The sequence below is a fragment of the Kitasatospora sp. NPDC023120 genome (assembly GCF_055560835.1).
Window position 1 is genome coordinate 1 of sequence record NZ_JBVHHY010000016.1, and the last position, 56,086, is coordinate 56,086.

The 56,086-nt window shown below is 70.1% G+C and carries 53 protein-coding genes and 3 tRNA genes (1 of these 56 cut by a window edge); 19 read left to right on the forward strand and 37 right to left on the reverse strand.

Features of this window, described 5'->3' with window-relative positions; genetic code table 11:
• Positions 1-158 precede the first annotated feature (158 nt).
• The 5 genes from ACZ3TI_RS23330 to ACZ3TI_RS23350 form a co-directional block, all read right to left on the reverse strand.
• Positions 159-488, reverse strand: a complete 330-nt coding sequence (locus tag ACZ3TI_RS23330) for a hypothetical protein (protein WP_465729152.1) — start codon at positions 486-488, stop codon at positions 159-161.
• 79 nt (positions 489-567) lie between these two features.
• Complete coding sequence (locus ACZ3TI_RS23335) at positions 568-813, reverse strand: hypothetical protein (protein WP_465729154.1); 246 nt, start codon at positions 811-813, stop codon at positions 568-570.
• Positions 813-1,862: a major capsid protein gene (locus tag ACZ3TI_RS23340; RefSeq protein ID WP_465729156.1), complete on the reverse strand. Its 1,050-nt coding sequence runs from the start codon at positions 1,860-1,862 to the stop codon at positions 813-815. Before ACZ3TI_RS23340 ends, ACZ3TI_RS23335 begins: the two co-directional genes overlap by 1 nt.
• 14 nt (positions 1,863-1,876) lie before the next feature.
• On the reverse strand, positions 1,877-2,296 hold the full coding sequence (locus tag ACZ3TI_RS23345; RefSeq protein WP_465729158.1) for a head decoration protein: 420 nt from the start codon (positions 2,294-2,296) through the stop codon (positions 1,877-1,879).
• Between the two features lie 117 nt (positions 2,297-2,413).
• The gene (locus ACZ3TI_RS23350) at positions 2,414-3,040 is read right to left on the reverse strand and encodes a hypothetical protein (RefSeq protein WP_465729160.1); all 627 of its coding nucleotides are present in this window, start codon (positions 3,038-3,040) and stop codon (positions 2,414-2,416) included.
• Between the two features lie 231 nt (positions 3,041-3,271).
• On the opposite strand from ACZ3TI_RS23350, the gene ACZ3TI_RS23355 reads away from it, so the two are divergent.
• Entirely contained in the window at positions 3,272-4,003 is a 732-nt protein-coding gene (locus ACZ3TI_RS23355; protein ID WP_465729162.1) for a TIGR02391 family protein, read from the forward strand.
• A 298-nt stretch (positions 4,004-4,301) separates the two neighbouring features.
• Here ACZ3TI_RS23355 and ACZ3TI_RS23360 read toward each other — a convergent pair whose 3' ends face one another.
• From ACZ3TI_RS23360 to ACZ3TI_RS23375, 4 genes are all read right to left on the reverse strand, one after another.
• Positions 4,302-4,568 carry a hypothetical protein gene (locus ACZ3TI_RS23360; protein ID WP_465729164.1) on the reverse strand — a complete coding sequence of 89 codons (267 nt, stop codon included), beginning with the start codon at positions 4,566-4,568 and terminating at the stop codon, positions 4,302-4,304.
• A gap of 17 nt (positions 4,569-4,585) precedes the next feature.
• Entirely contained in the window at positions 4,586-5,758 is a 1,173-nt protein-coding gene (locus ACZ3TI_RS23365) for a S8 family peptidase (protein ID WP_465729166.1), read from the reverse strand.
• Positions 5,759-6,692: 934 nt separating this feature from the next.
• Positions 6,693-8,612 (reverse strand): hypothetical protein, encoded by a 1,920-nt coding sequence (locus tag ACZ3TI_RS23370; RefSeq protein WP_465729168.1) that lies wholly within the window; start codon positions 8,610-8,612, stop codon positions 6,693-6,695.
• A 95-nt stretch (positions 8,613-8,707) separates the two neighbouring features.
• Complete coding sequence (locus tag ACZ3TI_RS23375) at positions 8,708-10,033, reverse strand: helix-turn-helix transcriptional regulator (protein WP_465729170.1); 1,326 nt, start codon at positions 10,031-10,033, stop codon at positions 8,708-8,710.
• A 155-nt stretch (positions 10,034-10,188) separates the two neighbouring features.
• On the opposite strand from ACZ3TI_RS23375, the gene ACZ3TI_RS23380 reads away from it, so the two are divergent.
• Genes ACZ3TI_RS23380 through ACZ3TI_RS23390 form a run of 3 tightly spaced genes read left to right on the forward strand, consistent with a single transcriptional unit; the run spans position 10,189 to position 12,862 of the window.
• Positions 10,189-11,181, forward strand: coding sequence for a Gfo/Idh/MocA family protein (locus ACZ3TI_RS23380; RefSeq protein ID WP_465729172.1), 993 nt, complete (start codon positions 10,189-10,191; stop codon positions 11,179-11,181).
• Positions 11,178-12,431 (forward strand): DegT/DnrJ/EryC1/StrS family aminotransferase, encoded by a 1,254-nt coding sequence (locus ACZ3TI_RS23385; RefSeq protein WP_465729174.1) that lies wholly within the window; start codon positions 11,178-11,180, stop codon positions 12,429-12,431. Before ACZ3TI_RS23380 ends, ACZ3TI_RS23385 begins: the two co-directional genes overlap by 4 nt.
• Positions 12,428-12,862 (forward strand): NUDIX hydrolase, encoded by a 435-nt coding sequence (locus tag ACZ3TI_RS23390; protein WP_465729176.1) that lies wholly within the window; start codon positions 12,428-12,430, stop codon positions 12,860-12,862. Before ACZ3TI_RS23385 ends, ACZ3TI_RS23390 begins: the two co-directional genes overlap by 4 nt.
• 92 nt (positions 12,863-12,954) lie before the next feature.
• Here the strand turns inward: ACZ3TI_RS23390 and ACZ3TI_RS23395 are convergent, their stop codons facing one another.
• From ACZ3TI_RS23395 to ACZ3TI_RS23405, 3 genes are all read right to left on the reverse strand, one after another.
• On the reverse strand, positions 12,955-13,278 hold the full coding sequence (locus ACZ3TI_RS23395; RefSeq protein WP_465729178.1) for a hypothetical protein: 324 nt from the start codon (positions 13,276-13,278) through the stop codon (positions 12,955-12,957).
• Positions 13,279-13,357: 79 nt separating this feature from the next.
• Positions 13,358-14,893 carry a terminase large subunit domain-containing protein gene (locus ACZ3TI_RS23400; RefSeq protein ID WP_465729180.1) on the reverse strand — a complete coding sequence of 512 codons (1,536 nt, stop codon included), beginning with the start codon at positions 14,891-14,893 and terminating at the stop codon, positions 13,358-13,360.
• Positions 14,893-15,429 carry a hypothetical protein gene (locus ACZ3TI_RS23405; protein ID WP_465729182.1) on the reverse strand — a complete coding sequence of 179 codons (537 nt, stop codon included), beginning with the start codon at positions 15,427-15,429 and terminating at the stop codon, positions 14,893-14,895. Before ACZ3TI_RS23405 ends, ACZ3TI_RS23400 begins: the two co-directional genes overlap by 1 nt.
• Before the next feature lie 169 nt (positions 15,430-15,598).
• Here ACZ3TI_RS23405 and ACZ3TI_RS23410 point away from each other — a divergent pair, with 169 nt between their 5' ends.
• Positions 15,599-15,979, forward strand: a complete 381-nt coding sequence (locus tag ACZ3TI_RS23410; RefSeq protein WP_465729184.1) for a hypothetical protein — start codon at positions 15,599-15,601, stop codon at positions 15,977-15,979.
• Positions 15,980-16,248: 269 nt separating this feature from the next.
• Positions 16,249-16,785 (forward strand): hypothetical protein, encoded by a 537-nt coding sequence (locus ACZ3TI_RS23415; RefSeq protein ID WP_465729186.1) that lies wholly within the window; start codon positions 16,249-16,251, stop codon positions 16,783-16,785.
• Positions 16,786-17,344: 559 nt separating this feature from the next.
• Here ACZ3TI_RS23415 and ACZ3TI_RS23420 read toward each other — a convergent pair.
• Positions 17,345-18,778, reverse strand: a complete 1,434-nt coding sequence (locus ACZ3TI_RS23420) for a ParB N-terminal domain-containing protein (protein ID WP_465729188.1) — start codon at positions 18,776-18,778, stop codon at positions 17,345-17,347.
• The gene (locus ACZ3TI_RS23425) at positions 18,775-19,437 is read right to left on the reverse strand and encodes a ParB/RepB/Spo0J family partition protein (RefSeq protein ID WP_465729190.1); all 663 of its coding nucleotides are present in this window, start codon (positions 19,435-19,437) and stop codon (positions 18,775-18,777) included. Before ACZ3TI_RS23425 ends, ACZ3TI_RS23420 begins: the two co-directional genes overlap by 4 nt.
• Before the next feature lie 450 nt (positions 19,438-19,887).
• On the opposite strand from ACZ3TI_RS23425, the gene ACZ3TI_RS23430 reads away from it, so the two are divergent.
• Positions 19,888-20,085 (forward strand): hypothetical protein, encoded by a 198-nt coding sequence (locus ACZ3TI_RS23430; RefSeq protein ID WP_465729192.1) that lies wholly within the window; start codon positions 19,888-19,890, stop codon positions 20,083-20,085.
• A 105-nt stretch (positions 20,086-20,190) separates the two neighbouring features.
• Here the strand turns inward: ACZ3TI_RS23430 and ACZ3TI_RS23435 are convergent, their stop codons facing one another.
• The 6 genes from ACZ3TI_RS23435 to ACZ3TI_RS23460 form a co-directional block, all read right to left on the reverse strand.
• Complete coding sequence (locus ACZ3TI_RS23435) at positions 20,191-21,384, reverse strand: hypothetical protein (protein WP_465729194.1); 1,194 nt, start codon at positions 21,382-21,384, stop codon at positions 20,191-20,193.
• Between the two features lie 425 nt (positions 21,385-21,809).
• On the reverse strand, positions 21,810-22,019 hold the full coding sequence (locus ACZ3TI_RS23440; RefSeq protein WP_465729197.1) for a hypothetical protein: 210 nt from the start codon (positions 22,017-22,019) through the stop codon (positions 21,810-21,812).
• Complete coding sequence (locus tag ACZ3TI_RS23445) at positions 22,016-22,138, reverse strand: hypothetical protein (protein ID WP_465729199.1); 123 nt, start codon at positions 22,136-22,138, stop codon at positions 22,016-22,018. The genes ACZ3TI_RS23440 and ACZ3TI_RS23445 overlap by 4 nt, the downstream gene beginning before the upstream one ends.
• On the reverse strand, positions 22,135-22,374 hold the full coding sequence (locus tag ACZ3TI_RS23450; protein WP_465729201.1) for a hypothetical protein: 240 nt from the start codon (positions 22,372-22,374) through the stop codon (positions 22,135-22,137). Before ACZ3TI_RS23450 ends, ACZ3TI_RS23445 begins: the two co-directional genes overlap by 4 nt.
• A 244-nt stretch (positions 22,375-22,618) precedes the next feature.
• The gene (locus ACZ3TI_RS23455) at positions 22,619-23,572 is read right to left on the reverse strand and encodes a methyltransferase (protein WP_465729203.1); all 954 of its coding nucleotides are present in this window, start codon (positions 23,570-23,572) and stop codon (positions 22,619-22,621) included.
• A 140-nt stretch (positions 23,573-23,712) separates the two neighbouring features.
• Complete coding sequence (locus ACZ3TI_RS23460) at positions 23,713-24,957, reverse strand: ParB/RepB/Spo0J family partition protein (protein ID WP_465729205.1); 1,245 nt, start codon at positions 24,955-24,957, stop codon at positions 23,713-23,715.
• 525 nt (positions 24,958-25,482) lie between these two features.
• On the opposite strand from ACZ3TI_RS23460, the gene ACZ3TI_RS23465 reads away from it, so the two are divergent.
• Entirely contained in the window at positions 25,483-26,016 is a 534-nt protein-coding gene (locus ACZ3TI_RS23465) for a hypothetical protein (RefSeq protein WP_465729207.1), read from the forward strand.
• A 13-nt stretch (positions 26,017-26,029) separates the two neighbouring features.
• On the forward strand, positions 26,030-26,827 hold the full coding sequence (locus ACZ3TI_RS23470) for a hypothetical protein (protein ID WP_465729209.1): 798 nt from the start codon (positions 26,030-26,032) through the stop codon (positions 26,825-26,827).
• A gap of 22 nt (positions 26,828-26,849) precedes the next feature.
• Here ACZ3TI_RS23470 and uppS read toward each other — a convergent pair whose 3' ends face one another.
• From uppS to ACZ3TI_RS23485, 3 genes are all read right to left on the reverse strand, one after another.
• On the reverse strand, positions 26,850-27,599 hold the full coding sequence (uppS, locus tag ACZ3TI_RS23475; RefSeq protein WP_465729211.1) for a polyprenyl diphosphate synthase: 750 nt from the start codon (positions 27,597-27,599) through the stop codon (positions 26,850-26,852).
• Complete coding sequence (locus ACZ3TI_RS23480; protein WP_465729213.1) at positions 27,587-28,495, reverse strand: recombinase family protein; 909 nt, start codon at positions 28,493-28,495, stop codon at positions 27,587-27,589. Before ACZ3TI_RS23480 ends, uppS begins: the two co-directional genes overlap by 13 nt.
• Before the next feature lie 118 nt (positions 28,496-28,613).
• Complete coding sequence (locus tag ACZ3TI_RS23485; RefSeq protein ID WP_465729215.1) at positions 28,614-28,859, reverse strand: DNA-binding protein; 246 nt, start codon at positions 28,857-28,859, stop codon at positions 28,614-28,616.
• 157 nt (positions 28,860-29,016) lie between these two features.
• On the opposite strand from ACZ3TI_RS23485, the gene ACZ3TI_RS23490 reads away from it, so the two are divergent.
• Positions 29,017-30,603 (forward strand): tyrosine-type recombinase/integrase, encoded by a 1,587-nt coding sequence (locus tag ACZ3TI_RS23490; protein ID WP_465729217.1) that lies wholly within the window; start codon positions 29,017-29,019, stop codon positions 30,601-30,603.
• Between the two features lie 242 nt (positions 30,604-30,845).
• Here the strand turns inward: ACZ3TI_RS23490 and ACZ3TI_RS23495 are convergent.
• A tRNA-Ile gene (locus tag ACZ3TI_RS23495) sits at positions 30,846-30,919 on the reverse strand.
• Positions 30,920-31,110: 191 nt separating this feature from the next.
• Between ACZ3TI_RS23495 and ACZ3TI_RS23500 the strand changes: the two genes are divergently transcribed.
• Entirely contained in the window at positions 31,111-31,980 is an 870-nt protein-coding gene (locus ACZ3TI_RS23500; RefSeq protein ID WP_465729219.1) for a trypsin-like serine peptidase, read from the forward strand.
• A gap of 128 nt (positions 31,981-32,108) precedes the next feature.
• Positions 32,109-32,864 (forward strand): trypsin-like serine peptidase, encoded by a 756-nt coding sequence (locus tag ACZ3TI_RS23505; protein WP_465729221.1) that lies wholly within the window; start codon positions 32,109-32,111, stop codon positions 32,862-32,864.
• Between the two features lie 114 nt (positions 32,865-32,978).
• Here the strand turns inward: ACZ3TI_RS23505 and ACZ3TI_RS23510 are convergent.
• Both ACZ3TI_RS23510 and ACZ3TI_RS23515 read right to left on the reverse strand, forming a co-directional pair.
• Positions 32,979-33,051 (reverse strand) — tRNA-Asn (locus ACZ3TI_RS23510).
• A 62-nt stretch (positions 33,052-33,113) separates the two neighbouring features.
• A tRNA-Asn gene (locus tag ACZ3TI_RS23515) sits at positions 33,114-33,186 on the reverse strand.
• Between the two features lie 231 nt (positions 33,187-33,417).
• Here ACZ3TI_RS23515 and ACZ3TI_RS23520 point away from each other — a divergent pair.
• From ACZ3TI_RS23520 to ACZ3TI_RS23535, 4 genes are all read left to right on the forward strand, one after another.
• Positions 33,418-33,726, forward strand: a complete 309-nt coding sequence (locus tag ACZ3TI_RS23520) for a hypothetical protein (RefSeq protein WP_465729223.1) — start codon at positions 33,418-33,420, stop codon at positions 33,724-33,726.
• Positions 33,727-33,833: 107 nt separating this feature from the next.
• Positions 33,834-35,267 carry an FGGY family carbohydrate kinase gene (locus ACZ3TI_RS23525; RefSeq protein WP_465729225.1) on the forward strand — a complete coding sequence of 478 codons (1,434 nt, stop codon included), beginning with the start codon at positions 33,834-33,836 and terminating at the stop codon, positions 35,265-35,267.
• 100 nt (positions 35,268-35,367) lie between these two features.
• Positions 35,368-36,771 (forward strand): glutamate decarboxylase, encoded by a 1,404-nt coding sequence (locus tag ACZ3TI_RS23530; RefSeq protein WP_465729227.1) that lies wholly within the window; start codon positions 35,368-35,370, stop codon positions 36,769-36,771.
• A 455-nt stretch (positions 36,772-37,226) separates the two neighbouring features.
• On the forward strand, positions 37,227-38,255 hold the full coding sequence (locus ACZ3TI_RS23535) for a helix-turn-helix domain-containing protein (RefSeq protein WP_465729229.1): 1,029 nt from the start codon (positions 37,227-37,229) through the stop codon (positions 38,253-38,255).
• Here ACZ3TI_RS23535 and ACZ3TI_RS23540 read toward each other — a convergent pair.
• The 5 genes from ACZ3TI_RS23540 to ACZ3TI_RS23560 all read right to left on the reverse strand — a co-directional run bounded on the left by ACZ3TI_RS23540 (position 38,252) and on the right by ACZ3TI_RS23560 (position 45,073).
• Positions 38,252-39,451, reverse strand: a complete 1,200-nt coding sequence (locus ACZ3TI_RS23540) for an RNA polymerase sigma factor (protein ID WP_465729231.1) — start codon at positions 39,449-39,451, stop codon at positions 38,252-38,254. The genes ACZ3TI_RS23535 and ACZ3TI_RS23540 overlap by 4 nt on opposite strands.
• A gap of 137 nt (positions 39,452-39,588) precedes the next feature.
• On the reverse strand, positions 39,589-41,496 hold the full coding sequence (dnaG, locus tag ACZ3TI_RS23545; protein ID WP_465729233.1) for a DNA primase: 1,908 nt from the start codon (positions 41,494-41,496) through the stop codon (positions 39,589-39,591).
• Between the two features lie 61 nt (positions 41,497-41,557).
• On the reverse strand, positions 41,558-42,865 hold the full coding sequence (locus ACZ3TI_RS23550) for a deoxyguanosinetriphosphate triphosphohydrolase (RefSeq protein ID WP_465729235.1): 1,308 nt from the start codon (positions 42,863-42,865) through the stop codon (positions 41,558-41,560).
• 118 nt (positions 42,866-42,983) lie between these two features.
• Positions 42,984-43,976, reverse strand: coding sequence for an SGNH/GDSL hydrolase family protein (locus tag ACZ3TI_RS23555; RefSeq protein WP_465729237.1), 993 nt, complete (start codon positions 43,974-43,976; stop codon positions 42,984-42,986).
• 152 nt (positions 43,977-44,128) lie between these two features.
• On the reverse strand, positions 44,129-45,073 hold the full coding sequence (locus ACZ3TI_RS23560; protein WP_465729239.1) for a PAC2 family protein: 945 nt from the start codon (positions 45,071-45,073) through the stop codon (positions 44,129-44,131).
• 648 nt (positions 45,074-45,721) lie between these two features.
• Between ACZ3TI_RS23560 and ACZ3TI_RS23565 the strand changes: the two genes are divergently transcribed.
• Together ACZ3TI_RS23565 and ACZ3TI_RS23570 are read left to right on the forward strand one after the other, a co-directional pair.
• On the forward strand, positions 45,722-46,456 hold the full coding sequence (locus tag ACZ3TI_RS23565; RefSeq protein ID WP_465729241.1) for a GNAT family N-acetyltransferase: 735 nt from the start codon (positions 45,722-45,724) through the stop codon (positions 46,454-46,456).
• Between the two features lie 170 nt (positions 46,457-46,626).
• The gene (locus tag ACZ3TI_RS23570; RefSeq protein WP_465729243.1) at positions 46,627-47,622 is read left to right on the forward strand and encodes a hypothetical protein; all 996 of its coding nucleotides are present in this window, start codon (positions 46,627-46,629) and stop codon (positions 47,620-47,622) included.
• Between the two features lie 40 nt (positions 47,623-47,662).
• Here the strand turns inward: ACZ3TI_RS23570 and ACZ3TI_RS23575 are convergent, their stop codons facing one another.
• From ACZ3TI_RS23575 to ACZ3TI_RS23600, 6 genes are all read right to left on the reverse strand, one after another.
• On the reverse strand, positions 47,663-48,190 hold the full coding sequence (locus ACZ3TI_RS23575) for a ribonuclease (protein ID WP_465729245.1): 528 nt from the start codon (positions 48,188-48,190) through the stop codon (positions 47,663-47,665).
• A gap of 300 nt (positions 48,191-48,490) precedes the next feature.
• Entirely contained in the window at positions 48,491-51,199 is a 2,709-nt protein-coding gene (ppdK, locus tag ACZ3TI_RS23580; protein ID WP_465729247.1) for a pyruvate, phosphate dikinase, read from the reverse strand.
• Between the two features lie 564 nt (positions 51,200-51,763).
• Positions 51,764-52,933, reverse strand: a complete 1,170-nt coding sequence (gene dusB / locus ACZ3TI_RS23585) for a tRNA dihydrouridine synthase DusB (RefSeq protein ID WP_465729249.1) — start codon at positions 52,931-52,933, stop codon at positions 51,764-51,766.
• A gap of 94 nt (positions 52,934-53,027) precedes the next feature.
• Positions 53,028-53,804 carry a DUF4097 family beta strand repeat-containing protein gene (locus tag ACZ3TI_RS23590; RefSeq protein WP_465729251.1) on the reverse strand — a complete coding sequence of 259 codons (777 nt, stop codon included), beginning with the start codon at positions 53,802-53,804 and terminating at the stop codon, positions 53,028-53,030.
• Positions 53,801-54,445, reverse strand: coding sequence for a response regulator (locus tag ACZ3TI_RS23595; protein WP_465729253.1), 645 nt, complete (start codon positions 54,443-54,445; stop codon positions 53,801-53,803). The genes ACZ3TI_RS23590 and ACZ3TI_RS23595 overlap by 4 nt, the downstream gene beginning before the upstream one ends.
• Positions 54,433-55,647, reverse strand: a complete 1,215-nt coding sequence (locus tag ACZ3TI_RS23600) for a sensor histidine kinase (protein WP_465729255.1) — start codon at positions 55,645-55,647, stop codon at positions 54,433-54,435. The genes ACZ3TI_RS23595 and ACZ3TI_RS23600 overlap by 13 nt, the downstream gene beginning before the upstream one ends.
• Positions 55,648-55,782: 135 nt before the next feature.
• Here ACZ3TI_RS23600 and ACZ3TI_RS23605 point away from each other — a divergent pair, with 135 nt between their 5' ends.
• Positions 55,783-56,086: the 5' portion of a hypothetical protein gene (locus ACZ3TI_RS23605; RefSeq protein ID WP_465729257.1), read on the forward strand. 269 nt of this gene lie beyond the right edge of the window; only the first 304 of its 573 coding nucleotides appear in the window; the start codon lies at positions 55,783-55,785; the stop codon falls past the right edge of the window.

Here is a 56,086-nt window from a genome sequence, read left to right on the forward strand (position 1 = left end):
GCACGACGGCGCAGCTCAAGCGGGTAGGAGGAGGGACGTGCCATGACTCGAATCCTTACATGAAATCGAGTCTCTACCGAACCCGGGGCGGTTCACCCTGCCCTTCGGGGTCGCCTCAGTGCAAGGGCGTGGGGACCAAGGCGTAACTCTCAATTCGACTACCGGATGCGCCGCGCGGAACTCAGGTAGCCGGTGACGAGGTGAGGCAGTCCGTCGTCGTCGGGTCCGGTTTCGTCCGGTCCCAAGCAGTCTTGCAGTCGGGCGAGTTGCCGTTCGATGCCGCTGAGGTTGGCGGTGTTGTCCATGGTAACCACGCCGTCGACCACGAGGCGTAGCGGGTCGGCGAGGAGGCGTGCGCGGCGTTCGGTGAGGACCTCCAGGGCGACGGCGCGGGCGGCGTGGAGGCGCTGGTAGCGGGTTTGGAGGTCGGCGGGATCGCTGCTGGGCCCGAGCTGTGCGAGGAGCCAGGCCTTGGCTGCTTCGTCCATCGGTGGTTGGTCCTTCGGGGTGTGGTGAGGCCCGGCACCTGGTTGTGGGTGCCGGGCCTTGGCCGGTGGTCGGCTGGGGTTACTCGCTGGTGGTGGTTTTGGTGCGGCGGCGGGGGGCGGGCGTGTCCTCGGGGCCGTCGTCGTCCGGTTCGTCGTCTTCGTCGTCGTACTGCTCGGTGTCGGCGTCGTCGTCCGGTTCCCAGGCCCCTGGGTGGGTGATGAGGTCGGCGACCTCGGGGTCGGGTTCGTCACCGGGCTGGAGAAGAAGCCGTTCCCCGGTGGTGGGGTGGTCGATGTGGATGGCGGTTGCGAGTTGGCGCGGCATCACAGGACCTTCGCGACGATGTGGGCGTCCGGGGTGTGGAGGACAGGCATGCCGACTGCGGCGCCCTTGGTCCAGATCTGGACGGCATCGTCCTGGGCCCCTCGGGTGATGATGATGCCGGGCGCGTCGGTCTTGTCGATCTCCGGGTTGGTGCCGCGGGAGAGGACCAGGGACTCGGCGGTGGTGCCGTACTGGGTCTGGCCCCACTTCTCGCGGTCCGGCGGCAGAAGGACCCACCGGTCATCCGGCAGGACCTTGGTCGGGGTGCCGTCGACCCGGACCTGCGCCTTGTACAGGGTGATCGGCGGCAGGTTGTAGTTGCCGCGTACGACGTTGACCTGCTGCGGGGTAAGCGTGGCGGTCGGGGTCGTGGACGGGTTCACGCTCCCGTAGTACGCGGCCCGGTAGGCGTTGTTCTTCGCGAGGAAGGAGAACGCGCGGCGGGAGGTGAGCACCATGGCCGGCTCGGGCACGCCGAGGTCGTCGAGGTACTGGATCCAGCCGAGCTCGTCCGTGATGGGGTCCGAGGTCGGGTCGGACCACGGCTTCGGCGCGGTGGGCATGTTGGCGGCGGGCACACCGAAGTCCACCTCGACGGTGAGGCCGTTCTCGGCGTTGAGGGTGAACTTGCCGTCGAGGAGAACGTCGCCGGCGGCGAGCTCCAGGCGGGAGCGGATCGCCTCGACGTGCCGCTCGACGTCGTCGTACAGCAGCTCGATCAGTCGGTCCTGGTCTGCGCCGTGGGACTGCTCCAGCAGGATCTGCTCCTGCTCGCCGACGATGAGCTTCTGGCCGAGGGCGGGGAGCATGCCTTCGCGGGTGTTCTGCCACGCCTGCCGGTCGGCGAAGGGCACGCTCGCGTCGTAGGCGCGGTACTTTGCGGTGTTGACGTAGCGTCCGGTCTGCCGGATGCGCCACTTCACGTCCCGGGTGACCAGGGTCGGGAAGACGCTCTGGGTGAGCAGGAAGTCCGCCGGGTTGGGGATCGAACGGGCGAACGTGGTCAGGTCATTGGCGCTGACGCCGGTGATCAGGTCCTGGATCGTCACGACTCAGCCTCCTTTCAGACGAAGCGGATCAGCGGGCCGGTGGAGGTGAAGGTCACCTTGGTCGGGTCGATGCCGCCTGGCACCTTCGCGGCGCGAACGACGCCGTGCCACAGCATCGCCGCCGATACCTTGGTCTGGGCGGGCGAGAACAGGGCCTCGGCGAAGATGAACCCGGCGAGGTTCTGGGTGCCGTCGGTCGCAGTGGGGTTGAACGGCCCGTAGAGGCTGGACGCGGTGATCTTGCCAACCGGCACGCCGGACAGGACACGAGAGTACGGCTGGGCAGGGTCGGTGGATGCCTGGTAGTGAGTGCCGGCAGTGAACTTGGTGATGTCGAGCGTGATCGTTTCGGCGGAGTCGGTGCCGTGCAGGGACCCGAGCCAACCCCGGTCCGCGGTGTACGACGCCGACGTGGTGATCGGCTGGATGGTCAAGACCCCTCCTCGGGGCAGGAAGACGAGCGTGTGTCTCGCACCACCGAGGTGGTGCTGTCCACGAGGAGGGGCGTGGTCCCCACAGTCATCCCGGTTCGCTGCCGGGTCAGGCGGAGGTCAGCTGGTGGGCAGGAAGCCGCGTCGGCGGGCCATCTCCAGGCCGGCCGAGCCAGGCGTGGCCGGGGCCTGGCCGCGCGGCGGCGGGCCGCCAGCGGGCGCGCCGCCGGGTGCCGGGGTCGGCACAGGTGTCGGTCGGGAGCCGAACAGCTCCGGGCGGCGCGCCTTCAGGGCCGCAGCAGCGGCGGCGACGGCCTTGTCGTCCGCGTCGTCGGGGACATCGAGGAGGCGCTCGGCGTCGGCGAGGTCGTCGCCACTCGCACCGAGCCGGGTCAGGGCGGTCTGCCGGACGGCGGCCCGGAGACGCGCGAATGCCTCCTTCTCGCGCTGCTCAGCCGCGCGCTCGCGCTTCTCGGCAGCCTGCTCGCGCCGCTCCACCTCCGACAGCGATGCCTGCTCAGCCGCGCGCTGCGCCTCCACCCACGCCGACAGCGCGGAGGCGTCGGCGAAGCCGAGGTCGGTGACGATCTTCTTGATCGCGGCCCGCTCTCCCTGGGACTTCTCCCTGGCGAGCAGGCGGCTCAGGGTGTCCTGGGTGATAAGCGTGCTGCCGGCATCCGGCGTGGGCGGGTTGGTCGGCTGGCCCGTCGGGTCGGTCGCGGGCTGAGGCGACAGGGGGGCGGTCACGATACGGATTCCTCCGGAGCAGCGCCCCCGCGCCGATGATCAGTGTAGCCAGATGCCCCTGGTGCTGGCATCGCGCATTGAGCAGCCGCATGGTGGCCGCTCGTTCCGGCCGGCGATTTAACTGGCGCTGGCCGCATTGTGACGGGTCATCCCAAATGCTTCCGCCAGCGAGCCGCAACGGCGAGGCCTCGGAGATTCGCCCACCTCTGGCCGTTAGAGCGTGCTTTGCTGATGCCTCACGAGGCCACCGCCGATTGGAGCGACATGCCGTCCGCAAGCTGGGCTCTTGAGGCAGACGTTGTCGTCAGACTGCCGCTCGACGACCTTGCGTTTCGGGTCCTCCGGGACGCCAGGGACAGCCAGGAGTGGAACTGGAAGAACTGGATGACCAGTATCCGGCGGCACTACCAGGGCCGGGAAGACGTACTGCACGCGCTTACCGAGGCGTGGACGTGGCTGATCAATCGTGGGCTCATTGTGTGGAACTACCAGCAGTCCAGCGATGCGGCAATCGTGGTCAGCCGGGCCGGTCAGGAAGCCCTTGACCGGGGGCTCCAGTGGGTACGGGCAGTCCAGCGCCTCGACATCGAGATGGTTCCTGTGCTCGAAGAACGAGTCCGCCCTCAATTTCTCATGGGCGACTTCGAGGCTGCGGCGCTTCTCGCAATGAAGGAGGTCGAGGTTCGAGTCCGCAGCCTCGGTGTGTTCCCCCACAGCCTCATCGGCACCAAGTTGATGCAGGAAGCGTTTCGGAAGGACGGAGGTCCCCTTACGGACCCCGACGCGGACGGCGGCGAAACCGTCGCGCTGATGGAACTCTTCAAGGGGGCCATCGGCCTCTTCAAGAACCCCGCCAGCCATCGCAGGGTTGACTACACCGATCCCACCGAAGCCGCTGAAGTCGTTCTCCTGGCCGACCTACTCCTGCGCTTGCTGGACAAGATCGAGGCCGCCAAACGCTAGCCAGCACTGGCCCCAACGAGGTGCGCTGCTCCCACCTCGTGGGGGCCCGGTCGCCCGAGGATACTGAGTGGCGATCATTCCGCCAGACCATCGGGGTCGAAAGCGGATGGGCTGGCGGTTGAGCTCGGCGACGGGTTCAGTGACGTACCCGCCCATGGCCGGGGTGGCGGTCAGGGCGAGCATGCACAGCAGGGCGCATGAAGCAGCGGAGCCCTCGCGCTCCGCAGCTGCCGGGGGCAGAGGGGCCTGGCCCGCGCCGAGGACAGCAAGGCGCGACGCGACGCTGCCTCTCAGGACTTCACGGCGATCCAGGCGGTCCAAACCCTGAGATGGGCGGATTGGAATAAACGCCTCCCACCTCGTCCGGCTGTTCTGGCCCTTCGAGCCGCCTAGCAGCATCCTCAGTCACGAGCAGGACGTACTCCCCTTCGGCCCGGTCGACGGCCACCAGGCCGTACGCCACATCAACCTCGTCGCGACTCAGCCCCAGAAGCCTGAGTGCATCTTCTAAGGTTGAACCCGCAGGCAGGGTCACGGTGACGAGAAGTGTCCGCTCCTTCAGCATCCACATCACCACCCTTGTCAGCCCTGCTGCCGCTGGAGTGTCTCCAACGCCTTCGCTACGTTAACTACTCCATACCCGTAATCGTTGCTGTATGTGAGCCCGTCGGGGTGATCAGCAGATCGTTGGAGGATCGTCCGAAGTTCTCCCGGGCTTACACGGCTCGGTGGCCACGCTGTCCGCAAAGCCGCAACCGCCCCAGCCACGGTGGGGCAAGCCGCCGATGTACCCGTGTCTGCAGAGCCCACACCATACACCTCAGATCCGGAGAAGTGGGTATACCCGCAGAGATCAGGTTTATGTTGATCAAGCCTTCCAGGCCCCAGTGACGAGAAGCCTGCCCACTGCCCGTTGACGTCCGCCCCTGCAACACAGAGGGCCTGGGGATGTGAGTTCGCACCGCCAATAGGTAGGGTGTCACCCCAGTTACAGGCCGGATCCGCACAGTATTCGCCGCAGTTGCCTGCCGCAAATAGCACATCTGCGCCCGCACTCTCCAAGACTGCCACGGCCATATTGAATGGGTGCGCCAAATTGTTGGAGTAATTTCCAGGATTACCCGGCTCGAAATCCCAGGCAGGGGAATAGCAGCCCCAACTATTGCTCACCACGAGCGCACGCTCATCTTCCGGCATAGAATCAAGAATTAACCGAAGATGATCAAAGGCCGCCACCGCATCCGAGAGATAGCCATCCATCTCAGTAAGGCCACGTCGACGGGAGAGCAGTATAGGAATATCAAGGATTTCCACGGCAGGAGAAGCGATCAATGCATCGAAAGCACACATTGTCCCATGGTCCGCCGGGTAGCGCCCGGCAAGACGCGGAACAGAGTCCGGACTCCAGCTTCGAGCAGCATCGACCGTAAAAGAATCACCGAACGTCTGCGCGAGTCGAGAGGCATTAATACCCGTATCCAGGATAGCCAGCGCGACTCCCCGCCCGTCAAGACCATGTTCCTGCAAGTGTGTAACTTGCAACCTTGCTTCTACGTCCTTCCAGGAGCCAACAGGGTCTTGATTGAAGCAGACTGGTGACCCCTGAATACTTGCGTCAGCAAATACCCCGAGTATGTCTTTTCTGCGCGCCATGAGCATTGACACGCTTGCAGGGATATCGTCATCTGATATCTCACCACGCACTAGCACGCTGACGTTTTCTGGATCAAACGAGAATTTCAGCGGCTGCCTCATGGAGAGCGGGTTCCCGCCAGGGAGCTTTGGTGTAGCGCGGGGCATGGCCACTGGGTTGTATGCATAGTCGATCTCGACGCCTGGGATATCGCCCACGATGTCCGCCGTGGACTGTTTCCTCGGAGATGTAACTATTGCAGCTGTTACATCCGGAGGCCGCCACAGTTGGATTAGAACTTGCACGGACACTCACCCCTACTCGTACCGCCTCGTTCCTCTCCATCCAGCGTCTTCCTGTGCCGCGCACGGTGCCACTTGAACTGCCCGCTCACCGTTGACCCAGGATGCGCCGGTCATCAGACCTCGTCTGACGCGCAACTCGCTGAAGGTGCCGCACTGCGGACAGAGATCGGCTCGTATGTGCCCGGCGGCCAGGCCCGTTACGGGCCGCGAGCTGCCGACCGTCACCGGTGGGACTGGAAGTGCGACAAGACCTGACAGCTGCCAGGCCGACTACTGGCTCTCAGATGCCCAGCAGACCGCCGATCAGCTCGCCGATGAGCCTGGCGCCCATTCGGGCGGCGTACGCCCGGTGCTCGCGCTTTGAGGGCTTCCATAGGCGGTTCGAACTAGCCACGGGCTGCATCACCCGAGGCCGGCATGCGTTCCTGATCCGGCGCGCTGTCGCATGGGCCACGCTGATCACCTTCTTCGCCTTGGGCTGCCTGGTTGGCAGCCGCGACGGCACCCTGCCACGGTTTCAGGCCCCGCTAGTCCAACACCCGGTTCCCTGTGGACAACTCACGTCTGTGGGAGATGGATCACTCATGCGGGTGCACGGCCGGGTCTCCCCTGCGGCGAAGCCGTGGGGGTAGGGGGGTACAGGAAGGGATTAGGAAGAACCAAGGAAGGACAGGGTTCCCCCCGCGAAACCTGCTGGGTTTCCCGAGGGGAACCTACTGGGTTTCGCTGGGGGAACCCTTCCCGGACGACATCAGGGTTTCGCCGGGGGAACCCGTTCTGTCCGCAGCCCCGGTTGTACAGGTTCGCCCTGGTGATCAAGCAGATCCTTGCTTGCCGCCGCGGCTCGGGGGGTCGGTGCCATCTGGTCTGGCGGCAGTCCATGGAGCTTCTGCACCATCATGTCGGCGGTCACGGTCGCCTGGTGGGCTGCGGCTGCCGCTGCTCGGGCCTCGATCTGCTGGATCTCCTGCGCAGGCTCCTCGATCGGGTAGCCCGCGTCGGAGAGCATCCTCACAGCGGTCTCCAGCGACAGGACGCCAGCGGTGTAGGCCGTGACCACCTCGTCGAGGACGGCTGCCCGGTCGGTCGGCGTGTGCGGGCCCCAGACAAGCTTCGCCGGGAGGCTCTCCCCCGTCGGCCAGCCCTCGGCCCGTCCGGCCTGGTGCAGGCGGCAGGCCATCTTGAGGAGCAGCGCGTACTTGTGCGTCCGGGCCAGGCGCATTGCGGCCACCAGCGAATCGAGAGGGCCGAGTGCGAGCTGTAGGGCATAGCCGGAGGGGACCGCGGCCGGGTCGATGGTGCCGAGGCCGGAGGAGGTGAGGCGAGAGTTGCCGGCGACGCGGTCGAGAAGGTGGTCGATGCGGGAGCGGAGTTCGGCGAGCTGGGCGGAGGTGTCGAGGGTGTGCATGGATCCGCCGTCGGCCAGGGACCAGACGGTGCCGGCGCGGACCTGAAGCGGAAGTGTTGCCCCGGTGGTGCGGTCCTTGGGCAGGCGGACGCCGGACAGGCCGATGATCGGGGTGCCGGTGGTCGCCGAGGCGGCGGCCGAGTCTGAGTCAGTGGCTGCGAGTTCGTCGAGGGTCTGCATGACCTTGGCGATCAGCGGCTGCCCCCAATGCTCCCCGGCATCCGGGATGGTGTTCGTCAGGTGGACGACGGGCAGGAAGTCGATCATCAGGTCCAGCCCCTGGAGGACTTCGCCGTCGGAACGGACTCGGTAGGCGGCCTTGTCCATGGGCAGGTTGTAGACGTCGTGCTGCGCCTTGAGGTCGTCCAGCAGCCACTCGGCGTCGGTCAGGTAGCAGGTCACGCCGGACGGCCGGCCTGGCGCCCACGGGTAGGTGCGGCTGACCATCCCGCTCGCCGCGTCGAGCTGGTCACCGACGATGAGGACAGGGTCGCCGTCCGGCCCGGTAACCCACTCCCGTACCGGGAAGCCGTCCTTCGAAACGCCTGGCTGTGTGGCAGCGCCGATCGGTCCAAGCTCGTAGGTGATCCGCCGGAGCCGGGCCTTCAGCCCGCGGCGGTCGTCCTCAGGCAGCTCCCACGCGAAGTGCACGCGGGTCGGATACTCGGCGGCGTCGGTCTCGTCGTCGGACCACTCGGGGAAGTAGAAGCCGGCGTCGATCGTCCGCAGCGCGGGCCGACCCTTCGACGGCTCCCACGCCAAGGTGTAGACGGCATCCCCGGACCGGATGGCGGCCCGCTCGGCCTGCTGAATCCGAAGAGGCAGCAGCTCCTTCTCCGCCCATGCCCGCAGCTGCTCCTGAACCGCGCGGTGGCCCCCGTCATCTCCCGCCACAGGGTCGTTCTGCTGCTCAGCGCCAGGCACGACGATCGTCTGCTCGGAGCCGAGGAGGTAGCCGAGCGCGGTGTCGATCAGCTTCGCCGCATCGCCCAGCTCGCGCCGCTCAAGGCCGGTCTCGTCGCCAGCTGCGGCAGCCAACTGCCCGGCCTGGTTGTGGTCGTAAGCGGCGAGCAGCTTGTACGCCTGCAGGCGGCGCAGGTCCTCCGGTGGAACCCAGCTGGCAGCGAGCTCGCCGAACGGACCGAAGCCCCGGCGCGGGGGTGTGGCCATCACCGGCTTGTAGTTCAGCCACGACCAGGCGTCGATGACGAGATCACGCAGGCTCACGGGTGCCCTCCCGGCACAACTCAGGCCCCACGCCACCCATCAGCGTACGCGGACCAAGATCGCACGGTCGCTCTCGTGTCGCTGGATTTCAAGATCCGCTGCCGGGCCGCCCGTGACCGGATCCGTCATCGTCAGCTCGCTTTGAGCCGCTCCAGGAGATCGGCGACCCCATCGACCTGCCGATATGGCTTGAACGACGGGACAAGCTCGCGGACCAGGCTGATGCACCGTTCGGCACCGATCCGGCTTGCAAGGTCGAGGGATTGGTTCGTGACGGCGAGGGCCTGTTCGATCTCGTGGGCCTGTAGGAGGCTGCGGGCCTCGTAGGTCAGGAAGATCCCGCGGGTCTTGTCACGGGAGCGCGGCAGGAGGCTCATGCCCTCGTCGATGCGGGCGTGGGCTTCGTCGGTGCGGCCGAGGTCGAGCATGCACTGGCCGGAGTCGACGGCCAGGTCAGCTGTGCTCATCCATCGGCACCAGGCGGGTGCCGGGTCTGGGCTGTCGGTCAGCAGGGCGGCCTCGGCGGCGGTTAGGTCGCGGTGGCAGTCGGCGGCAGCTCCGAGGGCGGCGTGTGCGCGGGCCCGGCGAAGGTAGAGCAGGGAGCGGGCGGTGGGGTGCTGGGTGTGGATGAGGGCCTGGCTGAGCGGTTCGACGGCTGCGTCGGGCTGGGTCAGCCAGATTGACTGGTAGGCGAAGTCGGAGAGGACGCCGGCGCCGAGGTCGCGGTCGCGGGCGGCGTGCGCGTTGGTGAGAGCCGCGTTCCAGAGCTTGCCCGCCGCGAAGTGCTGGCCCTGGTCGAAGCGGTGCCAGCCGCAGGTGCTGGCCAGGGAGGCGGCTAGCAGGTGGAGTCGTCGGCCGATGGGCTCGGTGTACCGGCCCTGTTCCAGGAGATCGGTGACCGTCTCCAGCTGGGCGTCCATCAGCTTCGCGGTGTGCTGCCGCTGTTCGGTGGGCAGGGCGGTCAGCTTGGCGCTGGTGTCCTCCAGCCAGTCGACCAGTTCGCCGTCGACATGTTTGCCGTTCAGAGCGGTGGTGAGCCGGTCGGGTTCGAGGGTGGCCCACTGGGCGGAGAGCCCGGCCAGCGCGAGCGCGCTAAAGGTCATGAAGGTGCGGCGGCGATGATCCATTGCGGCTCTCTGTGCGTCTCGAAGTGCGTGGACGGTGAACGCCGATCCGAGCGGCACCGGCTGTTCCTGGCCGGGCAGCCAGTGAGGCCATTCATAGGCTTCCAGGTCGCTGATCGGGACGTCGAAGGCTTCGGCGATCAGGAGCTGGGACTCGAAGCTCGGCGTCTTCTTCCAGTTCTCCCACTTGCTGACGGCGGCCTTGTCGGTGCCCGAGCGAAGGCCCTCGGGCCTGTTCCTGGCGGCGTGGTGGATGCGGGCCGCGAGGTCGGTCTGGGACCAGCCGCGAAGCGCGCGGGCGTAGGCGAGGGGGTGCCGGATCTGGTCGTCCACGGGGCCAATTCCATCATCGACGGTGACGGTGAGCGTACTGCGCGTACGGGCGGGACTACCCCGGGACTACAGACAACGCCTGGTTGGTGACCGTGAGTTGGGCTCTACTCGTCGTGCATCGACAAGTTCCTTCACGAAGCGGAAGGAGTCCGCGTATGAAACGACGCGCTGCGGTCATCGGCCTCGGCCACCAGGCGCTCGAAGACCATCTGCCCGGCCTGCTCGCCTCCAGCCGGGCCGAACTCGTCGCCGTCTGCGACAGCAACCCCGACACCCTGCGGCAGCGGCAGGACCAGCTCCAGGTCCCCGGGTTCACCCGTGCCGGTGACCTGCTGGACGCGGTCGCCCCGGACTTCGTGGTCGTCGCCGTCCCGCACCACGCCGGCCGCGAAGTCGTCCAGGAGTGCGCCGCCCGGGGCGTCCACGTCCTCAAGGAGAAGCCGTTCGCCACCTCCGTGCCGGAGGCCCAGGACCTTGCCGAGATCTGCCGGTCCGGGCAGGTCGAGCTGATGGTCACCCTCCAGCGGCGCTTCAACCCGATCTACACCAGCGTCGCCGGGCTGCTGGACCAGATCGGTACCCCGTTTCTCATCGACGGCCAGTACACCTTCCACACCGATGACCCCGGCGGCGGCTGGCGCGGGGACGTCCGCCAGGCTGGGGGCGGCTGCATTATCGACATGGGCTACCACCTCATCGATCTGCTGCTGTGGTACTTCGGCCTGCCCAGCCGGGTCATCGCCGAGTTCTCCACCGCGGCCGTGCCCGGCGGCGGATACGACGCGGAGGACACCGCCGTCATCCAGCTCGGCTACGACAGCGACCTGTACGGCTCGGTGCTGCTGTCGAGGTGGGTGGCCCCGAAGACCGAGCGGCTGCACGTGGTCGGCACCCGCGGCTCGGTGCTGCTGACTAAGGGCCAGGTCCAGCGCCTCGACCTGGGCGGCGCGGTCGTGGAGGAGCTGACCCGCCCGCACGCGCCGGCCTCGGCATCGGCCGCGCAGATCGACTACTTCTGCCGCGTCCTGGACGGCGAGAGGCCCAACACCTCCGGCCCCGACCAGCACCTCGCGCACGCAGCGTTCATCGCCTCCTGCTACCGGTCCAAGGCGGCCGGGCGCTACATCGACCCGAAGGAGATGCTGTGACCAGCACGCTCGCTCTGCTCGGCGGCAAGCCCGCCGTCACCGCCGCAGGCCCGCACTTCGTCTGGCCGCCGATCGACGACACCACCCGCGCCAAGGTCGCCACCCAGTTGGAGGAGTCGATCTCCATCCCCGGCCGGTCCGGAATCGTCGCCGAGCTGGAGGACGGCCTTCAGGAGTACTTCGGCGTCCGGCACGCGGTCACCACCAGCTCCGGCACCGCCGCCCTGCACGCCACCTACTGGGCCGCGAGGATCAAGCCCGGCGACGAGGTCATCGTGCCGGCCTGGACCTTCCACGCCACCGCCTCCCCGCTCTTCCACCTCCGGGCAGTGCCGGTGCTGTGCGAGACCCGGCCGGACGGCAACATCGACCCGAACCGAATCGAGGAGCTGATCACCCCCCGCACCCGCGCGGTCATGGTCACCCACCTGTGGGGCAAGCCCGCCGACATGACCGACATCGTCGCCGTCGCGAACGCCCACGACCTGGCGGTGCTGGAGGACGGCTCCCACGCCCACGGCGCGAGCATCGCCGGGCAGAAGGTCGGCACCTTCGGCCTCGCCTCGGCGTTCTCCCTCAACGGCCCCAAGCCGCTGTCCGGCGGCGAGGGCGGGTTCGTCCTCACGGACGACGACGACACCTACCACCGAGTCATCGCGCTCGCGCACTACAACAAGCGCGCCAAGACCGAGATCCCGGAAGGCCATCCGCTCGCGCGGTACGCGGTCACCGGGGCCGGCCTCAAGCTCCGCATCCACCCCCTCGCCGCCGCCATCGCCCACGACCAGCTTGCCCGCCTCGACGGCCACCTCACCGGCCGGGCGGAGATCGCCCGCTACCTCACCGGCCAGCTGGCCGGGATACCCGGCCTGGAGATCACCCCCATGCCCGAAGGGGTGATCCCGTCCTGGTACGGGTTGACGCTCACCTACCGGCCCGACGAGCTCGGCGGCCTGCCGATCGAGCGGTTCCACCAGGCGCTGATCGCCGAAGGCGCCACCGAGTTCGACCGGCCCGGCTCCACGTGCCCGATGAACCAGCTGCCGCTCTACCAGCAGCCCGGCCCGCTGTTCCCCGGACACCCGCACTCCCACCGCCGGTACAAGCCGGGGGACTTCCCCGTCGCCGAGCACGCCCACGCCCACACGATCAAGCTCCCCGTCTGGCATCGTGAGCAGGATCTCGAACTGGCCAAGCAGTACATCCGCGCGGCCATCAAGATCAGCGACCATCACAAGGAGCTGCAGTGACCGTCACCTCCCCCGAGTTCGCGGCCCGCCTGGCGGCCGACGCCGAAGCCGCCGGCATCACCGGCTTCGTCGCCGCCGCCGTCATCAACCACGACGGCCGCGTCCTGCTCGTGCGGCGCAACCCCGACGACTACATGGGCGGGATTTGGGAGATCCCCTCCGGGACCGTCGAGACCGGGGAGACCATCCTGGATGCGCTGCACCGCGAGACAACCGAGGAAACTGGCCTGACCATTAACCAGGTCACCGGCTACATCGGCCACTTCGACTACCAGAACAGCCGCGGCGGTACGACCCGTCAGTTCAACTTCGCGGCCACCGTGGAGAAGACCGAACCCGTCGTACTCACCGAGCACGACGCCCACCAGTGGGCACTCCCCTCCGAACTGCCCGAGGTCAGTGACGCAGTCCGCAACTTGATCGCTCCCTGACCACAGACGTGTCGCGCGGCCTGGTACTCGAAGCGTTCGTCGAGAACCAGGCCGCAGTCAGTCAGGCTCACCGACTCAAGAGCCTTGCCAGCCTACGGCTGGAACGCGCACCCAGCACCGAACGCGTTCTCGTCCAGATCGGCCTGCCGCTCGGGGCCGAGCTTGGCCCACTCGACCGCGCATAGCTCCTGCGACCGCTCCTGGCCGCGAGCGACGATCAGCGACTGCGCAAACCGGCCAGCCGCGATCGACCGCTTCTGCTTGGCCTCGAACTGCTCCGCCCATGCCGAGGCGCTGGCAGCCGGGTCGGGCTTCTTCGGAGTTTCCCCTGATGCGGCGATCCACGCGATCCCCCCGGCAACAAGCGCCGCGCACAGTAGCTCAACGGCGATGAGCCGCGCCCCCTTCAGCTTCATGATCGGGACGGTAGCAGCGGAGCCTGACACATGTTCAGGTTTCGCCTTTGGCCATAAGCCCCCTTGTGGCAGTTACGCGTCATCGGCGACCGTTGAACCGGCCGTCGTCCGGGTTGTTCGGCATCGCGCTGAGCTGGTCGGGGTCGGCGAGTTCGGTCAGCCCGTGCACGGCAGCGTCCATGCGGTCCGGCGAGTCCATGCCAGCCACCCAGGTCACCATCTGGCTCTCCAACTGCGAGTAGTGGCCGACGTGGTGGACGCGGCCCTGCTCGTACAGCTGGGCGATCGGTTCAGCGCGGAGGCGCTTGCCGACCTTTGCGGTGACTTCGAGGATCATCGGCATGAGCAGGCCGCGGGTCTCGCCGTCACGGGCGAGCTGCTCCCACGCCTGGGTCACGACCTGGCGGGCCATGTCGCCTCCGTAGTTGGACTCGACCACGATCGCGTCGGCCTTCAGTTCCATGGCGAGGCGGCAGGCGGTGAGGCCCCAGTCATTGGCGCCCATGTTGCCGGAGCGGTCGTCCAGGACGTACAGGTGGTCGTCGAAGCCGAGGGCCACGCCGATGACGCCGGTCTCGTCTCCGACCAGGCTCTCGCCGCCAGCGGGGTCGACGGCGACGATGACCCGGGCCAAGTCGAGCCCGCTGAAGGTGATGGCGGTGACGCGGTGCTGGTCGATCCATTCGCGCTTCCAGACTCCGCCTTCCTGCGGGCGGGGCTTCTGCTGGTACAGCGACCACCAGACGCGTTCGCCGACGGCGCGCCGTATCCCGGCGAGGGCCTTCTTGCCGTACCGGGCTGGCCATAGGGGCTCGCCGAGCTTGCGGCCGAGGGCGTCGTTCGTGCTGTCGGCGACGGCGGGCAAGTCGATGATGATCCAGTCCCCGGCGGTCTCGCTGGCGAGGATGCGTCCCGCGAGATCGTCCTCGCTCCATCTGGTCTGGATGACGATCACTGAGCCGCCTGGCTCGATGCGGGTGAGGAGGACGGACTGCCACCACTCCCACAGGCGCTTGCGCATCGTTGGGGACTGGGCTTCGGCGTCGTCCTTGATCGGGTCGTCCACGATGGCCAGGTGCGCGCCCTTACCGGTCAGGCCACCGCCCACGCCGGCGCAGACGAGACCGCCCTCGTGTCCGGCGATGTCGAACCGGTTCGCCGCCTTCGAGCCTGGGTGGAGGGCGACGCCGATCTGCTCGCCCCAGGTCGTGATGGCGTCGCGAATCCACCGGCCGTGGTCGTCCGCAAGGTCGGCGCTGTAGGAGGCGATCATCACGCGGTGGTCGGGCCGCTGCATGAGGTACCACAGCGGCGCCCACCTCGCGGCACGACGGGACTTGCCGTGCCGCGGGGGCATCGTCAGCAGGAGCCGGATGGACTCGCCTGCGGCGATCCGTGCGAAGGCGTTGTCGATGAGCGCCAGGTGCTCCGCCTGCATCTCCCTGCCAGCGGTCAGCAGGGCGGCCATCGAGCCGGGCGACCGCTTCAGCGCGATGTCCCTCTCGACGGCGGCCAGCTCGTCCCGCAGCGCCGGGGATGCCTTCTCGGCGATCGCGCGGCGCCGCTGGGCGGGCAGAGTCCGGTACTGGGCGATCAGATCTGTGGGGGCCGGCATCAGTCGTCACCGCCCTCGGAGAAGGCGATCAGCTTCGCCAGCTCCGCAGCGGTCACCGACTCCACCTCGAGCGGCCCGGCGTCCGGACCGGACAACTCGGTGCGGGCCGGGCTGTCGATGCCAAGCAGCCGTGCGTCGCGTTCCAGGATGCGTATCGCCCGGTCGATCGCGGGCAAGTCACCGTCCTTGACCGCCCGACGGAACGCTACAAAGAACAGCCGCTCCAGGCGCATGTGGTGGACGACGCGCAGCTCGTCCACGGACATATCGAGGTTGAGGTGCCGCTCCTGGAGGGCCTGGCTGACGTCCTTGCACGCGTAGCGGATCAGCGCCGCATCGTCCGGCGGCTCCTTGCCTTTGGTGTACAGATCGACGCCATAGCCCTGCGGGTAAGCGACACGGTCGGAGTTGATCGCCGGGTCGGCGGCGAGCTTCCGGCCGATGGTGAGCCAGTCGACGCCGGCGAGCTTGAGCTCGACGGCGTCGGCGCGGCGCTGCGCGATGGCAGCGCGCTGCGCCTTGGTGGGGCGGGCCATGGCGCGGGTCCTCCGTCCGGTGCGCCCCCGCGCAATCCCCATGATCCAGCAGTCAGAGCCCCTCGCCGAACGAGTGGAAGATCCGTGGCATAAGAAGTGGCACTTTGGTGGAAATGTTGGCAGTATCGAATCCCGGCAGTACGGTAGAAGACGTCACATAGGAGCAGCAATGAGCAACGATGTGATCACCGCAGCGCACGCCAAGACCACGGCAATGAACATCCACGAGCTGGTCGCTAGGCTGAACGGCCATCTCGGCGCCACTGCGGTGGCGGCACTGTCGAACGTCCGCGATAGCAAGCTGCCGTACCGCTGGGCCAAGCCAGAGGGCCCCACTCCGAGCACAGAGGCGCAGCTGCGGCTCCGGGCAGCTCATAGGGCATGGCTCCTCATCGCCGATGCTGACAGTGATCACGTTGCCCGCTCATGGTTCCTCGGGGCCAACCCTCTGCTGGACGAGGAAGTGCCGGTTGTAGCTCTCCGCAACGGAGACATCCGCACCGTGCTGCGCGCGGCGGAAGCCTTCATCCAGGGGACGTGGCACGCATGACCTCCGCGACGGCAGGTTCAGGGTGGCGTGACGCCTCCTCTGGACTCACTGTCGTCGCGCCGCCGACGCGGGCCGTTTGGCGTATCTTCCGAATCGCCTATGGAGCGTTGAACCCGCGCATACCGGACGGAGTTCCGAGCGACTCGGACGTGAACTGGGGCCGATACGACATCCCCCACCACGTAACCCTCTACGGGGCTACGGACAGGCGCGGGGCGTTCCTTGAGACGTTGGCTTACGCGAAGCTCCCCCACGTCGACTGGCAGGCCATGTTCGACGATGACGTGTCGTCAGCTGGAGACCCGATCTCCATCGACTTGTCCACGCTGGGCCACATGCCAACTGGAAGCGAATGCAAGCAGTGGCGCATAGATCGGAAGGTCTCCGAAGTCTCACTGGATGCAGATGGCCATTACGTCGACATTTGCCATTCAGACACCCTTCAAGTGCTTCGCGAGCATGCCGACGAATGGGTGCCCGATGACGCCTTACTGGAAGACCCGGCACGCATCGATATATCTCTACTGACTGGCAACCGACGCAGCGTCACCAGCTGTGCAGCCCAATGGATCAATAGGCAATATCTCTCGAATGGTTCTGAGCCATTGGGAATTTGCTACACCTCTCGGCATGGGACAGACCTCCACTGCTGGTCACTTTGGATCCCATTGCTTGGAGAAACGGCCCAGGAGCGCGTTTCAGATCTGGTCAAGCAATATGCCGCACTGAAGAGTGAATCCACTATCGATAGTGACGACCAAGATCTGAAACACGCAGCCGACTCTCTTGGCCTCCGCTGCCACTGAGCAAGTCGCACAGATTCAGGCAGGCCTACATGAGCGTCAGCTGCTCCGGCCCCAGCTTGTTGACCGTTGGCGCAGAGGCCGGAGCGTCGGGCGCACCCCTTTCCCGCCGCAGCCACCAAGCGAAATGATAGTTACGACAGGTGGCGTAGCGCCGCTGGTGCCGGCGGGGGTCGTCCGCGGGAATGTTGTGCGGCCCCCAGCCAGTGATGGGCCGTGCGCCGCGGAGCCGCACTTCGAGGCCGGGGACCAGAGCCGGCCCGTCCCAGTGGTACCCGGGGGCGGGCTCGAAGGCCAGGTGTGCGTTAGCGGCCCAGTTCCAGGGGATGGGCAGGGCGCACAGGTACCAGGCCAGCGGGGGGTTGCTGGTGGGCAGGTGGATGGTCTGGAGCTTGATATGTGCTCGGACGGTAGGACGGTCTGGCCGACCGAAGGCCCTCAGGCAGTGCTGGTCGAGTGCAACGTTTCTAATTCCCGCGAGCCACATGATGCTGTAGTCGGCGCGGGCTAGTATCTCAACGCGAATTTGGTCAGCCAAGGCCGCCCCCTCATTTCTTCTTCGCTATTCCTTGAGAGAATTCCTCTCCATTACCAATTTTATCAACATTTCCACCAATTCATGATGCTTGCCGTGGCGGAAGCCGTTCGGATAGGGCATGTTGAATTCCTCGTCGAAGGCCTTTCGGTAGTCGGCTTCGTCGAGGGCCTTGGGGCTTCGGCAGATCGCCTTGATGTTGGAGTCGGCGGCGTCGCGGATCTGGACGTCGTCGAAGTAGCCGCGCAGAAGTGGCTCCAGCGTCTGAGGGGTGTGGAAGCGGAGCTTCTGCCACTTGCCCTGGACGAAGTTCATCTCCACGTTGTTGTCGTCCAGGAACGACATGTTGACCGCGCCGCCCGTGGTCGCCCGGTTGGCGTTCTCCATCTGGAGTTCCTTACGCAACCCGCGGGTTCCGAGGCAGACCACACCGTCCTCGGCGCACAGGGCGTTGACGGTGGCGAGCACCCAGTGCTGGTAGTCCAGGGAGGTGGTCGCGTTGATGACGCTGTCGAGGACGACGACGTCCGCGAGGCCGTGGTCGCGAACGTCCCGGTGCAGGGCCCGGATCTGGCCGACGACGGCACGCACGTCGACCGCGTACTTGCCCGGCGCGGTGCGGTAGGGCTCGTAGTCGAGGACCGCGTAACCCTTGCCGCGCAGCATCTTGGCGTAGTCGCCGTGGCCGGCGCCGAAGTCCACGACCCGCTGCTCGGGCTGGAGCCAGGGCAGCACGAGCTTCTCCCACGTCTCGGAGCCGTAGGTCGGACCGGACTTGGCCTTCGACGTGCGCTGCCTCAGGCGCTTGGGCTGGACGATGTGCTGGTTCCACACCGGGGCCTTGTCCTCGATCGCGGTCCAGTCGTAGACGCCGTACTCGCCGGTGAGGTCGGTGTACAGCTGGAGGGCCTCCGGGGACGGCACAGTCCAGGCGAGCAGGTCGAAGCGGTGGGCGGCGGCCACGACGGCGTACTCGGCGTTGAGGATGATGCGGCCCTGGTCATCCATCACCACGGAGCCCCACGGTCCGTGGCCGGCGCACATCTGGCCGATCGCGTTCACGAAGGACGCGTTCTTCTGCTCGTCGACCTGGATGGACTGCCAAGGCACCCAGCTCCACTGGCCCATCTCGCCGGGATCGGCGTGGACAACGCTCGCCTCGGTCTCCACCTTGTTGTGGAGGAGGTTGAAGCGGATCTCGTCCTGGAGGCGGACTGTGGTGCCGAGCATGACCGCGGGGGTGTGGGTGATCCCAAGCGCCGCCATGCCCTTGGTTCGCTGGTGGCCTGCGACCAGCGTCCCGTTGGCGTTGAGGATGACCGGCTTGACGATGCCGTGGCGGGCGATGCTGACCTTGAGCCGCTCGAACGCCTCGGGGCTAAGGCGGCGGGGGTTGTAGTCAGCGGGGCGCAGGTTCGCCAGCGGGTAGGCCTCGTGGAAGGTGGTGGTGGGGATGCTCATCCGGCATCGGCCGCCTTGTGAGCGTGCTGGAGGACGTGCCAGCCGAAGCCCAGGTCGCCGTTGGTGTCCTCGACGAACCGCTCGTGCAGCGCGTCGAGGGCTTGGACCTCCTCGGCGGTGATCCGTACGCGGGTGGAGGACCACTGGAGGTAGCCCCACTGGAGGTAGTCCACGGTGGCCTTCTCGCCGGTGCCGGCGCCGTCGCTGGTCAGCTCCAGGGTGCCGGGCAGTTCGACGTCGTCGAGGAGGGTGTCGAGGTCGTCCTGGCCGTAGCCGGTGCCGTCGAGGTCGGGCAGGTCGGAGAGGATGTCGGCGAGCAACGCGGTGTCGTAGCCCGCGAGGTCGGAGGTGCGGTTGTCGACGACGACGATGCGGGCGGCGGCCTCGTCGTCCACGTCGACCCAGGTGACGGCGATCTGCTCCCAGCCGCGCTGGAGGGCCGCTTCGTGGGTGTGGTTACCGGCGAGGATCTCGTTCGGGCGTCCGGTCAGAGTGCCGCGGTTGACGACGATCGGCTTGAACTGACCGTTCACGCGCAGGCTTTCTGCGACGGCTCCGACGTCGCCCCGGCGAGGGTTGCGGTGGTAGCGGGTCAGGTCGCCGATGGGAACGGCGTTGGGCAGGAGATCGTCGACGATCCGATCGATCGGGTCAGGCACGAGGGGTCCTCCGTAGGCCGATTCCCCGCGCCCTACGCCGCAACAGCCTAGACGACCCACGCCTCGTCCGCCGACCCAACGGCTCTTCCGACCAGGAGGTTTGACGGACGAGGCTCCCTTCACTGAGACTTCTGCCGAGGCGGTCTGGTTGAACAAACCGCGCCCACTCTCCCGAAAATGTAGGGAGAGGGCTCAACGGCCAAGATGGTCTTTGTCACGCCGGCGCGCGGCTAGAGCATGCGGCTACCCCACACAGTAAGTGGGATTGAGCGCCCCGGCAGGGGCAGGTGGTTCGCCACCACGTAGTGAAGGCGTAGATCGCGCGATCGATGCCTGCTAGACGAGACGATGCGCCGGCAGGGATCTCGGTTCGAACCTGTCCGTTTATGCGGGAGGTCGGACCGGCCTGCCCTGCGCTGGATCGGCTCGACCTCCCAAAGGAGGTCCAGCGTGGAACGCAATCCGCTAACACTCACGCTACTTGCCGCTTGCATCTTCTTGATCGGCTTGCTGGCAGGTTTCATCTCGGGGCTACTGTCGCGCGCTGACGGCAAGCCGTGGCCCACCGCAGTGCGCGACGGCGGAGCGGGATTCTTCGCAGCCGTGGTGCTGTGCCTCACCGCGGCGGCCTTCTTTAGCCGGGGGTAGGCCCACCTGCACAATGCGCTTCCGTACACGGGCGGCCCGGACGGTCACGTTGAGGTCCGAGCCTACCCGGCGGCTGGTGTCTCGCCCTAGCCGCCGTCAACGCGCCTATGAGAAACGGCCGGGGGGACGAGCCTTGAGGCCTCGAAGCCAGTTGATCGCGGCCGCCCGGCTGACAGCCTCCGCCTGGTAGTGCAGGTCTTCCTCGCCTCGGGCTCGGGGGTTGGGGCCGAAGCCGAGTCCTTCTTCGTCGGCCAGCATGAGGGTGTTTCCGTGGGTGATGAGAGAACGCAGCCGGTACAGCGCATCGGCGCCGTCCCAGTCCTCGTGGATGTAGTCCTGGAGGAACTCCTTGAACTGGGCGCGCGCCCCCTTGGCGGTCGGCGTTGCGGCGGCCAGCACTTCGATCGACTGAACAAGAGCCTGGTAGCTGGCCGAGAGGCTGTGGTGCTGGAGAAGGCGGGCTTGGTGGTGCCAGAAGGCTGCACGCAGGAACTCGCGCTGGCTGCTCCGGCCGAGCGTGTGGAACCGGTCGAGGTCGGCTCCGAGCGTCGTCGGCAGAACAAGCGTCGGATGCCACTTTAGATCCCAGGGTGCGGCGTCGTACAGGTCGTCCGCCGAGGCCATGACGGGAAGGTCCGCCTGCTCAGCGAGTTCCTCGCCGACCGCTTCGAACTCCCGGATCAGATGGACCTGTTGCATGCAGACCGACTCGCGTTCCGCACCATCGGAGGTGGCCGGCGGGAGTACCCATGCGGTCCGGATGGACCGCTCGGAACGGTCCATCAGCTCGGGCACGAGGAAGGTCAGCACCAACTTGGTGTGTCGGACAGCCCGGTCGCGTCGGTAGGAATCGATCTGGTGCCCGATGGCGCCCTGGTAGGCGACCTCGCACAGCAGGGGGTGAAGGTCCGACCATTCGTGGGCCTGTGGCGCTTCTGGTGGCGGCTGGCGGAGGACCAGGCCGTCACCATGCGCCCAGTAGCCGCGCGCGGGTCGCCCGGAGTAGAGGATGAAGCGGGCGACCTTGCGCACGGGCGGAACCAGTAGTTCTTCCCGGACTCGCCGTTCGAGACCGAGTACGACTTCGTCGGTTAGGCCGAGTTGGGGCAGGATTCGGCAGAGCCTGCCACGCGAGTACTCGAGGAGCAGGGCTGCGGGCGTCGCGTCGGGGTAGAGCACCCGCGTGTCGTCGATGGGCGAGGCTGAGCCGAACTCGGACATCAGCAGTGTGGCGAGTTCCCCTTGGTCAACCTCGGAGAGGTGAAGCCGCTTCTCGATCTCTGCCTGGGTCAACGTCACGGGGTACTCCACTGCGGGTGTGCTGTCTGCGGTCACCGTAGTGGCACGGCGCCGACCAAGGCGCGGGGATTCTCCTGCTTGATCGGCCGGGGCGATGACCTCGACGACCAGCACCAAGCGGAGAGCAAGTAGGAGGCGTTGGGGCGCAGGAGCCGCCGGCATGCGCCTGCTCGTGCGTCGCGCGCCGTCTGGCTGGCTCGACAGGGTTGTTGCAGGCTGGTTCCGCTCGGGGGTGTGAGTTGCCTCCGGTGGAACGCCACTCGGGGAGGTGGGCAGCCAAGCCGGTCCACGAATAGCCGCTGCTGCGGCCAACTCGCCGCCCGGTCCTGCCCTGCCCTGCCCTGCCCTGCCGGACGAAGAACGGGTCGGCGCTGGTAACCGTCCGGCGCCGACCCGTTGCCTTGCCTCGTTCTGCTGTCGGGCCCCTACTCCCGTGCGCCGTCTGCGACTCGCGCCTGCTGGGGCGTCATGGTGCCTGCGCACAACTGGTAGACGAGCTCGGCGCAGCTGCAGAACTTCTCACACGCGGAGTCGATCAGGTCGCGTGCGGTGTCGAGCCGCTCGTACAGCTCGTCGAGCTGGTCGTCGGTGATGGTGCTGGCGGTTGGCCTGCTGCTGACGGCGGGAGTGCTCATCGGTTGTTGCACCGGCAGAGGCTGGACACCGGGTCGCACCAGGAGTCGCAGGCCTTGCACCAGACGGCTCCGGGGAAGGGCGGGGTCCGGTTGGGCTCGGTGTCGGAGGTGGTGTTCATGTCGCCTTCGGTGGGGTCGGTCGGGACGCAAGCGCGCGCAGGAGTTCGGCGCGGTGCTCGGTGGCGTGCGGGTCGGGCCAGCGGCGGCTGTGGCGGCGCGGCTTGGGGCGGGCCGGCGTCGCGAGGGCCGGTCGAGTGCTCTCGGCGATCAGGGCCGGCAGCGGGCCGTACCGCTCGGTCATGACCCGTTCGTACAGTTCCGGGTCGGGGGTGCCGTCTGCCTGGTAGGTGTCCACGCTCTTCCTTCGGGTACGCGAGGACCCGCCCCAGGAGTGGGTGGGGCGGGTCCGGTTCATGGGGTGCGGTGCCCTCTGTGGCCTCATCTGGAGGCCGGTGCCGGAGCGGGTGGGGCGCGGGGGATTGCCGCCCGTCAGGCACGGTGTGAGGGCGCCGCGTTGCCATGGCGCTGTCGCTGAGGTTCCCGGATGGGGCGGTCACCTCGGCGACGAGATGACCATAGCACTTTGGTTAAGTTGCCACCTATCTTTGGCTGACGATGTGGTGGAGGGAGACCCCGAAGCCGAAGCCGTCGAACGGGGGCGTGCCCAGCTGGTCGGTGTCCTCCAGCAGGAACAGCCCGTCCTGACGGGCCTTCTCCGGCGGTCGACCGAAGTCCGCCGGGGTGAGCCCCTGCCACTTCGCCGGAACGTCGGGCTTCCGTGGCGGCGGGGGCGCGTCCAGCTCGACTGGGACTGGGATCCGGACCGCTACCGTCCTGACGGCAGTCCCGCTCTCCCGGAAGGCGTCCGCGGGCAGGTGCTGGAACTCCCCGCCGAACTGCTCGACCCGCTGGCGGAACCTCACCAGGTGCGGGCTGTCGCCCATGATCCCGTTGCTCATGACCGCCACCAGCGTGCCGCCCGGCCTGACGAAACCCTCGGCGTGCTGGACGTGGCGCAGGTCCGCCCGGCCAGCGAACGGCGGGTTCATCACGACCGCGTCGTAGTCGGGCCGCCTGGGCCGCTTGAGGAAGTCGGCCACCGCGACCGTCCGGGCGTACTCTCCGGCACGTATGCGGGCGGCGGAGTCCGCGTCCAGCTCGATGCAGTCGACGACCGCCCCACGGGCGGCGAGGCGCTTGGCGATGGCACCGTCCCCGGCCGAGGGCTCCAGCACGGCCTGTCCGGCCCGTACCTGCGCGAGGTCGATCAGCTGCTCGGCCAGAGCCGCCGGGGTGGGGTACATCTGCCGCTCGACGGTGCGCTCCCGTGCGGTTCGTACCTCCCCGGCTTCTAGGATTTCGGCGAGCACCTCGGCGGCGGGCCGCTCGAAGACGTGGGCTCCTCGACCGGGCACATACCGGCCGCCGACAGCGACCAGGATCTGGTTCACCCTGGCGTACTGCTCGTCGTTGAGCTGGGCAGGTAGACGCAGGTCGTGCCCGTTGCAGACGGCCTCGTTGAGGGCGGCTCGTTCGACCGGTTTGATCTTCACGGCTCTCCTTCGGGTTCGGGCGCCCACCGGCGGTGTCCAGCGGGCACAGGGGGAGGAACGGGGTCAGTGATGGCTGGTCGTGCGAGGGCCTGCGGCACGGGGAGGGGGCGGCCCGGCTTGGGCCACCCCCTCCCGGCAGGTCAGGCGGCCAGCTCGACGGCCGCCTCAGCCTTGCCCGCGTCCGCCTCGGCCGTGCTGGCGTCGGCATCAGCGGGGCCCGGCTCGCTGACCTCGGGCTGCGCGTCGGCCGTGGCGGTCTCGGCGGGCGCCTGCTCCGCCTTCGCGTCGTCGGCCGCCGCATCCTGACTTCCGGTGAGGTTTGGGGCGACCGCGTCGGGGTTGACAACGATCTGCCGGGCGTCGGCCGCCGACTTGGCCTGCTTGACCTGGAACCGGGCGGCGGCGAGGGCCTTACCGAGCCGGTCCAGCTGCTCCAGTCGGGCGCCGAACTGGCCGTCGAGGGCGATGACCAGCTCGGGGAGCGTCATCTTGCTGAGGGCGTCGAGGTCGGCGATGGCGCGCTCGGTCTTGTCGAGCTTGCCGCGGGTGGCGCGCTGCGCGCTCTCCCGCTCGGCGCGCTGCTCCTCCGTCAGCTCCTCGACCTCCAGGATGAACGGCTGATCCTGCTGCTGCTTGACCTGGTAGGCGAAGTGGACCAGGTCGTTCTCGGTGGGGAAGTCCCCCTTGGCCCACTTCTTGAGGACGGCGGCCTGGTTGGCCGGGTTGAGCTGCGAGATCTGGACGGCAGCCTGGGTGCGGATGGCACCCTTGTTGACCTGCTCTGCAACCTCGGATACCAGGTCGAGCAGACGCAGGCGCAGGTTGACGTACTGGGTCGTCTTGCCGAAGTCGCGGGCAACGCTCTCCGGGGTGGCACCGTCCTCCTCGGCGAGGATCCGCTGGAAGGCCTTCGCCTCCTCGATCGGGGTCATGTCGGCGCGGTTGAGGTTCTCGGCAACCTGGTTCTTGAACGTGCGGATGGAGTACAGCTCGTCGCTGATGACCGCGTCGATCGTCTCGGCCTCGTTCATGTGGGCGGCGCGCCAGCGGCGCTCGCCGACGACGATCTCGTAGCCGCCGTGCGCGGTGCAGGGCGTGACGATGATCGGCTGGAGCTGGGTGTGCTCGGCCATTGAGGCGGCAAGCTCCATGAGCGCGGCGGTGTCGAAGAACTCCCGCGGCTGACGCTCGTTGCGGTGGATCTGGTCGAGCGGGATGGCCACCACTGCGCGACCCTCAGGCGCGGGGGCATTGTCGGTGGCGGCGACATCCTGGGCGACCTCGACGACCGGGGCGGCCTTCGGGGCCTCCTTGCGGGCTGCCGGCTTGCGGGTCGCGGTCTTGGTGGCGGCGGTCTTGCGGGCGGTGGTGGTCTTGACGGTCACTTCGGGCTCCACTCCAAGAGGTGGGGGGCGTCTCCCCGCTTCCTTATGCCTTAATTTTATACGCAAAAGGAGGGGGGTGCAATCCCGAATTTTGAAGTTTTCGCAGGTCAAGCCAGGTGCTGGTCAGCGCGCCCCGCCGCCGCCCCGGCCCCCCCGAGGCTCATCATCGATTCTCGCGGCATCCACCAGAGCCACCAGGCACAGCGCATGGTCCGCAGCGGCGCCCCCCAGCACCGGACGGCCAGAGTTCTCGGCCTCCTGAACACGCGCCAGCACACGGTCGCGGTCGATCATCAGGAATTCCCCCTCGCAGCCCCTCGGCTGCGGATCGCGTCAGCGAAGATGCGCACCACGGAGCTGCCGGCTACAGCCTCGGCAGCACACCCCCGGACCGTCCATGATCAACGGTCTTCAGGTAGCTTGCATCGTGAACAACCGATTGTCAACGAAAGCTAACAACCGGCGAATGGGAGCGTTAGTGCAGGTGGTGAGCACGACAAGGCGCTCCGGAGCCTGGACGTGGCGATGAGCGATCGACCCGTCCCCACCCCCCCGAGGACGCTGGCCGCCAAGCTCGACTACCTGCTGCGCCGCACGGCCGCCTCCCTCGGATACCGGCCGACCGTCCGCGAACTTGCGGCGCGGACCGCACCCGCCCCCGGAGAGAAGCCCGCCCTGTCGCATGTGGTCATCAACGACCTGCTTAATGGCGCCAAGGTGAATCCTCCGTGTACTACGCTCATCGCGGTCGCGCGTGCGTTCGATACCCCATCGGCGTACCTGCTCCCTGGCTGGGATGACCTCACCGGACTGGCCGCGTACGAGCAGGAGCCAGGGATTCGGGAGGCTGTACGACTCGTCGCCGACCTCGGCCCCGAGGCCGTGGACGACCTGCTCGCAGCCGCCCGGGAGATCCGAGCCCGACGCGCTCCAGGAGCACCCCCGGTCCCCGAGGTGCCGGTGGTCCCGGAGCTGCCACCGGAGCCGGCAAGGCCTGGCCGGAGACGAGGAGGTCGGCGCAGCGACGCCGACATGGCGGCTCGGGCCGCCAACAACTGAGGAAGGCAACGAAGTGGGCGATGCCCTGATCTTCGGGCTCTGCACCGCTGTTGGGCTGGGCGCGACCGCTCTGAACTTGCAGGTGGCCTGGCGCCGGCGACACGATGAGAGCTCCGGAATTTCGCGGTGGGCGCGCGCCGCCGCGTTCGCCGTGGTCACCGTCGGCGTGCTGCTGGCCGTGCCCGCCGTCGCCGGTGCCGTCGAGTCGCTGACCGGCGTGCCGAACATTGCCAAGCTCGGCGCGCATCTGTGCGCCGTCGCCTGGTGCTGCAGCCTGCAGATCATGCTCGTCGACTGGGCGTACGAGCAGTGGGCGGTGCCCACCCACGTCGGATACAGGATCTTCATCGCCAGCGGCGTCACGGCGGCGCTGATCCCCCTGTTCATCGCCGCCTCCGACGACGCACCCGGTCTCACCTACACCACAGACTTCGCGGGGAACCGGACCGTCATGTCCTACCTGCTGGTGTACCTGTCGTACGTCGCTGTCACCTGCGCCGAGTTGGTGTTCCTCTGTTTGAAGGCAGGCGGCATCAACCGCCGGGCCGGGCGCCGCCAACAGGCCATCGGGCTGCGGATCGCCTCCGTGGCGGCCTTGTTCGGCATGGCGTACGGGGTCAGCAAGGGGTCGTACCTGATCAGCTACCACACAGGCCGCCCCTGGTCCCTCGCCTTGGAGCAGAAGCTGTCGCCGGCGCTGGCGGGCGTCTCCATCATGGCGCTGATCGTGGGCTTGTCGATCTCGGCCTCCTCCGCGCTGCGCCGCACCCCGTCTGCGGCGTCCAGCAGGGCGAGTGGGCCCACGGACTGACCGTCGTACCGGGCGCCGCCGATCACACCCCTCGGGTGCGCAGGCGGCGCCCGTACGACTCCAGTGCCTTGTCGAAGTCCGTACGTGTCAGGTCGGGCCACAGCGTCGGGCAGAAGTGCAGCTCGCTCTGGAAGCCCTGCCAGGGCATGAAGCCGCTCAGCCGTTGCTCGCCCGAGGTGCGCAGCACCATGTCGGGATCGGGCTGGCCGCTCGTGTAGAGGTGCCGCTCAATGTCCCGCTCCTCCAGGGCGTCCGCAATCTGGTCTGCGTCGTAGCCGCGGGCGGCCAGCTCGACGACCGTCCGGCGGAAGGCTCCGAGCAGCTCCTCCCGGCCGCCGTAAGCGACCGCCAGGTTGACCTGCATCGCGCCCGGCTGCGGCTTCTCTGCGTTGGCCACCAGGTGCATGATGGCGGCCGTGCGGCGGGGGAGCAGCCCGAAGTCCCCGATCGGCCGCACGTCCCAGCGGCCGTCGCAGTGAAGGTCGAGCACCAGGTCCTCGATGATGCTCAGCAGCGGGGCGAGTTCGCCGTGCGGTCGCCGCAGGTTCGCGACCGACAGGACCCACAGGGTGACGACCTGGATTCCGCTGTCCGAGCACCAGTTCAGTACCTCGTGGACTTTCTCTGATCCGGCGCGGTGTCCGTCTGCGGTGGACAGCTGGCGGGCCTTCGCCCACCGGCGGCTGCCGTCGACGATGATGCCGAGGTGTCTCAGGTCTGTGGCGGACGTGTCGTCGAGCTGGACGACGGCATCCGGGGTCAGCTGCGCCATCGCAGCACCACTCTGCCGGGCTCGATGTGTCGGACGCCGCGCGCGGAGGCCTTGTTGACCTCGATGGCGTCGAGGAGGAGGCCGGCCAGGGCGCGCTTCGAGGCGGCGGGTGCGTGCTCCCACCACCTGATCGCGTCATCGACGTCCGTGAGGTGCGGGGCGTTGACGGTCTGCTCCAGGAAGCGCAGACGGGCGCGCAGGGGCTTGATCTGTTCGGCAGCTCGCTTCTCAACAGCGGCCAGAGTCTGGCGGGTCACCTCCCCCGCAAGGTAGGAGTCGGCCAGCTCACCGGCGGCCTTCTTCAACTGTTCGAGCTGCTGACGGACCTCAACAGCCTGCGCGGCGCGCTCGGCACGGGCGGCTTCGATCCGCTTCTGAGCGCCAGGCCGGAGCAGTTCCGCGAGAACGTGTTCGCCGACGTAGTCCTCCAGCACGGCGGCGGCCACGCGCACCTTCCCGCACACGTCGCAGCGGTAGCCCGGCGTGTCGGCGTTCGAGCGCGCCGAGACCATCGGGTCGGCCGACTCGCCGCAGATCGCGAGGCCGCCGGTGAAGAGGTACTCGTAGGTGTCCTCGCGCTGTTCGACGACGGTGTCCGCGTCGATCGCCTGGATCTCGTGGAACTCCTCGGGCGTGATCATGGCCGGCTTGCCGCTCTCCACCAGCTCACCCTGATCGTTCCGGGTGAGACCGGCGATCTCCGGCGTCCGGAGCAGGCGGCCGACCGTCATGGACGTCCATTCCGACCCGCGGGTGCCGCGAAAGCCCTCGCTGTTCATCCACCCGGCGATCGCCGCCTTGGGCTGGCGGAGGAGGCGCCGGGAAGCGGCGCCTTGTACGCCCGGTACCTCTGACGCGCGTAGACGCTCAAAGGAGCTGTCCTCGAAGCCGAACATCCGTGGCGCCATCGGTCCTACCTAGCCGTTGCTGTTGTCGCTGCTCGCCCACCCCGCCCCCGAGACAGTGGCAACTTGAAGTTAAGTTGCCACCATCTTGAGCGCGGTCGGCATCGCCTTACCGGAGCACCACCGGCACCCCGAGGATCTCCCACAGCGACGCCGTGGAAACCTTCGTGGTCGCCCCCAGCCTAAGCGTCGTAGCCGGGAAGTCGCCCGAGCGGATCAGTTCCATCGCCTTGTTCCGGCCGATACCGAGCGCCCTGGCAGCCGTCTCAACGTTGACGATGGCTGGCAGATCGAGAAGCTCACGCAGAGTCAGGACACCGGACCCCGCCGAACTTGCCGTTGTTGCAGTTGTCACAGCTGCCGCGTTTCTCCCCCGCGCACAACTGCTTCGCAGCATACGGCACTGTCACCCGCTTAGGGCAAGATGGATCGTTCGGGGACCAGCTAAAGCGCGTTAAAACATCACCCACCTAACCCTGTGTAACCGAGCGACGCCTATGGGGGGCGAGAAATTGTTCGAGGAGAAGACATACAAGCGGTGCGGCTGCCACGGGCCGCTAGTCCACAAGCGAGGGCCACTCAAAGGCAAGCCAAGGCTGGACGCCGAAGGCAACCAGCTGACCGGGCCCCTGGACAAGTCGTGCCCACTGCTCAACCGGCGTGACCATGGCTCCTGGTACTACAGCATCGAGCTGGACACCAAGGTCGGCGGAAAGCGCCAGCGCGCCATCAAGGGCGGCTACAAGACCCAGAAGAAGGCCGCCGCGGCGGCCAAGACGGCCTACGAGAAATCCCGGGCCGGACTGAAGGTTCTCTCGAAGGAGACGCTGGGCGACTACATGATCAAGTGGCTCGAAGGGAAGCAAGACCTCGCCACGACCACGGTTCCCGGGTACGAGCGGCACGTCCGCCTGTACATCGGCAAGTACATCGGCCACGTCCCGCTGATCGAGCTTGACGCGGATCACATCCGCGAGATGTTCAAGGCGATCAACGATGAGAACGAGCGGCGTGACGCACACCGGGCCCAGGTCGAAGCCCTCGCCGAGGATGCCCAGGCGAAGGGGCTGATATGGCGCCAGACACCGCCCGGCGACGGCCGAGCCGAAGCCCGGGCTGCCTGGAACGAGGCCAAGGCCCGCCTCTCACAGGAACGCAAGCAGCTTCGACGCATAACCGACACTCCGACACAACACCGCATCAAAGCAACACTGTCGTCCGCCCTCGAAGACGCCGTCAAGGCGCTGAAGATCATTCGGAACTGGGCCGCCTTGGTTGAACTGCCCACCTACAAGCGTCCCAAGGCGCTCGTCTGGACGGCCACCCGGGTCGCGGAGTGGGTCCGCACCGGCGAACGACCGTCGCCCGTAATGGTGTGGACGCCGGAGCTCACCGGCACCTTCCTGGATGCCGTCGTCGAGGACCGCCTCTACCCGCTATGGCACCTGTTCGCCCTGCGCGGACTCCGCCGCGGCGAAGGCTGCGCCCTCCAGTGGTCCAGCATCGACCTTGAGGCCCGGACCATCCACATCTCTCACCAAGTGGTTGCGATCGCCAGCCAGGTCTTCAAGGAGGACCCGAAGGCCGACAGTGTGAGGACAATCACCATCGACCGCGAAACGGTCGAGCTGCTCCGGAGGTGGCAGGCGCAGCAAGTCGCGGAACGTGAGGCCTGGAACGAGGCCCACAAGGGCGACCTCTGGAAGGACACTGGCGCGGTCTTCACCAAGGAGAACGGCGAGCCGTACCACCCCGACTACCTCACTCACCGGTTCGAGCTGCTGATCACGAAGGCAGACCTGCCGCCCATCCGCCTTCACGACCTCCGGCACGGAACCGCTGGCATCTCCAACGCGGCAGGCATGTCCATGAAGGACATCTCCGAGCTGCTGGGCCACTCCGGGATCCAGATCACAGCCGACACCTACACGTCGGTGTTCCCCCAGTTCCAGCACGCTCAGGCCGAGGCGACCCTTGCCGTGGTACCCCGAGCGAACCGGGTGACGCCGGCGGCGGAGGCCACCTCGAAGGCCGCCGACCCAACACGGCGCGAGCGGGCAGCGAAGAGGAAGCGGATCCGGGTAGCAGTCGGCGTCTGAGGCATCACGTCTGCGCGGGGATGGGGCCCGCGTGCCTCGTGAAACTCACGCCGGGTTCTGCTCAACGGTTCCCAGGAAACGACTTCACCGTCGACCCGTTCCCATGGCGTTCCCATCTGGGTGAAACCCAGCGTGGCATCCCGGGTTCCTGCTAGGTCTTGGCCTACAGTTCCAGTCGCAGGAGCCGACGTTTTCGCTGGTCAGAGCACATTTACTGCTGACGCCCTGGTGGCAGTTCAGGGTGGGGCGGGTGGGACTCGAACCCACGACCAAGGGATTATGAGTCCCCTGCTCTAACCGGCTGAGCTACCGCCCCGGTTCGCCGCGCGCGCCGGTCGTCGGCCACGGCAGCAGCAGACGGCCCCTGACGAGGCCGTCCCGGGCAGCATAGCCGGTCGATCACCCGTGGTGCGCGCCGGGGGCGCACCTGGGTGCGCGACGGACGCGCCCCTCCCGGCGGCGCAGCCCGGGTGGCGACGGGGCGCCCGTCCGGGGCAGCCTGGGCGGATGACGATACGTAGGGCGGGGACGGGCCCCTGGAGCGGGGCGGCGGCGGGGGTGCTCGCGGTGGTGCTGGCCGCGGCGGGGTGCACCACCTCGGCACGGCCCGGCGGGGGCGTGCCCACGGTCACCTCGGCGCCGGCCACGGCCGCTTCGGGGGACAGCCACGGCTGGAACCGGCAGCGACTCAAAGGCGCGGTCGGCCGGCGCACCGGGGTCACCCGCACCGCCAAACCCACCGTGCTCAACGGCCTGGTCGGCGCGGTGTTCACCCGCAACGCCGACGGCGACCACTTCTGCACCGCCAGCGTGGTCGACAGCGCCGGGCTCAACCTCATCGTCACCGCCGCCCACTGCGTCTGGGACCCGAAGCTCGGTCAACGCAGCGACCTGGTCTTCGTCCCCGGCTACCGGGACGGCGACACCCCCAGCGGCGTCTGGCCGCTGCTGGCGGTCACCGTGGACGACGGCTGGAAGGACCACGCCGACCCGGACATGGACGTCGCCTTCGCGGTCGTCCAGGCCCAGAACGGACAGCAGGTGCAGCAGGTGCTCGGCGCCAACCGACTGGGCGTCAACCGCGGCTACCGGCTACCGGTGAAGGTCACCGGCTACCCCGGCAGCAGCGAGGTCCCGATCACCTGCTCCAACACCACCTCCGAGCAGAGCCCCACCCAGCTGCGGATCGACTGCCCCGACTACACCGGCGGCACCAGCGGCAGCCCCTGGGTCACCGACTTCGACCCGGCCACCAGGACCGGCACCGTGGTCGGTGTGATCGGCGGCTACCAGGAGGGCGGCGACACCCCGGGCACCTCGTACAGCAGCTACTTCGGCGACCGCGTCCAGGCGCTGTACGACCGCGCCACCGGCTGACCGGGGCCGGGCAGGCCCGGTGCGGGCATCCGGCGGTGGCGCCGCCCGGCACGGCCTGGTAGATCTTCCTCACGAACGGCGGAACGCACCGTCCCGGTGCCCGCCCCGAGGAACGAGACGGAGCCCCGATGGCCCCCCGCCCGGTACGGCCCGCGCGCACCGCACGCACGGCACGTACGGCCGCGCTGGCGGCCCTGCTGCTCGCCGTCGGCACCGCCTGCGGCGGGCAGGACGGGGCGCCGACCGCCGAGGTCGCGCAGCGGAGCGCCGCCCGGGACCGCATCGGCACGCTCTCCATCCGCACCGCGCAGGGCCCCCGGGCCTGCACCGCGAGCGTCGTGCAGAGCCCCCGGCACAACCTGCTGGTGACCGCGGCACACTGCGTTCAGAGCCGCCGGATCGGGCGGCTGGACGGCCTGGTGTTCACCCCGGGCTACCGCAACGGGTCGACCCCGTACGGGACTTGGCCGGTGCAGTCGGTCACCGTCGACCCGCGCTGGGCGGCCGGCGACGACCCCGAGTACGACGTGGCCTTCGTCACGGTGGGCCCGGTCGACGGCCGGCAGGTCGAAGACGCGGTCGGCGGCAACCCGATCGGCACCGGGCAGGGCTTCGGGCTGTCGGTCTCGGTGACCGGCTACCCGAACGAGAGCGACGAGCCGATCACCTGCTCGGTCCGGACCCGTTCGCAGAGCGCCACCCAGGAGCGCTTCGACTGCGGCGGCTACACCGACGGCACCAGCGGCAGCCCGTGGGTGACCGAGAAGGGCTCGGTGATCGGCGTGATCGGCGGCTACCAGGAGGGCGGGGACACCCCGAGCACCTCGTACAGCGTCACCTTCGACCAGCGGGTGGCCGACCTCTACCGGAAGGCGACCACCTGATTCCGGGCAGTGTCACGACGTGACGTACGCGACACCCTGCGGCGACAACACGAAGGCCCCCCGGTCGACCGGGGGGCCTTCGCTCTGAACAGTCACCGGGCGGACCCGGTGCAGCTCCCGCAATTGGACTCGAACCAATAACCTGCCGGTTAACAGCCGGCTGCTCTGCCAATTGAGCTATGCGGGATCGCGGTACTGGACTTCCTCACCACGGACGGGAAGAGGACCCCCGAAGGGCCTCGTCCCGAGCTCCCCCAATTGGACTCGAACCAATAACCTGCCGATTAACAGTCGGCTGCTCTGCCAATTGAGCTATGGGGGATCGGCTTCCGCCCCGACCCCCGGTTTCCCGGGCTCCGCGGCGCTCGCTGCGGGACATACATTAGCGCACTCGGGGGGGTGGTCCGCCAATCGCTTTCCCCGGTCGCCCCGGGGCCGCCGCCCGGCGCGCCCCGCGCGCGCCCGCCGCCGACCCCGGGGATGCTGGGGGCGCGGACGGTTCGCCGTCCCGACGGACGGGTAGGGCAATGCGGCAGAAGGCCGCCAGGAGAGGGTGGATCCGATCATGTGGAAGCTGTCGTTGGCCGCGGGCTTCGCGGCCGGCTACGTGCTGGGCTCGCGGGCCGGGCGCGGTCGCTACGAACAGATCGCCAAGGTCACCCGGCAGATCGCCCGGAACCCCGCGGTGCAGGGCGCGGCCGGCCGGGCCCGGCAGCAGGCCGGCGCGGTGGCCGGGAAGGCCGCCGGCGCGGTCGCGGACCGGGTCGGCGACCGGCTGCCGCCGGCCGTCACCGACCGGGTGCCGTACTTCAACCGGGCCCGGCCCGCGGAGGACGACAGCTGGGGTACCTTCCGCCCGTGACGGGGCGGTGACGCCAAGGGAAAGCGGAGCCCGACCGAGGGTTCCGAACGGGCAACGGCTCACCCGGCCCGGACGCGTCCCGGGCCGGGCTGAGGCATGATCTCGACATGGCCATCGTCGCGGGGATAGACAGCTCGACCAGCCGTACCCGGATCGTCGCGTGCGACACGGAAACCGGCGCCGTCCTGCGCTCCGGCAAGGCACCGCATCCCGTCCCCGAGGACCAGGACCTGCGCCCCGGCGAGGCCGACCCGCAGATGTGGCTGCACTCGCTCGGCGAGGCCGCCGCAGGAGGCCTGCTGGAGGGCGTCCGGGCGATCGGCGTCAGCGCCCAGCAGCACGGCATGATCGGCCTGGACGCGGGCGGGGTGCAGGTCCGGCCCGCGATCCTGTGGAACGACCCGCGCTCCAGCGGCGCCGCCGCCAAGCTGCTGGACGCCCTCGGCGGCCCGGCCGCCTGGACCGCCGCGATCGGCGCCGTCCCCGCCCCGACGTACACCATCGCCAAGCTGCGCTGGCTGGCCGAGTTCGAGCCGGCCAACGCCCGGCGGGTCGCCGAGGTGCTGCTGCCGCACGACTGGCTGGTCTGGCAGCTGCTCGGCCACCCCAAGCGCCGCACCACCGACCGCGGCGACGCCTCCGGCACCGGCTACTGGTCGCCGATGACCGGCGAGTACCGCCAGGACCTGGTCGAGCTGGCGCTCGGGCACGAACTCAAGCTGCCCCACGTCCTCGGCCCCGCCGAGCCCGCCGGGCACACCCCCGAGGGCCTGCTGATCTCGGCCGGCACCGGCGACAACATGGCCGCCGCGCTGGGGCTGGGCCTGCGCCCGGGTGACGCGGTGGTCTCGCTCGGCAGCGCCGGGACGATCTTCGCGGTGCACGAGGAGGCCGTGGTGGACGCCTCCGGCCTGGTCTCCTCCTTCGCCGACGCCACCGGCCGCCACCTGCCGATGGTCGCCACCCTCAACGCCGCCCAGGTGCTGCGCTCCACCGCCGCGCTGCTCGGCCAGGACCTGGAGGGCCTGAGCGACCTCGCCCTGCACTCCTCCCCCGGCGCGTACGGGCTGGTGCTGCTGCCCTACCTGGACGGCGAGCGCACCCCCGCGCTGCCGCACGCGGCCGGTACCCTGACCGGCCTGCGCGCCGAGGCGATGACCCCTCAGCACCTGGCCCGGGCCGCCGTCGAGGGCATGCTCTGCAACATCGCCGACGCGCTGGACGTGCTGCGCGCCCAGGGCGTCGGGATCAAGCGGGTGTTCCTGCTCGGCACCGCCGGGCGGCTGCCCGCCGTCCGGCACGCCGCCCCGATGCTGTTCGGCGTCCCGGTCGTGGTGCCGCCGCCGGGCGCGCACGCCGCCCGTGGGGCGGCCCGGCAGGCCGCCTGGGCGCTGGCGGGCACCCCGGAGCCGCCGGAGTGGGAGCTGCCGGACGCCGAGACCGTCGAACCCGACGGGGAACACGACCTGGCGATCGGCTCGGCGGTGCGCCGGCAGTTCCGGGCCGCCCGGGACCAGATCCACCCGGAGACCGCCGTCTGACGGCCCGGTGCCGGCTCGAGGGCTCGGTGGGTGAAGATGCGTCACCCGGTGCCCGGTGGCAGCGTGGGACGGGACACCGTCCCGAGGTGAAGGACGTTCCATGGCTCTGCACGAGGGCGCCGGCGACGACCGCCGGCTGAGCATCAATCCGTTCGTGGGCACGGCCGACCCGCTGGGCGCGATGGAGCTGGCTCCGCCGATGCACCGGCTGGCCGACGGCCCCGTCCCGGCCGACACGGCGTACCAGCTGATCCACGACGAGCTGATGCTGGACGGCAACGCCAGGCTCAACCTGGCGACCTTCGTCACCACCTCGATGGAGGTGCAGGCCACCCGGCTGATGACCGAGTGCCTGGACAAGAACATGATCGACAAGGACGAGTACCCGCAGACCGCCGAACTGGAGCGGCGCTGCGTGGCGATCCTCGCCGACCTCTGGCACGCACCCGACCCGGCCGGGGTGGTCGGCTGCTCCACCACCGGCTCCAGCGAGGCCTGCATGCTGGCCGGCATGGCGCTCAAGCGCCGCTGGATGCGCCGCAACCCCGAGCGCTACGCGGCCGGGGCCCGCCCCAACCTGGTGATGGGCGTCAACGTACAGGTCTGCTGGGAGAAGTTCTGCGCCTTCTGGGAGGTCGAGGCACGCACCGCGCCGATGGACGGCGAGCGCTACCACCTCGACGCCGAGCAGGCGGTCGCCCTGTGCGACGAGAACACCATCGGCGTAGTCGGCGTCCTCGGCTCCACCTTCGACGGTTCGTACGAGCCGATCGCGGAGATCTGCGCGGCCCTGGACGAGCTCCGGCAGCGCACCGGCCTCGACATCCCGGTACACGTGGACGGCGCCTCCGGCGGCATGGTGGCGCCCTTCCTGGACCCCGAGCTGGTCTGGGACTTCCGGCTGCCCCGGGTGGCCTCGATCAACACCTCCGGGCACAAGTTCGGCCTGGTCTACCCGGGCGTCGGCTGGGCGCTGTGGCGCGACCAGGAGGCCCTGCCGGAGGAACTGGTCTTCCGGGTCAACTACCTCGGCGGCGAGATGCCGACCTTCGCGCTCAACTTCTCCCGGCCCGGTGCGGAGGTGATCGCCCAGTACTACGTCTTCCTGCGGCTCGGCCGGGACGGATTCCGGGCCGTCCAGGGCGCCTGCCGCGAGGTCGCCACCTACCTGTCCGGGGAGATCGGGAAGCTGGACGGATTCCGGCTGCTGACGCGCGGCGACGAGCTGCCGGTGTTCGCCTTCACCACCACCGACGGCGCGCCGTTCGACGTGTTCGACGTCTCGCGGCGGCTGCGCGAGCGCGGCTGGCAGGTGCCCGCGTACACCTTCCCGGCGAACCGGGAGGACCTGTCGGTGCTCCGGGTGGTCTGCCGCAACGGCTTCTCCCGGGACCTCGCCGACCTGCTGCTCGCCGACCTCAACCGGCTGCTGCCGGAGCTGCGGCGCCAGCCCCTCCCGCTCAAGGAGCTCGGGGTGCCGGCCCGGACCGCCTTCCACCACTGAGAGGGCGGCACGACTGAGAGGGCGGCACCACTGAAGAGGCGGGATCACTGAAGAGGCGGGACCACTGGGAAAGCGTCACGGCGGGAGGGTGCAGTGAAGCACCCTCCCGCCGGATGTCCCGGAACCAACCGGGGCAGCCTCCCCCCGCGAGGCTGCCCCGGCTCCGTGGGGGGAGCCGGGACGGAATTCGGACGAACGGCGCGTGACCGTCCGGTATCCGAACGAAACCGCCGGGCGGCTGACCGCGCCGACCAGAGAACTCTGCACGACGGCCACATGGTTGTTCGAGCGTCACCGGGGCTTGTGAGACACTTCCGTCCGTCTCACCGCCATGACCAGGGGATTGAGACGCCGAGGCCGATGAAGTTGGAGACGCGGAGACACCCGAACGGCCCGGCCGGAGCCCGTTCCGACCGTCCCCGCCCCCGTTCCGCCCCTCACCTTTGGAAGGCCGCATGGGTTCCGCCTGGAAGAACCTGCCCGAGGAGCTGTCCGAGCCTGCCAGACGCCTGGCAGAGGAGCTCCGGTCCATCAAGGATGCCGCCGGGCTCTCGCTGTCCGAGCTCGCGGCCCGCACGCACTACAGCCGGGCCTCCTGGGAGCGCTGGCTGAACGGCAAGCGGGTCGTCACCGAGCAGGCGCTGGACGCCCTGATCGGGGCGGTCGACTGCGACGGGACCGCGCTGCGCGCGCTGTGGGAGCGGGCGGTGGCGGCGCCGGAGGAGCCGGCCGGGCCATCGGCGCAGGAGCCCGCCGACGCGGCGGGTGAGCCGGCGCCCGACGAGCCAGCCACCGAGGAGCCGGACGCGGCGTCGGTGACCGGTCCGGCGGCGCAGCCCGCCCCCGTCACCTGGTGGCGGCGTCCGGCGGCGCTGCTGACGGGCGCCGCGGTGCTGGCAGTCCTGCTGGTGCTGGCCGGTCTGCGCGCCACCCGGCACGACGGGCAGCCGACGGCGGTCGCCGAACCGCTCCCGACCGCGTCCCCGGCAGCCACCAGCGTCACTGCCAAGCCCATTCCCGCTGCTCCCACCTGCCAGGCCATCGGCTGCGACCACCAGGACCCCAAGAGCACCGGCTGCGGCAGGGACGCGCGGACCCTGCACACCGACGTCATCGGCAAGGTGGTCATCTACCTCCGGTACAGCCAGAAGTGCCAGGCCGCCTGGGCGGCGATCACCGAGGGCGAGCCGGGCGACTTCGCGACGATCATCGACAGCACCGGCGACAGCGAGCAGGGCCTCATCCACTACGGCTACGACAACTACTCGAGCATGCTGAACGCGGCGGACCCGACGATCTCCTTCCACGTCTGCGGCCACCAGCCGGCCGGGGACCGCTGCACCACGGAGCTCTCCGATCTGGCCTCGGTGGTGGCCTCCACCCCGATCCCGGTCGGCCCCGCCTCGCCACCGCCGGGCACCGGAGCGGGCGCGTCCACATCCCCGGCAGCGGCCGCTCCCACCGACTCGCCGACACCGGCCTAGTCGAGGTAGCCGCGCAGCTGTTCGGCGAAGGCGTGGTCGCGGAGCTTGACCAGCGTCTTCGACTCGATCTGGCGGATCCGCTCCCGCGTCACACCGAACACCGCGCCGATCTCCTCCAGCGTGCGCGGGCGGCCGTCGTCCAACCCGTAGCGGAGCTGGACGACCTGCCGCTCCCGCTCGCCCAGGGTGGCCAGCACCGCGTCGAGGTGCCGGCGCAGCAGCAGGAAGGTCGCGGACTCGGCGGGCGAGGCGGCGTCGGCGTCCTCGATCAGGTCGCCGAGCGCCACGTCGTCCTCCTCACCGACCGGGGTGTGCAGCGAGATCGGCTCCTGGGCCAGTCGCAGCAGCTCCCGCACCCGCTCCTCGGTCAGTTCGAGGGCGGCGGCGATCTCGGCCGCCGTCGGCTCCAGTCCGCGCTGCTGCAGCAGTCCCCGCTGGACCCGGACCACCCGGTTGATCAGCTCGACTACGTGGACCGGCACCCGGATCGTCCGGGCCTGGTCGGCCAGTGCCCGGCTCATCGACTGGCGGATCCACCAGGTCGCGTACGTGGAGAACTTGTAGCCGCGGGTGTAGTCGAACTTCTCCACCGCCCGGATCAGGCCCAGGTTGCCCTCCTGGATCAGGTCGAGCAGGGTCAGTCCGCGGCCGACGTAGCGCTTGGCGACGGAGACGACGAGGCGCAGGTTGGCCTCGATCAGCCGGCGCTTGGCGATCCGCCCCCGCACCACCAGGGTGTCCAGCTCTCCGGCCAGCGGGTCGGGGGGCGGCGGTTGCCCGTCGAGGCGCTCCTCGGCGAACAGGCCGGCCTCGACCCGGCGGGCCAGCTCGACCTCCTCGGCGGCGGTGAGCAGGCGGATCCGACCGATCTCGCGCAGGTACTGGCGCAGCAGGTCGGCGGCCGGGCCGGTGCTGTCGCCCGGCTCGTGGTGCTCCTCCGCCGGGTCGGTCCCGGCATCGGCGTCGGCATCGCGCCCGACGGCATCGGGCCCGGCGGGGTCGGGCTCGGCGGCGTCGGGCTCGGGCTCCGGGCTGTCCGGGTGGCCCTCCGGCAGACCCTGGGCGGGGACCCGCGCGCCGCCCGGGGGCGCGGCGCCAGCCCGACCGTGGTCGGTCTCCTGGTCCCCGGCCGGTCGGGCGGGGTTCGCTCTCGTACTGGTGGTGGTCGCTGCGGCGAGGCCTTGCTCCACGGGCATCCCCTCGGGGCGGGCGCGACTCTGGCGGACCCGCGCTGTACGGAGGTGGGACGCCCTCCAGTGTGCGGTACGCCACACTCCGTGGCCGAGACTCGTGCGCCGACTTTCTGTGCAGCGAGTTTTCGGAACGGCGGCGACTACAGCGCCGCGGCGCCCCGGCTGCGCAGCTGCTGCCCGTACTGCTGGAGCTGCCACAGCTCGGTCTGCACCGCGTGCAGCTGCTCGGCCTCGGCCCGGTGGCCGAGGCGCTGGAGGTAGCCGCGGACCTCGTCGATCCGGCGGTCGACGGCCAGCAGGCGCAGCTTGACCAGGAACTCCCCCGCGTAGACCGCGTCCGCCTTGCGGCGCGAGCGGACCGGCTCGACGGTCAGCTCGGTGACCAGCGAGCGCACCCGGTCGTCCGGGGAGGCCTCGCGCACCGCGCTGGTGAAGTCGGGCAGGGTCGCCCCGTACGCGGCGCCGCCGGCCTTGGCGATGGCCTGCCGGACGGCGGTGTACGGCGGGGTGGGGAACTCGTCGTCGCCGTAGTGGTCGAAGGCCGGGCTGACCAGGTCCGGGTGCTGCAGCGCCAGCTTGAGCAGCTCGCGCTCGACGAACTGGGCCGGGTCGCGCGGGTTGAGCCGGAAGACCGGCTGCGCGGGGCGCTGCGGCTGCACCGGCTCGGGACGGCGCTGGGCGGCCGCGCCGCGCGGGTTCTGCTGGCGCTCGCGGTCCCAGCGGGCCAGCTGGGAGACCCGGCGCACGACGAAGGGCTCGTCCAGGATGCCGAGCATGCCGGCCAGCCGGACGGCGTACTCGTGCTGGATCGAGCGGTCCTTGATCTTGGCGACGATCGGGGCCGCCTCCTCCAGCGCCGCCGAGCGCCCCTCCGGGGTGTCCACCCGGTGCCGGGCCACCACCGAGGTCAGCGCGAACTCGAACAGCGGGACGGGGTTGTCGATCAGCTGCTTGACCGCCTCGTCGCCCTGCGCCAGGCGCAGGTCGCACGGGTCCATGCCGCCCGGACTGACCGCGATGGAGGTCTTGGCGGCGAACTTCTGGTCGTCCTCGAAGGCGCGCAGGGCCGCCTTCTGGCCGGCCGCGTCGCCGTCGAAGGTGAAAACCGTCTCGCCCCGGTACTGGGAGGTGTCCATCAGCAGCCGGCGGATGATCTTGATGTGGTCCTCGGCGAAGGCGGTGCCGCAGGTGGCCACCGCCGAGGTGACCCCGGCCAGGTGGCAGGCCATCACGTCGGTGTAGCCCTCGACCACCACCGCCCGGCCCGACTTGGCGATCTCCTTCTTCGCCAGGTCGATGCCGTACAGCACGTGGGACTTCTTGTAGATCGGCGTCTCGGGGGTGTTCAGGTACTTCGGGCCGTTGTCGTCCTCGCGCAGGCGGCGGGCGCCGAAGCCGACCACCTCGCCCGCGATGTCCCGGATCGGCCAGACCAGCCGGCCCCGGAAGCGGTCGATCAGGCCGCCGCGCTGGCCCTGCGAGGCCAGGCCGCCGAGGAGGATCTCCTTGTCGGTGAAGCCCTTGCCGCGCAGGTAGCGGACCAGGTGCTCCCAGCCCGCCGGGGCGTAGCCGACGCCGAAGGCCTTCGCCGCCTCCTCGTCGAAGCCGCGCTCGGCCAGGAAGCGGCGGCCGATCTCCGCCTCCGGCGAGGCCAGCTGCTCCTGGTAGTAGGCGGCGGCCACCTTGTGCGCCTCGACCAGGCGGGTGCGCTCGCCCTGCTGGTGGCGGGGGCTGTAGCCGCCCTCCTCGTAGCGCAGGGTGATGCCCGCCTGGGCGGCCATCCGCTCGACGGCCTCGGCGAAGGTGAAGTGCTCGATCTTCATCAGGAAGGCGATGGTGTCGCCGTTCTCCTGGCAGCCGAAGCAGTGGAAGACGCCCTTGGCGGGGTTCACGTAGAAGGAGGCGGACTTCTCGTCGTGGAAGGGGCAGACGCCCTTGTACTCGCCACCGCCACCGTTGGTCAGCTGTACGTAGTCGCCGACCACCGCGTCGATCGGCAGTGCGCTGCGCACCGCCTGTACGTCTTCGTCCCTGATCCGCCCGGCCACCCCGGAAGTCTACTGGGGTGGCCGGGGTTTCGAGCCGGGGCCGCGGGCCGGGGCCGCGGCGTCACGCCCAGGCGGCGCCGACGAGCTTGGCGTGCAGGGCCAGTGCCGAGGCGTCGGTCAGGGTGGCGATCTGGTCGATGACCGTGCGCAGCGCGGCGCGGTCGTCGTCCGCCTCGCGGTACATGGCGGCGAACACCGGGTCCAGCCCCTCGGGGGCGCGCTGGGTGAGCACGTACGCCAGCTCGGCGATCACGATCCGCTGGCGGGCCCGCAGCTGGGCCTGCTCGTCGCGCTGCATGACGAAGCGGACGGCGACCGCCTTGAGCACCGCGCATTCCAGCCGGACGTCCCGCGGCACCACCAGCTCGGCGGCGTAGCGGGTGAGCCGGCCGGGGCCGTAGCGGGCACGGGTGGCCTGCTCGGCGGCCAGGCAGAAGCGGCCGATCAGCTGGCTGGTGAGGTCCTTGAGCCCGGCCCGGGCGCGCGCGGTGCCGTCGTACGAGCAGGGCCACCAGTCCTGGGCGAGCAGCCGGTCCAGGGCGGCGGCCAGCTCCTCCGGCTCGGCGTCGGAGGCGTAGCGCTGGGCGACCTTGAAGAGCTCGGCGCGCTCGCTCGGGGCGCGCAGCGCGGCCGGGTCGATGTGTCCGGCCTGGAGGCCGTCCTCGACGTCGTGGGTGGAGTAGGCCACGTCGTCGGACCAGTCCATCACGGTGGCCTCGAAGCACTTGCGCCCGGCCGGGGAGCCGGCCCGCAGCCAGCGGAAGACCGGCAGGTCGTCGGCGTAGACGCCGTACTTGTGGGAGGCCGGGTCGGTGGGGTGGGCGCCCTTCGTCCACGGGTACTTGGTGGCGGCGTCGAGGGCGGCGCGGGTCAGGTTGAGGCCGACGCTGCGGCCCGGCCAGGGGGCGAGCCGGGTCGACGGGTCCTCCTCGGGGGCGAAGCGCTTGGGTTCGAGCCTGGTCAGGATGCGCAGCGACTGGGCGTTGCCCTCGAAGCCGCCGCAGTCCTCGGCGGCCTGGTCGAGGGCCTCCTCGCCGGTGTGGCCGAAGGGCGGGTGGCCGATGTCGTGGGCCAGGCAGGCGGTCTCCACGAGGTCCGGGTCGCAGCCCAGGGCGGCGCCCAACTCCCGCCCGACCTGGGCGCATTCGAGGGAGTGGGTGAGCCGGGTGCGCGGGAAGTCGCTGCGCATCGGGGCGACCACCTGGGTGGTGCCGGCCAGCCTGCGCAGCGCCGCCGAGTGCAACACCCGGGCACGGTCGCGCTGGAACGCCGTACGGCCCGGGCGCTTGTCCGGTTCGGGGACCCAGCGGGCCTCGGCGGTGTGGTCGTACGGGATCGGGGCTGCGAGGCGGTGCGCGGTGTCATCCATATGCCACTCACGGTACGCCGCGCCCCTGACACCAGGGGGGTGCCGCGCGCGAAGGGGCGCGGGCCGGGGCGTGAACGCTGCGCGGCGCGCAGGTGCCCGCCCCGGCCGGCCGTGCGGGTCAGCCCCGGAGCGCCTTCAGCACGACGCCGGCGACCGCCTCCTGCCCCTTGGCGTTGGGGTGGATCGGCGCCAGTCCGTGGGCCGGGAACGGCGGCTCGATCCAGCGCTGGTCCTCCCCCGCGCACATGTCGTGCCCGGCCGAGGGCCCGGCGGTGTCGACGAACACCGCGCCCGCGGTCTGCGCGCGCTTCTTCAGCATGTCGTTGAGCTGCTGCTGCTTCTCCGAGAGGAAGCCCAGGTCGGAGACGGTCATGGTCTCCTCGAGCAGCTGCACGCAGCTCGACGGGTCGGCCGGGAGCAACGTCGGGTAGCCGATCACGTACACCCGGGCCTGCGGGGAGCGCCGCTTGATGTCCTGGAGGACCTGGCCCAGCCGGTCGCCGGCCGTGTCCACCTTGCGCTGGACCTCGTCGGTGCCGTCGCCGGAGGAGTAGTGGTCACGGCAGGGCGAGGCGCCACGGGTCTCCTTGACCACGCTCTTCACCGCGTCCAGCACGCTCGCCTTGGCGCACTCGATCACGACCTGCGTGAAACCGGCGTCGTTGCCGCCGATCCCGAGGGTGACCAGCCGGGTGTCCGGGCCCAGCGCGTCCAGCTGGGCCGGGTTGGTGCCCTCGCCGGTCTTCTGCGGCGAGGTCAGGTCCACGGTGGTCGCACCGGTGCAGCTGACGTCGCGGAACTGCCCGGCGGCCACCCCGAGCCCCTTGGCCACCAGGGACGGGTAGTTGACCTCGGAGCGGGAGCAGCCGCGCGGCTCGCCGCTCTGCGGGGGGATCTTCATGCCGGCCGTGTACGAGTCGCCGAGCGCGACGTAGGGGCCGGTGGGAGGCGGTGTCGGCGACGGGGTCGCGGTGGCCTGCTCGCGGCCGGGCACCGCGCCCGCGAAGCCCTTGCCCTGGCTGTCCGAACCGCTGCCGCCGGTGCATCCGGCCAGCAGCAGTGCGGCCAGCCCGGCCGTCACGGCGACGGTCGGGCGTGTGGTCCTGAACATGGCATCCCCCCCGGGGTGCGACGAGTCACGGTCGGCTCCTCACGGCAGCCCGTCCCCCGGGCACCTCAGGCTCCAACGTACGGACGCCGGTGATGACTCCCGGCTCGCGCGAAATCCTTCGCGCGGGCGGGCGCCCCGGGTCAGGACACGCCCTACTCCGCGCCGCGCTCGTGCTCGGCCAGGAACTGCTCGAAGCGCCGTCCCAGTTCGTCCGCCGACGGCAGGTCCACCGGCTCGGCCAGCAGGCTCTCCCGGTCCTCGGCGCCGGCCACCGCGTCGTACTGGCCCTCCATGCCGCGGATCGCCGAGCGCAACTCGCCGTCCCCGTGCGTCAGCTGCTCCTCGATGTCGGCGTAGACCTCGCCGACCCGCTCGCGCAGCCGGGTGCCGGGCAGCACCAGCCCGGTGGCGGACTGCACCGCCTCCAGGACCAGCACGGCCGCCGCCGGGTAGGCCGAGCGCGCCACGTAGTGCGGCACGTGCACGGCGAAGCCCAGGACGTCGTGCCCGGCCTCGGCCAGGCGGTACTCCAGCAGCGCCTGGGCACTGCCCGGGACCTGCGCCTGCTCGAACCACTGCGGGTACCCGGGTGCGAGGTCGAGCCGGTTGCCGTGCGGCGTCAGCCCGACCGGGCGGGTGTGCGGAACGCCCATCGGGATGCCGTGGAAGTCGATCGACAGCCGCACCCCGAAGCGCTCCACCAGCTCACGGACGGCTCGCGCGAAGCGCTCCCACTCGACGTCCGGCTCGGGGCCGCTGAGCAGCAGGAACGGCGCACCGGCGGCGTCGTGGACGAGCTGGAGCAGGATCTCCGGCGGGTCGTAGGACGTCCAGTGGTCGTGGTCGAAGACCATCGCCGGGCGGCGGGCCCGGTAGTCCACCAGCCGGTCGTGGTCGAAGCGGGCCACCACCTGCGGCGAACCCGTCTCCAGCAGGTGCGCCACCACCTGGCCGCCGGCCTCACCGGCGTCCATGAAGCCCTCGAAGTGCTGGAGCAGCACCAGGCCGGCGCCGGTGTCGCGCAACCGCGCGGTGGCCGCGGCCACCGCGGCCACGCCCTGCTGATCCAGCTCGTACAACGCCTGGAAGTCACGCACCGCGCACCCAACCCCGTTCTCTGCTCGTCCCGGCCGACCGGCTTCTCGTCCTCTCCAGCGCGCCGGGCGACGACGGAATTCCCGCCACGCCGGAGGACTCCTCCGACACCCTCGGCCGACCGCTCCGGACCATGATCGCACCCGAAGGAAGAGTCCCTGGTCACGGGTCCGCGAGGGCCCGCCGGGAGACCCTCCGGAGCGGCCCGCGCGCCCATTCGCGCGCCGCGAAGTGACGCACCGCCTTCTGGCGGGTATCGTCCTCTCGCTGCCTCGCATCGTCGCGTCGTCGTCACGTCGTCCAGTAACGCCGTCGGCCACGTCCCGGTCCGGTGCTCGGCCAGTCACCCAGACGCATCTTGCCTTCACCTGGCCGCCTGCTTCCCTTCGCGCTCTCGTTCCCTTCTCGGCCATTTCGCGGACGCACACTGTCCCCTCGCTCTTCCCGCCGGACCGGTCCGAGGACCCGTGTCCGTTCCGGCACCCGCGCCGCCCGTTCCGGGCCGCCGCCGACGCCCCGCCCGACCGGATCCTCCGGCGTGCACGGCTACCCGGCGGACGGTCACGGGCCGGGGCGAAACAGTCCACCGCAGCCCGCGCCGCACCCCGGCGCGGGAGGCACCCTACGACCGATGAAGGACCGAAGGTTCCGTGCCCGTACCTGTCATCCTCACCGGCCGCACCGTGCGGCTGGAGCCCCTCGCCGCGCACCACGCCGAGGCCATCGCCGAGGCCGGCGCCGAGGACCGTACGACCTACGCCTTCACCCCCGTCCCGCACGGCCTGGAAGCGGCCCGCGACTACATCGCGCGTGCCCTCGCCGACCAGGCCGCGGGGCGGTCCCTGCCGTTCGCGACGGTGAACGTCGCCGACGGCCGGGTGGTGGGCTCCACCCGATTCCTGGAACTGGACTACTGGCAGGGCCCGATGGTGTGGCCGCCGGTGCCCGGCGTGCCGTTCGGCGATCCGGCGACGGCCGTCCCGGACGCCGCCGAGATCGGCAACACCTGGCTCTCGCCGCGCGCCCAGGGCACCGGCATCAACACCGAGGCGAAGCTGCTGATGCTGCGCCACGCCTTCGAGACCTGGGGCGTGCAGCGGATCTCGCTGCGCGCGGACGCCCGCAACATGCGCTCGCGCGCCGCGATCGAGCGGCTCGGCGCGACCGCCGAGGGCGTGCGCCGGGCCCACTCGCGCGGACTGGACGGCGTGGTGCGGTCCACGGCGTTCTACTCGATCCTGGACTCCGAGTGGCCGGCCGTCCGGGACATCATCGAGCTGCGGATCGCCGCCGCCACCTCGCCGAGCGCCCCGGATCCGGCGATCAACCAGGAGTGCCTTAGACACGGCGGCAGCGGTGCCGGGCAGCTGATGATCACGGCCTGAGGGAGGACCGCTCACCGCCCGCCGGTTACACCGCGTCCGGGCGGTGGGTGGAGTCGCCCATCCGGTCACCGGCTCGTCGACTCGGCCGCGGCTTCGTCAACACGATTGCCGGGACGCCACCGACGGGGGATGTTTCGCATACCTCCGATCCGGGCGGGCAGCACCCCGGCATGACCCGCGCGAACCCGCTCGACCCGGTCGCCCTGCTCGGCGCCGACCAGCAGCACATCGCCACCCGGGCGCAGCTGCGCCGACTCGGGGTGCCCTCCGGCACCATCGCCCACCGGCTGCGCCCGGGCGGGCCCTGGCAGCAGGTGCTGCCCAGGGTGATCTGCCTGCAGAGCGGGAGACTGACGGTCCACCAGAAACTCCGGGCCGCCCTGGCCTACGCGACTCCGAAGGGGCGCGAGCCGCGGGCCGGGGAAGTGCTGCTGACCGGCTTCGCGGTGCTGGCCGACGCCGGGCTGCCGAGCGCCGGGCACCCGGCCGACCTCGGCGCGGTCGACGTCCTGATCCCGCATCAACGGCGGGTCACCGACCGGGAGTTCGTCCGGGTCCACCGGGCGAGCGGGGCGATGCCGGGCGGCTTCGAGCGGGACGACGGGCTGTGGAGCGCCACGGTCGCCCGGGCGCTGGCGGACCTCGCGACGCGGGAGACGGCACCGCGCCTGTTCCGGGCGCTGTGCGCGGAGGCCGTCCAGCGCCGGCACTGCGAACTCGGTGAACTGCTGGACCAGTTGCTGGCCCGGCCGGGCGCCCTCGGGCTGCCGCAGGTGGCCCGGGTGGTGGAGGAGCTGACCGCCGGGGTGCGCTCGGTGGTCGAGGGCGAGGCCCGCGAGCTGCTGGCGCACGCGGGCCTGCCCGAACCGCTGTGGAATCCGGTGCTCTTCCTGGACGGGCGCTTCCTCGCCGTACCGGACGCCTACTGGCCGCACGCCTGCGTGGCCCTGGAGATCGACTCCCGCGCCTGGCACCTGCGCCCGGCCGACCACGAGCGCGGCCTGGTCCGCGCCAACCGGCTCACCGCCGCCGGCCTGCCGGTGGTCCGCACCACCCCGGGCCAGCTCCGCCGCGACCCGGCGCCGGTGCTGCACGAGCTGACCGCCCTGGTCACCACCGGCCCGCACGGCCCGCACGCCCGGGTCACCTGGCGCCGGGCGAGGTGAGGTGCGGGGTGAGGTGCGGGGTGAGCTGCCGGGGGGAGGCTCAGCAGCGGGGGTCGATCTCCTGGAACGTCGCGTAGTGGTCCGCGGACCAGTACTGCTCGCCGGAGTCGCCGGTGACCACGCGGCGGGTGCCGCGGTCGTTGGAGCCCGGGGTGACGACGGTGTACTCGTGGTAGTAGCCGTCGGCCTTCTTGGGCAGGCGGCTCTCGCGGTTCTCGAAGACGATGCCGTCGCGGTTGTAGGGGTAGGGCCCGCCCTTGGCGATCAGTCCGAGGGTGTCCTGGGCCTGGCTGGGGAGCTTGGTGCGGCAGACGTCGGCCAGCGCGGGGTCGGCGGGGACCCAGGTGCCGGCCGCGGAGGGAGCGCCGCCGGGCGGCGGGGACGGCTTGGGCGCCGAGGGCTTGGGCGCCGACGACCCGGACGTCCGGGCACCCGCGGTGGTCGCCGTGGGGCTCGCGGCGGCCTTGGGGTGGCTGCTCCCCCGGTCGGCGAGGAGGTACCCGACGCCGGCCAGGACCGCCAGGATCAGCACGGCCACGAGGACGAGCGGGTTTCTGCGACTGGTCATGCGGCCCAGCTTGGCAGGCCGCCGGGCCCGGCCCGGCGAGCTACACACGTGGCCGGCGCCACACCCGCCCCTGCGCGGACACATGGCCGGGAAGACGCACGGCCGTGGGAGGACGTGCGTCCGGGGAGGACGCGCCGCCGGGGGAAGACGTACGGCCGGGCGGGAACGGACGCCGTTGTCCGTTCCCGCCCGGCCGTGTTACGTACGCCGGTTCTCCTGCGCCGAGCTCCGGTGTACGCCCTCCCGGTGGGAGGGAGAGCGGTCAGTCGTCCCGCGTGAGGAGGGGATGCCTTCCCTCACTCAGCGCGAGTCGCTGCCCGCCGACTCGATGGCGGCGCGGCCTGCCTCCAGGCGCGCCACCGGGATCCGGAAGGGGGAGCAGGAGACGTAGTCCAGCCCCACCTCGTGGAAGAAGTGGACCGAGTCCGGGTCGCCGCCGTGCTCGCCGCAGACGCCGAGCTTGAGGTCGGGGCGGGTGGCCCGGCCGGCCTCGACGGCGTGCTTGACGAGCGAGCCGACGCCGTCGCGGTCGATGGTCTCGAAGGGGGAGACCCCGAAGATGCCCTTCTCCAGGTAGGCGGTGAAGAACGAGGCCTCCACGTCGTCCCGGGAGAAGCCCCAGACCGTCTGGGTCAGGTCGTTGGTGCCGAAGGAGAAGAACTCGGCGGCCTCGGCGATCTGCCCGGCGGTCACCGCGGCGCGCGGCAGCTCGATCATGGTGCCGAGCTTGATGTCCAGCCGGACGCCGGTGGACTGGGCGACCTCGGCGAGCACGCGCTCGCACTCGTCGCGGACCAGCTCCAGCTCCTGGACGGTGCCGACCAGCGGGATCATCACCTCGGGGCGCGGGTCCCCGCCGGCCAGCTTGCGCTCGGCGGCGGCCTCGGCGATGGCCCGGACCTGCATGCCGAACAGGCCGGGGATGACCAGGCCGAGGCGCACGCCGCGCAGGCCGAGCATCGGGTTCTGCTCGTGCAGCTTGTGCACCGCCTGGAGCAGGCGCAGGTCGTTCTCGTTCGGGTCCTTGCGGGCCTCGGCGAGGGCGACGCGCACCGACAGCTCGGTGATGTCCGGCAGGAACTCGTGCAGCGGCGGGTCGAGCAGGCGGACGGTGACCGGCAGCCCGTCCATCGCCTGGAAGAGCTCCAGGAAGTCGCCCTTCTGCAGCGGCAGCAGGGTGGAGAGGGCGAGCTCGCGGTCCTTGTCGTTGTCCGCGAGGATCAGGTGCTCGACCTCCTTGCGGCGCTCCTCGCCGAGGAACATGTGCTCGGTGCGGCACAGGCCGATGCCCTGGGCGCCGTAGCGGCGGGCGCGCCCGCCGTCCTCGGCGTTGTCGGCGTTGGCGCGCACGGCGAGCCGGCGGCGGCCGTCGGCGTGCGACATCAGCCGGTGCACGGCCTGGACCAGGCCGCCCTGGACGTCGGCGCCAGCGTGCAGGGTGCCCTCGAAGTACTCCACCACGGCGGAGGGGAGCACGGGTACCTCGCCGAGGTAGACCTTGCCGGTCGCGCCGTCGATCGAGACGACGTCGCCCTCCTCCAGCACCAGGCCGTCGGCGGTGGTCATCCGGCGGCGCTTGGTGTCGACCTCCAGCTCCTCGGCGCCACAGACACAGGTCTTGCCCATGCCGCGGGCGACGACGGCGGCGTGCGAGGTCTTGCCGCCGCGCGAGGTGAGGATGCCCTCGGCGGCGATCATGCCGTCCAGGTCGTCCGGGTTGGTCTCACGGCGGACCAGGATGACCTTCTCGCCGGAGCGCGACCACTTCACCGCGGTGTACGAGTCGAAGACGATCTTGCCGATCGCAGCGCCGGGCGAGGCGGCGAGGCCCCGGGCGATCTGCTTCGACTCGGCGTCGGGGGCGAAGCGCGGGAACATCAGCTGGGAGAGCTGGCCGCCGGTGACGCGCATCAGGGCCTCGTCCAGGTCGATCAGGCCCTGGTCGACCAGCTGGACGGCGATCCGGAAGGCGGCGGCGGCGGTGCGCTTGCCGACGCGGGTCTGCAGCATCCAGAGCTTGCCGCGCTCGATGGTGAACTCGATGTCGCAGAGGTCGCGGTAGTGGTTCTCGAGCTTCTGCATGATCGCCATCAGCTCGTCGTACGACTTCTTGTCGAGCGTCTCCAGCTCGGACAGCGGCAGGGTGTTGCGGATGCCGGCGACGACGTCCTCGCCCTGGGCGTTGGACAGGTAGTCGCCGTAGACGCCCTGCGCACCGGTGGAGGGGTCGCGGGTGAAGGCGACGCCGGTGCCGGAGTCCTCGCCGAGGTTGCCGAACACCATGGTGCAGACGTTGACCGCGGTGCCGAGGTCGTTCGGGATGCGCTCCTGGCGGCGGTACAGCCGGGCGCGGTCGCCGTTCCAGGAGTGGAAGACCGCGTGGATGGCGAGGTCCATCTGCTCGCGCGGGTCCTGCGGGAAGGCCCGGCCGGTCTCGCGCTCGACGATGCCCTTGAACACCTCGACGAGTTCCCGGAGGTCGGAAGCGTCCAGGTCCAGGTCGTTGGCGGTGCCCTTGGCGTGCTTGGCCTCGTCCAGGGCCTCCTCGAACAGCTCGCCGTCGACGCCCAGCACGGTCTTGCCGAACATCTGGACCAGGCGGCGGTAGGAGTCCCAGGCGAAGCGCTCGTTGCCGGACTGCGCGGCGAGGCCGGTCACCGAGGCGTCGGAGAGGCCGATGTTGAGGACCGTGTCCATCATGCCGGGCATGGAGAACTTCGCACCGGACCGCACCGAGACCAGGAGGGGGTTGTCGGCCTGGCCGAGCTTCTTGCCCATCTCCTGCTCGAGGGCGTCCAGGTGGGCGCTGATCTCCTCGTGGAGGGAGGTGGGCTCGCTACCGGTCTCCAGGAAGACCTTGCAGGCCTCGGTGGTGATGGTGAACCCGGGAGGGACGGGGAGTCCCAGGTTGGTCATCTCGGCCAGGTTCGCGCCCTTGCCGCCAAGAAGATCCTTGAGGTCCTTGTTTCCTTCGGTGAAGGAGTAAACAAACTTCTGCTGGGACGGCACGGGTCGGTCTCCTCGTACGCGGTTGCCCTGACGCCGGAGAACATACCCATTTCGAAGGCACTTCTCTGCCCTGAATAGGCCACCCGAGGCTGGTACCGAGGGGTAACCCGCTAGATCGAAAGCACATAAAGGCGTTCACCTCTGTTGGTGAAATCGTCCGCCTGACGCGAGGAAGCGTTCAAGTCTTGAACGCAACGAAACCGGAAGATCGCATGATTCGGACGCTGGGTAGCGACTGTGGGTCGGTCGCGTTGCCCCGGCTTGATTTCCTGCACCCGGATCGCCCGATCCCCGGTCGACCGGCTTCGGGAAGCGATTCACCGCCGACCTGTCCATTTCGTCCACTGACCCCGCGTCAGCCCCGACGGCGTGTGGCAAGGGTCACCAGCGCGTCTCGCCGGTCGAACGTAGACCACCTCCGACGATCGTCGCACAGCGTCCAGAAACGTGCTCGTTCCGTGACATCCGAATGCCGAAAAGGAGCCCTCCTGTCCAGAATGGACAAGAGGGCTGGGACCTAGTGGCAGTCGAGCCGAAGGGGCCCACTTTGCCGGTCCGTACAGATCATCCGCCGGAGGTGTCCGATTCGGCATCCTCACCCGGTCGGGCGCAGTCGTACGGATCGTCCAACCAGCCCTCGGGCAGGACCACCCGGTTGTTGCCGCTGGTCCGCCCGCGCGGGCCGTCCGCGCCGGCCGGCCAGCCCTGCGACTGCTCCACCTCGGAGAGGGTTTCGGCCAGCTCGGCCAGCGAGGAGGAGTTGGCGAGCCGCACCCGCAGCTCGGAGCCGACCGAGAAGCCCTTGGTGTACCAGGCGACGTGCTTGCGGAAGTCGATCACACCGCGCGCCTCGTCCCCGATCCACTCGCCGAGCAGCTGGGCGTGGCGCACCATCGCCCGCGCCACGTAGCCGAAGTCGGGTCGGGCGTAGTCGACGTCGCCCTCGAAGATCGCGACCAGGTCCTTGAACAGCCACGGCCGGCCGAGGCAGCCGCGGCCCACCACCACACCGTCGCAGCCGGTCTCGCGCATCATCCGCAGCGCGTCGTCCGCCGACCAGATGTCCCCGTTGCCCAGCACCGGGATGTGCGCCGGGACGGACTCGCGCAGCCGGGCGATCGCCGACCAGTCGGCCGTCCCGCCGTAGTGCTGGGCGGCGGTGCGCCCGTGCAGGGCGATCGCCGCCACGCCCTCCTCGGCGCCGATCCGGCCGGCGTCCAGGTAGGTGAGGTGGTCGTCGTCGATGCCCTTGCGCATCTTCATGGTCACCGGGAGGTCGCCCGCGTTGGCGACGGCCTCGCGCAGGATCTCGCGCAGCAGGTTGCGCTTGTACGGCAGCGCCGAGCCGCCGCCCTTGCGGGTCACCTTCGGGACGGGGCAGCCGAAGTTCAGGTCGATGTGGTCGGCCAGGCCCTCGTCCGAGATCATCCGGGCGGCCTTGCCGACGGTCACCGGGTCCACGCCGTACAGCTGGATCGAGCGCGGCTTCTCGCTCGGGTCGAACTTGATCAGCTGCATGGTCTTGGCGTTGCGCTCGACCAGCGCCCGGGTGGTGATCATCTCCGAGACGTACAACCCCTTGCCGCCGCTCTGCTCGCGGCACAGGGTGCGGAAGGGCGCGTTGGTGATGCCGGCCATCGGCGCCAGCACGACGGGCGGCCACACCTGGATCGGGCCGATGTCGAGCGGCGCGAACTCGGTGTCGGGCGCGGTGGGTGCGGGCGTGGCTGTCATGCGCGGCTGACCTCGGGTAGGGGGACGGGACTCTCCATTGTCCCCCACCCGGGTGAGCGGCCCGCCCGGCGCCGGACGGACCCCGGGACACGCCTCAGGACGGGCCGATGGTGACCGACCCCGAGATGACCACGGCGTGGATGCGGTTCGGGCTGTCGGAGTCCGCCAGCCCCGGGTCGATCTGGCCGGTGCCGGAGCCGACCTCGTTGGAGAAGGCGTAGCGGCTGTCCTTCGGCACGGTCATCGTCACCGAGCCGGACGTGGCCCTGGTGTCCACCCGCTGCGGGGCCCGGGCGAAGTTCAGCTCCATCGCGCCCGAGGTGGTCTGCGCGTCCACCCGCCGGGCGCTCAGGTTGGTGCCCCGGACCAGCCCGGAGGTGGCGCGCACGGACACGTCCCCGGAGGTGTCGGCGAGCAGCAGCTGGCCGGAGGTGAGCCGCATGTCGACGTTCCCGCTCAGCCCCTCCACCCGGACCGAGCCGGAGCCCACCGACCCCGAGACCTCGGTCTCGGCCGGCACGTCCACCTCCAGCTCGGCGCCGCAGCCGAAGTCCGCGACCGGCAGGACCTGCCGGCACTGCACACCGATGGTGAGCAGGTCGCCGTCGGGGACGGTCGACACCAGCGGCTTGCGGATCATCCAGTCCAGCCGCTGGTGGACCACCACATGGCCCTCCCGGCCGGCCCGCACCGTGACCGCGGCGTTGCCGGTCTCCAGCCGCAGCCGGTGGATCGGGCCGTCGTGCGACCAGATGGCGGTGGTCTGCTGCTTCGCCACGACCGACCAGGTCTGCAGTCCCGCGCCGAGGACGACCAGCACGGTCGCGATCGTCCCGGTGATCCGCCAGGCCTTCACCCCGCCCACGGTCACCCGACCTCCAGGAACCGCAGCACCGCCATCACCCGTCGGTGGCTGTCCTCGGCCGGCGGCAGGTCGAGCTTGGTGAAGATCGAGTTGATGTGCTTGGCCACCGCGCTGTCGCTGACCACCAGCGAGCCGGCGATCGCGGCGTTGGAGCGGCCCTCCGCCATCAGGCCGAGCACGTCGCGCTCGCGCGGGGTCAGCTTCTCCAGCGGGTCCCGGTGGCGGCGCACCAGCAGCTGGGCGACCACCTCCGGGTCCAGCGCGGTGCCGCCCTCGGCGACCCGCTGCAGCGCCTCCACGAAGTCGTCCACATTGGCCACCCGCTGCTTGAGCAGGTAGCCGACCCCGCTGGTGTTGGTGGCCAGCAGGTCGGCGGCGTAGCGCTCCTCCACGAACTGGGACAGCAGCAGCACGGCGACCTCCGGCCACTGCTGCCGGATCACCATCGCGGCCTTGACGCCCTCGTCGTGGAAGCCCGGGGGCATCCGGACGTCCGCGACCACCACCTTGGGGCGGTGCTCCTCGACGGCGGCCAGCAGTTCGGTGGCGTCCCCGACGGCGGCCACGACCTCGAAGCCCACCGCCTCCAGGACCTTGACCAGGCCGACCCTCAGCAGGACCGAGTCCTCGGCGATCACAGCGCGCACGGCAACTCCACGGTGATGGTGGTGGGGCCCCCGAGGGGGCTGAGAACGGACAGCGTGCCGTCGACCGAGGCGGCGCGCTTGCGCAGACCGGTGAGCCCAGTGCCGCGCGAGGCGTCCGCGCCGCCCACGCCGTCGTCGCTGACGACCAGGCGCAGCCGGCCGCCGGCCGTCCGCACCGAGAGGTCGACCTGCTTCGCGCGGGCGTGCTTGGCCACGTTGGTGAGCGCCTCGGAGACGGTGAAGTAGGCGACCGCCTCGACGGTCGGGGCGACCGGCTCGGAGAGGTCCACCTCCAGGCGCACCGGCAGCGGGGCCCGGGCGGCGATGCCGGACAGCGCCGCGTCCAGGCCGCGGTCCTCCAGGACGGCCGGGTGCAGGCCGCGGACCAGGTCGCGCAGCTCGTCGATGGCCGCCTGGGCCTCCTCGTGCGCTTCCACGATCACCTGCATGACCTCGGGCGGGAGGTCCTTGAGGGTGCGCCGGGCCAGGCCCAGGTTCATCGCCAGGGAGGTGAGGCGCTGCTGGGCGCCGTCGTGCAGGTCGCGCTCGATCCGCCGGCGCTCGGCGTCCACCGCGTCGACCAGCCCGGCCCGGCTCTCGGCGATCTCCTCGACCCGCCGCTCCAGGGCCTCCGCCCGGTCCGGGCCGAGCAGCCGCTGCGCCGCCCACACCTCCAGACGGGCCGTCAGCGCCACCGCCCAGGGCATCGCCGCCAGCAGCAGCACCCCGGCGGCCGTGACCCCGACGTCCAGCCCGGCCAGGTCCGAGCGCAGCGCGGTGCCGGGGGGCATCAGCCAGATCCAGCCGTACAGGGTGGCCAGCGCCAGGCCGGCCCCCCAGGCGTACAGCACCACCAGCGCGCCCGCCGCCAGCAGCGGGCCGACCACCAGGTGGTGGAGGACCTGACGCCAGGTCATTCCCAGCAGCAGCCTCCGGTAGCCGGTGAGCGGCCGCGGCGGCGGGATCTCCACCCCGTGCAGGGCGCGCAGCCGACCGCGCTGGAGGGCGGTCAGCGGGCGGGTGCAGAGCAGGGCGGCGGCGAGCACCGGGAAGAGCACCTTGGACTCGGTGACGGCCAGCCAGACCGGCAGGGCCGGCGGGATTCCGGCGGCTATCAGGCGGGTGTCCCGCCAGACCTCGGGCGACCACGGTCGGCGCCGGAGGCTCCTGACGAGCGCTCGGCGCAACGTGGTGGAGGGCATGGCGGACAGCGTATTGCCCGATGATCACCGGCCGCCATGAAGGGGGGTGCCGGGAGGGGGTGTAGCTAGGTACACCCCCGATTCGGTGCGGGGCACCACCGACAGGAGGGGGTGCACGGCGGAAGGCTTGGGGACATGACGAGCACCGCATCGCACTCCGCCACTCCGCCGCACGGGCGGCCCGTCCCCGGGAACCACGGGGGTGTTCCCGGGGGCGCGCTCCTCCCGGCGTCGGAGCCGGCGGGGGCGCTGCCGGTCGGGTCGCTTCCGGTCGGCGCGCTGCCGGTCGGCACCGGGCCCTGGTCGGTCCGCAGCGTCGGGTCCGGCCGCCGCCGGGCCGCGCTGGAGCTGTACCAGCACGGCGAGTTGGCCGACGTCCTGGTCGCCGCCCGGCTCACCCCTCAGCTGCTGCGCGGGGCGCGGCGCAGCCCGTCCGGCG

Coding starts and splice junctions, on each gene's coding strand:
- ACZ3TI_RS23330 (WP_465729152.1), bottom strand. CDS start 488: ATGGACGAAGCAGCCAAGGCCTGGCTCCTCGCACAGCTCGGGCCCAGC.
- ACZ3TI_RS23335 (WP_465729154.1), bottom strand. CDS start 813: ATGCCGCGCCAACTCGCAACCGCCATCCACATCGACCACCCCACCACC.
- ACZ3TI_RS23355 (WP_465729162.1), top strand. CDS start 3,272: ATGCCTCACGAGGCCACCGCCGATTGGAGCGACATGCCGTCCGCAAGC.
- ACZ3TI_RS23360 (WP_465729164.1), bottom strand. CDS start 4,568: ATGCTGAAGGAGCGGACACTTCTCGTCACCGTGACCCTGCCTGCGGGT.
- ACZ3TI_RS23365 (WP_465729166.1), bottom strand. CDS start 5,758: ATGAGGCAGCCGCTGAAATTCTCGTTTGATCCAGAAAACGTCAGCGTG.
- ACZ3TI_RS23380 (WP_465729172.1), top strand. CDS start 10,189: ATGAAACGACGCGCTGCGGTCATCGGCCTCGGCCACCAGGCGCTCGAA.
- ACZ3TI_RS23395 (WP_465729178.1), bottom strand. CDS start 13,278: ATGAAGCTGAAGGGGGCGCGGCTCATCGCCGTTGAGCTACTGTGCGCG.
- ACZ3TI_RS23400 (WP_465729180.1), bottom strand. CDS start 14,893: ATGCCGGCCCCCACAGATCTGATCGCCCAGTACCGGACTCTGCCCGCC.
- ACZ3TI_RS23405 (WP_465729182.1), bottom strand. CDS start 15,429: ATGGCCCGCCCCACCAAGGCGCAGCGCGCTGCCATCGCGCAGCGCCGC.
- ACZ3TI_RS23410 (WP_465729184.1), top strand. CDS start 15,599: ATGAGCAACGATGTGATCACCGCAGCGCACGCCAAGACCACGGCAATG.
- ACZ3TI_RS23415 (WP_465729186.1), top strand. CDS start 16,249: ATGTTCGACGATGACGTGTCGTCAGCTGGAGACCCGATCTCCATCGAC.
- ACZ3TI_RS23420 (WP_465729188.1), bottom strand. CDS start 18,778: ATGAGCATCCCCACCACCACCTTCCACGAGGCCTACCCGCTGGCGAAC.
- ACZ3TI_RS23440 (WP_465729197.1), bottom strand. CDS start 22,019: ATGAGCACTCCCGCCGTCAGCAGCAGGCCAACCGCCAGCACCATCACC.
- ACZ3TI_RS23445 (WP_465729199.1), bottom strand. CDS start 22,138: ATGAACACCACCTCCGACACCGAGCCCAACCGGACCCCGCCCTTCCCC.
- ACZ3TI_RS23465 (WP_465729207.1), top strand. CDS start 25,483: ATGAGCGATCGACCCGTCCCCACCCCCCCGAGGACGCTGGCCGCCAAG.
- uppS (WP_465729211.1), bottom strand. CDS start 27,599: ATGGCGCAGCTGACCCCGGATGCCGTCGTCCAGCTCGACGACACGTCC.
- ACZ3TI_RS23480 (WP_465729213.1), bottom strand. CDS start 28,495: ATGTTCGGCTTCGAGGACAGCTCCTTTGAGCGTCTACGCGCGTCAGAG.
- ACZ3TI_RS23500 (WP_465729219.1), top strand. CDS start 31,111: ATGACGATACGTAGGGCGGGGACGGGCCCCTGGAGCGGGGCGGCGGCG.
- ACZ3TI_RS23505 (WP_465729221.1), top strand. CDS start 32,109: ATGGCCCCCCGCCCGGTACGGCCCGCGCGCACCGCACGCACGGCACGT.
- ACZ3TI_RS23525 (WP_465729225.1), top strand. CDS start 33,834: ATGGCCATCGTCGCGGGGATAGACAGCTCGACCAGCCGTACCCGGATC.
- ACZ3TI_RS23530 (WP_465729227.1), top strand. CDS start 35,368: ATGGCTCTGCACGAGGGCGCCGGCGACGACCGCCGGCTGAGCATCAAT.
- ACZ3TI_RS23535 (WP_465729229.1), top strand. CDS start 37,227: ATGGGTTCCGCCTGGAAGAACCTGCCCGAGGAGCTGTCCGAGCCTGCC.
- ACZ3TI_RS23540 (WP_465729231.1), bottom strand. CDS start 39,451: ATGCCCGTGGAGCAAGGCCTCGCCGCAGCGACCACCACCAGTACGAGA.
- ACZ3TI_RS23550 (WP_465729235.1), bottom strand. CDS start 42,865: ATGGATGACACCGCGCACCGCCTCGCAGCCCCGATCCCGTACGACCAC.
- ACZ3TI_RS23555 (WP_465729237.1), bottom strand. CDS start 43,976: ATGTTCAGGACCACACGCCCGACCGTCGCCGTGACGGCCGGGCTGGCC.
- ACZ3TI_RS23570 (WP_465729243.1), top strand. CDS start 46,627: ATGACCCGCGCGAACCCGCTCGACCCGGTCGCCCTGCTCGGCGCCGAC.
- ACZ3TI_RS23575 (WP_465729245.1), bottom strand. CDS start 48,190: ATGACCAGTCGCAGAAACCCGCTCGTCCTCGTGGCCGTGCTGATCCTG.
- dusB (WP_465729249.1), bottom strand. CDS start 52,933: ATGACAGCCACGCCCGCACCCACCGCGCCCGACACCGAGTTCGCGCCG.
- ACZ3TI_RS23600 (WP_465729255.1), bottom strand. CDS start 55,647: ATGCCCTCCACCACGTTGCGCCGAGCGCTCGTCAGGAGCCTCCGGCGC.